59 protein-coding genes and 2 tRNA genes (2 of these 61 cut by a window edge) are annotated in these 56105 nt (G+C 42.6%); 37 read left to right on the top strand and 24 right to left on the bottom strand.

Features of this window, described 5'->3' with window-relative positions:
• Positions 1-1133, top strand: partial view of a UDP-N-acetylmuramate:L-alanyl-gamma-D-glutamyl-meso-diaminopimelate ligase gene (gene mpl / locus G6Q48_RS00545; RefSeq protein WP_166263996.1) — the 3' portion only. It extends 250 nt beyond the left edge of the window; 1133 of the gene's 1383 nt are visible here — the last part of the coding sequence; the start codon falls outside the window, past its left edge; it ends in the stop codon at positions 1131-1133.
• Positions 1134-1170: 37 nt separating this feature from the next.
• Here mpl and G6Q48_RS00550 read toward each other — a convergent pair whose 3' ends face one another.
• Together G6Q48_RS00550 and argR are read right to left on the bottom strand one after the other, a co-directional pair.
• Entirely contained in the window at positions 1171-1593 is a 423-nt protein-coding gene (locus G6Q48_RS00550; protein WP_102138221.1) for a DUF6122 family protein, read from the bottom strand.
• Between the two features lie 86 nt (positions 1594-1679).
• Complete coding sequence (argR, locus tag G6Q48_RS00555; protein WP_004907450.1) at positions 1680-2150, bottom strand: transcriptional regulator ArgR; 471 nt, start codon at positions 2148-2150, stop codon at positions 1680-1682.
• Between the two features lie 493 nt (positions 2151-2643).
• Between argR and mdh the strand changes: the two genes are divergently transcribed.
• Positions 2644-3582 (top strand): malate dehydrogenase, encoded by a 939-nt coding sequence (mdh, locus tag G6Q48_RS00560; protein ID WP_004905937.1) that lies wholly within the window; start codon positions 2644-2646, stop codon positions 3580-3582.
• 138 nt (positions 3583-3720) lie between these two features.
• On the opposite strand, the gene G6Q48_RS00565 is transcribed toward mdh, so the two are convergent.
• Complete coding sequence (locus G6Q48_RS00565) at positions 3721-3993, bottom strand: helix-turn-helix domain-containing protein (RefSeq protein WP_102138220.1); 273 nt, start codon at positions 3991-3993, stop codon at positions 3721-3723.
• A gap of 516 nt (positions 3994-4509) precedes the next feature.
• On the opposite strand from G6Q48_RS00565, the gene G6Q48_RS00570 reads away from it, so the two are divergent.
• Positions 4510-4857, top strand: coding sequence for a DNA-binding protein (locus tag G6Q48_RS00570; protein ID WP_166263998.1), 348 nt, complete (start codon positions 4510-4512; stop codon positions 4855-4857).
• A gap of 133 nt (positions 4858-4990) precedes the next feature.
• Positions 4991-5353 carry a DNA-binding protein gene (locus G6Q48_RS00575; RefSeq protein ID WP_102138218.1) on the top strand — a complete coding sequence of 121 codons (363 nt, stop codon included), beginning with the start codon at positions 4991-4993 and terminating at the stop codon, positions 5351-5353.
• A gap of 40 nt (positions 5354-5393) precedes the next feature.
• Here the strand turns inward: G6Q48_RS00575 and ispB are convergent, their stop codons facing one another.
• A complete protein-coding gene (ispB, locus tag G6Q48_RS00580; protein ID WP_102138217.1) occupies positions 5394-6365 on the bottom strand; it encodes an octaprenyl diphosphate synthase in 972 nt (323 codons plus the stop codon).
• Between the two features lie 334 nt (positions 6366-6699).
• Here ispB and rplU point away from each other — a divergent pair, with 334 nt between their 5' ends.
• The 3 genes from rplU (at position 6700) to cgtA (ending at position 8626) form a co-directional block, all read left to right on the top strand.
• Complete coding sequence (rplU, locus tag G6Q48_RS00585) at positions 6700-7008, top strand: 50S ribosomal protein L21 (protein WP_102138216.1); 309 nt, start codon at positions 6700-6702, stop codon at positions 7006-7008.
• A 19-nt stretch (positions 7009-7027) separates the two neighbouring features.
• Positions 7028-7285: a 50S ribosomal protein L27 gene (gene rpmA, locus G6Q48_RS00590; protein ID WP_004905922.1), complete on the top strand. Its 258-nt coding sequence runs from the start codon at positions 7028-7030 to the stop codon at positions 7283-7285.
• A gap of 165 nt (positions 7286-7450) precedes the next feature.
• Positions 7451-8626 (top strand): Obg family GTPase CgtA, encoded by a 1176-nt coding sequence (gene cgtA, locus G6Q48_RS00595; RefSeq protein ID WP_166264000.1) that lies wholly within the window; start codon positions 7451-7453, stop codon positions 8624-8626.
• Positions 8627-8703: 77 nt separating this feature from the next.
• Here the strand turns inward: cgtA and dacB are convergent, their stop codons facing one another.
• The gene (dacB, locus tag G6Q48_RS00600) at positions 8704-10152 is read right to left on the bottom strand and encodes a serine-type D-Ala-D-Ala carboxypeptidase (RefSeq protein ID WP_166264002.1); all 1449 of its coding nucleotides are present in this window, start codon (positions 10150-10152) and stop codon (positions 8704-8706) included.
• A 244-nt stretch (positions 10153-10396) separates the two neighbouring features.
• Here dacB and greA point away from each other — a divergent pair, with 244 nt between their 5' ends.
• Entirely contained in the window at positions 10397-10873 is a 477-nt protein-coding gene (greA, locus tag G6Q48_RS00605) for a transcription elongation factor GreA (protein ID WP_004905916.1), read from the top strand.
• Between the two features lie 118 nt (positions 10874-10991).
• On the opposite strand, the gene yhbY is transcribed toward greA, so the two are convergent.
• Positions 10992-11285 carry a ribosome assembly RNA-binding protein YhbY gene (gene yhbY, locus G6Q48_RS00610; protein WP_004905914.1) on the bottom strand — a complete coding sequence of 98 codons (294 nt, stop codon included), beginning with the start codon at positions 11283-11285 and terminating at the stop codon, positions 10992-10994.
• A 135-nt stretch (positions 11286-11420) separates the two neighbouring features.
• Between yhbY and rlmE the strand changes: the two genes are divergently transcribed.
• The 18 genes from rlmE to G6Q48_RS00700 all read left to right on the top strand — a co-directional run bounded on the left by rlmE (position 11421) and on the right by G6Q48_RS00700 (position 30483).
• Positions 11421-12050 (top strand): 23S rRNA (uridine(2552)-2'-O)-methyltransferase RlmE, encoded by a 630-nt coding sequence (gene rlmE, locus G6Q48_RS00615; protein ID WP_102138213.1) that lies wholly within the window; start codon positions 11421-11423, stop codon positions 12048-12050.
• 57 nt (positions 12051-12107) lie between these two features.
• The gene (ftsH, locus tag G6Q48_RS00620; protein WP_102138212.1) at positions 12108-14114 is read left to right on the top strand and encodes an ATP-dependent zinc metalloprotease FtsH; all 2007 of its coding nucleotides are present in this window, start codon (positions 12108-12110) and stop codon (positions 14112-14114) included.
• 66 nt (positions 14115-14180) lie between these two features.
• Positions 14181-15017 (top strand): dihydropteroate synthase, encoded by an 837-nt coding sequence (folP, locus tag G6Q48_RS00625; protein ID WP_102138211.1) that lies wholly within the window; start codon positions 14181-14183, stop codon positions 15015-15017.
• Positions 15018-15021: 4 nt separating this feature from the next.
• Positions 15022-16359 (top strand): phosphoglucosamine mutase, encoded by a 1338-nt coding sequence (glmM, locus tag G6Q48_RS00630; RefSeq protein ID WP_166264004.1) that lies wholly within the window; start codon positions 15022-15024, stop codon positions 16357-16359.
• A gap of 220 nt (positions 16360-16579) precedes the next feature.
• A complete protein-coding gene (secG, locus tag G6Q48_RS00635; RefSeq protein ID WP_004905902.1) occupies positions 16580-16924 on the top strand; it encodes a preprotein translocase subunit SecG in 345 nt (114 codons plus the stop codon).
• A gap of 115 nt (positions 16925-17039) precedes the next feature.
• Positions 17040-17129 (top strand) — tRNA-Leu (locus G6Q48_RS00640).
• 59 nt (positions 17130-17188) lie between these two features.
• Positions 17189-17265 (top strand) — tRNA-Met (locus G6Q48_RS00645).
• A 252-nt stretch (positions 17266-17517) separates the two neighbouring features.
• The gene (rimP, locus tag G6Q48_RS00650) at positions 17518-17970 is read left to right on the top strand and encodes a ribosome maturation factor RimP (protein ID WP_036958775.1); all 453 of its coding nucleotides are present in this window, start codon (positions 17518-17520) and stop codon (positions 17968-17970) included.
• A 23-nt stretch (positions 17971-17993) separates the two neighbouring features.
• Positions 17994-19502 carry a transcription termination factor NusA gene (gene nusA, locus G6Q48_RS00655; RefSeq protein WP_004905898.1) on the top strand — a complete coding sequence of 503 codons (1509 nt, stop codon included), beginning with the start codon at positions 17994-17996 and terminating at the stop codon, positions 19500-19502.
• 23 nt (positions 19503-19525) lie between these two features.
• A complete protein-coding gene (gene infB, locus G6Q48_RS00660; RefSeq protein WP_166264006.1) occupies positions 19526-22264 on the top strand; it encodes a translation initiation factor IF-2 in 2739 nt (912 codons plus the stop codon).
• Positions 22265-22350: 86 nt separating this feature from the next.
• Entirely contained in the window at positions 22351-22761 is a 411-nt protein-coding gene (gene rbfA, locus G6Q48_RS00665) for a 30S ribosome-binding factor RbfA (RefSeq protein WP_004905894.1), read from the top strand.
• Entirely contained in the window at positions 22761-23714 is a 954-nt protein-coding gene (truB, locus tag G6Q48_RS00670) for a tRNA pseudouridine(55) synthase TruB (RefSeq protein ID WP_102138208.1), read from the top strand. The genes rbfA and truB overlap by 1 nt, the downstream gene beginning before the upstream one ends.
• A gap of 112 nt (positions 23715-23826) precedes the next feature.
• Entirely contained in the window at positions 23827-24096 is a 270-nt protein-coding gene (gene rpsO, locus G6Q48_RS00675) for a 30S ribosomal protein S15 (protein ID WP_004905890.1), read from the top strand.
• A 279-nt stretch (positions 24097-24375) separates the two neighbouring features.
• A complete protein-coding gene (gene pnp / locus G6Q48_RS00680; protein WP_102138266.1) occupies positions 24376-26499 on the top strand; it encodes a polyribonucleotide nucleotidyltransferase in 2124 nt (707 codons plus the stop codon).
• Positions 26500-26643: 144 nt separating this feature from the next.
• Complete coding sequence (gene nlpI / locus G6Q48_RS00685; RefSeq protein ID WP_102138265.1) at positions 26644-27510, top strand: lipoprotein NlpI; 867 nt, start codon at positions 26644-26646, stop codon at positions 27508-27510.
• Positions 27511-27680: 170 nt separating this feature from the next.
• Positions 27681-29621, top strand: a complete 1941-nt coding sequence (locus tag G6Q48_RS00690; RefSeq protein ID WP_102138207.1) for a DEAD/DEAH family ATP-dependent RNA helicase — start codon at positions 27681-27683, stop codon at positions 29619-29621.
• 33 nt (positions 29622-29654) lie between these two features.
• Positions 29655-30164, top strand: coding sequence for a type II toxin-antitoxin system RelE/ParE family toxin (locus G6Q48_RS00695; protein WP_311136305.1), 510 nt, complete (start codon positions 29655-29657; stop codon positions 30162-30164).
• On the top strand, positions 30154-30483 hold the full coding sequence (locus G6Q48_RS00700; RefSeq protein ID WP_102138206.1) for a helix-turn-helix domain-containing protein: 330 nt from the start codon (positions 30154-30156) through the stop codon (positions 30481-30483). Before G6Q48_RS00695 ends, G6Q48_RS00700 begins: the two co-directional genes overlap by 11 nt.
• A 4-nt stretch (positions 30484-30487) precedes the next feature.
• Here G6Q48_RS00700 and btsR read toward each other — a convergent pair whose 3' ends face one another.
• Positions 30488-31204 (bottom strand): two-component system response regulator BtsR, encoded by a 717-nt coding sequence (gene btsR / locus G6Q48_RS00705; RefSeq protein WP_102138205.1) that lies wholly within the window; start codon positions 31202-31204, stop codon positions 30488-30490.
• Positions 31205-31223: 19 nt separating this feature from the next.
• The gene (locus G6Q48_RS00710) at positions 31224-32909 is read right to left on the bottom strand and encodes a sensor histidine kinase (RefSeq protein WP_166264492.1); all 1686 of its coding nucleotides are present in this window, start codon (positions 32907-32909) and stop codon (positions 31224-31226) included.
• Between the two features lie 633 nt (positions 32910-33542).
• Between G6Q48_RS00710 and G6Q48_RS00715 the strand changes: the two genes are divergently transcribed.
• From G6Q48_RS00715 to G6Q48_RS00735, 5 genes are all read left to right on the top strand, one after another.
• Positions 33543-34514 carry an HlyD family secretion protein gene (locus G6Q48_RS00715; RefSeq protein WP_166264008.1) on the top strand — a complete coding sequence of 324 codons (972 nt, stop codon included), beginning with the start codon at positions 33543-33545 and terminating at the stop codon, positions 34512-34514.
• A gap of 11 nt (positions 34515-34525) precedes the next feature.
• Positions 34526-35671 (top strand): ABC transporter permease, encoded by a 1146-nt coding sequence (locus tag G6Q48_RS00720; RefSeq protein WP_102138202.1) that lies wholly within the window; start codon positions 34526-34528, stop codon positions 35669-35671.
• The gene (locus tag G6Q48_RS00725) at positions 35671-36825 is read left to right on the top strand and encodes an ABC transporter permease (RefSeq protein WP_166264010.1); all 1155 of its coding nucleotides are present in this window, start codon (positions 35671-35673) and stop codon (positions 36823-36825) included. The genes G6Q48_RS00720 and G6Q48_RS00725 overlap by 1 nt, the downstream gene beginning before the upstream one ends.
• A gap of 130 nt (positions 36826-36955) precedes the next feature.
• Positions 36956-37243, top strand: a complete 288-nt coding sequence (locus G6Q48_RS00730) for a type II toxin-antitoxin system RelB/DinJ family antitoxin (protein WP_004905876.1) — start codon at positions 36956-36958, stop codon at positions 37241-37243.
• Entirely contained in the window at positions 37224-37541 is a 318-nt protein-coding gene (locus tag G6Q48_RS00735) for a type II toxin-antitoxin system YafQ family toxin (protein WP_004905874.1), read from the top strand. Before G6Q48_RS00730 ends, G6Q48_RS00735 begins: the two co-directional genes overlap by 20 nt.
• A gap of 39 nt (positions 37542-37580) precedes the next feature.
• Here G6Q48_RS00735 and G6Q48_RS00740 read toward each other — a convergent pair whose 3' ends face one another.
• Positions 37581-38456, bottom strand: a complete 876-nt coding sequence (locus G6Q48_RS00740; RefSeq protein WP_102138199.1) for a U32 family peptidase — start codon at positions 38454-38456, stop codon at positions 37581-37583.
• 17 nt (positions 38457-38473) lie between these two features.
• The gene (ubiU, locus tag G6Q48_RS00745; RefSeq protein WP_166264012.1) at positions 38474-39469 is read right to left on the bottom strand and encodes a ubiquinone anaerobic biosynthesis protein UbiU; all 996 of its coding nucleotides are present in this window, start codon (positions 39467-39469) and stop codon (positions 38474-38476) included.
• 513 nt (positions 39470-39982) lie between these two features.
• On the opposite strand from ubiU, the gene ubiT reads away from it, so the two are divergent.
• A complete protein-coding gene (gene ubiT / locus G6Q48_RS00750; RefSeq protein WP_102138197.1) occupies positions 39983-40507 on the top strand; it encodes a ubiquinone anaerobic biosynthesis accessory factor UbiT in 525 nt (174 codons plus the stop codon).
• Positions 40501-41004 carry a GNAT family N-acetyltransferase gene (locus G6Q48_RS00755; protein WP_102138196.1) on the top strand — a complete coding sequence of 168 codons (504 nt, stop codon included), beginning with the start codon at positions 40501-40503 and terminating at the stop codon, positions 41002-41004. Before ubiT ends, G6Q48_RS00755 begins: the two co-directional genes overlap by 7 nt.
• On the opposite strand, the gene G6Q48_RS00760 is transcribed toward G6Q48_RS00755, so the two are convergent.
• A complete protein-coding gene (locus G6Q48_RS00760; protein WP_102138195.1) occupies positions 40977-41315 on the bottom strand; it encodes a GIY-YIG nuclease family protein in 339 nt (112 codons plus the stop codon). The genes G6Q48_RS00755 and G6Q48_RS00760 overlap by 28 nt on opposite strands.
• A gap of 269 nt (positions 41316-41584) precedes the next feature.
• Here G6Q48_RS00760 and bhsA point away from each other — a divergent pair, with 269 nt between their 5' ends.
• Together bhsA and G6Q48_RS00770 are read left to right on the top strand one after the other, a co-directional pair.
• Positions 41585-41836 carry a multiple stress resistance protein BhsA gene (gene bhsA, locus G6Q48_RS00765; RefSeq protein WP_102138194.1) on the top strand — a complete coding sequence of 84 codons (252 nt, stop codon included), beginning with the start codon at positions 41585-41587 and terminating at the stop codon, positions 41834-41836.
• A gap of 319 nt (positions 41837-42155) precedes the next feature.
• The gene (locus G6Q48_RS00770) at positions 42156-42593 is read left to right on the top strand and encodes a YhbP family protein (RefSeq protein WP_102138262.1); all 438 of its coding nucleotides are present in this window, start codon (positions 42156-42158) and stop codon (positions 42591-42593) included.
• Here the strand turns inward: G6Q48_RS00770 and nrdG are convergent.
• From nrdG to phnR, 13 genes are all read right to left on the bottom strand, one after another.
• A complete protein-coding gene (nrdG, locus tag G6Q48_RS00775) occupies positions 42590-43054 on the bottom strand; it encodes an anaerobic ribonucleoside-triphosphate reductase-activating protein (protein WP_166264014.1) in 465 nt (154 codons plus the stop codon). The two genes, G6Q48_RS00770 and nrdG, sit on opposite strands and share 4 nt — an antisense overlap.
• Positions 43055-43058: 4 nt before the next feature.
• Positions 43059-45197 (bottom strand): anaerobic ribonucleoside-triphosphate reductase, encoded by a 2139-nt coding sequence (gene nrdD / locus G6Q48_RS00780; RefSeq protein ID WP_166264016.1) that lies wholly within the window; start codon positions 45195-45197, stop codon positions 43059-43061.
• A 400-nt stretch (positions 45198-45597) separates the two neighbouring features.
• Positions 45598-45984: a 2-iminobutanoate/2-iminopropanoate deaminase gene (gene ridA / locus G6Q48_RS00785; protein WP_166264018.1), complete on the bottom strand. Its 387-nt coding sequence runs from the start codon at positions 45982-45984 to the stop codon at positions 45598-45600.
• Positions 45985-46146: 162 nt separating this feature from the next.
• Positions 46147-46611, bottom strand: a complete 465-nt coding sequence (gene pyrI, locus G6Q48_RS00790) for an aspartate carbamoyltransferase regulatory subunit (protein ID WP_102138191.1) — start codon at positions 46609-46611, stop codon at positions 46147-46149.
• Positions 46612-46624: 13 nt separating this feature from the next.
• Entirely contained in the window at positions 46625-47560 is a 936-nt protein-coding gene (gene pyrB, locus G6Q48_RS00795; protein WP_166264020.1) for an aspartate carbamoyltransferase, read from the bottom strand.
• 34 nt (positions 47561-47594) lie between these two features.
• Positions 47595-47726, bottom strand: a complete 132-nt coding sequence (locus G6Q48_RS22400) for a hypothetical protein (protein ID WP_256372920.1) — start codon at positions 47724-47726, stop codon at positions 47595-47597.
• 192 nt (positions 47727-47918) lie between these two features.
• Complete coding sequence (locus G6Q48_RS00805) at positions 47919-48434, bottom strand: hypothetical protein (protein WP_166264022.1); 516 nt, start codon at positions 48432-48434, stop codon at positions 47919-47921.
• A 110-nt stretch (positions 48435-48544) separates the two neighbouring features.
• A complete protein-coding gene (locus G6Q48_RS00810) occupies positions 48545-49048 on the bottom strand; it encodes a fimbrial protein (protein ID WP_102138187.1) in 504 nt (167 codons plus the stop codon).
• A 403-nt stretch (positions 49049-49451) separates the two neighbouring features.
• The gene (gene phnV, locus G6Q48_RS00815; RefSeq protein ID WP_102138186.1) at positions 49452-50249 is read right to left on the bottom strand and encodes a 2-aminoethylphosphonate ABC transport system, membrane component PhnV; all 798 of its coding nucleotides are present in this window, start codon (positions 50247-50249) and stop codon (positions 49452-49454) included.
• Between the two features lie 2 nt (positions 50250-50251).
• Positions 50252-51112 (bottom strand): 2-aminoethylphosphonate ABC transporter permease subunit, encoded by an 861-nt coding sequence (phnU, locus tag G6Q48_RS00820; protein ID WP_102138185.1) that lies wholly within the window; start codon positions 51110-51112, stop codon positions 50252-50254.
• Position 51113: 1 nt separating this feature from the next.
• Positions 51114-52223, bottom strand: a complete 1110-nt coding sequence (phnT, locus tag G6Q48_RS00825) for a 2-aminoethylphosphonate ABC transport system ATP-binding subunit PhnT (RefSeq protein ID WP_166264024.1) — start codon at positions 52221-52223, stop codon at positions 51114-51116.
• Positions 52224-52229: 6 nt separating this feature from the next.
• A complete protein-coding gene (locus tag G6Q48_RS00830; protein WP_166264026.1) occupies positions 52230-53243 on the bottom strand; it encodes a 2-aminoethylphosphonate ABC transporter substrate-binding protein in 1014 nt (337 codons plus the stop codon).
• Between the two features lie 126 nt (positions 53244-53369).
• The gene (phnR, locus tag G6Q48_RS00835; protein WP_166264028.1) at positions 53370-54089 is read right to left on the bottom strand and encodes a phosphonate utilization transcriptional regulator PhnR; all 720 of its coding nucleotides are present in this window, start codon (positions 54087-54089) and stop codon (positions 53370-53372) included.
• Between the two features lie 138 nt (positions 54090-54227).
• Here phnR and phnW point away from each other — a divergent pair, with 138 nt between their 5' ends.
• Together phnW and phnX are read left to right on the top strand one after the other, a co-directional pair.
• Positions 54228-55331: a 2-aminoethylphosphonate--pyruvate transaminase gene (phnW, locus tag G6Q48_RS00840; RefSeq protein WP_166264030.1), complete on the top strand. Its 1104-nt coding sequence runs from the start codon at positions 54228-54230 to the stop codon at positions 55329-55331.
• A 9-nt stretch (positions 55332-55340) separates the two neighbouring features.
• On the top strand, positions 55341-56105 hold the 5' portion of the coding sequence (phnX, locus tag G6Q48_RS00845; RefSeq protein ID WP_166264032.1) for a phosphonoacetaldehyde hydrolase. Its footprint extends 45 nt past the window's final position; 765 of the gene's 810 nt are visible here — the first part of the coding sequence; the start codon lies at positions 55341-55343; its stop codon lies beyond the right edge, outside the window.

Here is a 56105-nt window from a genome sequence, read left to right on the forward strand (position 1 = left end):
GAGGTTTGCCGTATACATCTGGCCCACAGTGGCTTCATGACCATGTGTTACCCGAACGTTGGGTACTGGCCGTGGCGGGAACCCATGGTAAAACGACTACCGCGGGGATGCTTGCGTGGATCTTAGAAGAGTGTGGTTACAAGCCCGGTTTTCTTATCGGTGGTGTTCCGGGTAACTTTGATGTCTCCGCTAAGATTGGCGAAAGTCCGTTTTTTGTTATTGAGGCGGATGAATATGACTGTGCATTTTTCGATAAACGTTCTAAATTTGTTCATTACAGCCCGAAAACCTTGGTATTGAACAACCTTGAATTCGACCATGCGGATATCTTTGAAAACCTCGAAGCGATTCAAAAACAGTTCCATCACCTTGTACGCATTGTGCCAGCGAGTGGCAAAATTTTCACACCAGACAACGATAATCATTTAAAACAAGTGATTGGAATGGGCTGCTGGAGTGAACAAGAGCTGGTGGGTGGGGAGCATGGTGGATGGCAAGCAGAGAAGCTAAGCCACGATGGCAGCCACTTTGCCGTGTACTACCAACAAGAAAAAGTGGGTGAAGTCACTTGGTCACAAGTGGGTAACCACAATATCCAAAATGCATTGATGGCGATTGCTGCGGCTCACCATGTAGGAGTCCCAGTAAAAGAAGCTTGCCTTGCCTTGAATGGCTTTATCAATGCACGCCGTCGCCTTGAGTTACGTGGTGTTGAAAATGGCGTTAGTGTTTACGATGACTTCGCACATCACCCAACGGCTATTTTGGCAACGTTAGAAGCACTTCGCAGCAAAGTTGGCGGAACTTCACGTATTCTTGCAGTGCTCGAGCCTCGTTCGAATACCATGAAAATGGGGGTCAATAAAAATGATATTGCGCCTGCGCTAGGCCGTGCAGATGAAGTGTTTCTGTTCCAACCGGCCAATATCCCTTGGATGGTGACGGATATTGCTGAAAAATGTGTTCAACCCGCCCGTTGGAGTGCAGATATTGAGGCATTCACCAATATGATTATTGAAACCGCACAACCGGGTGACCATATTTTGGTGATGAGCAATGGTGGCTTTAGCGGCATTCATGGCAAATTGCTCGCAGCTTTGAAGGCGAAAGCAGAAACAGAGCAAGATGATTAAATTCTCTTAGCTAGCTATTTGATAACCCCAGTGATCCTTATGATTGCTGGGTTTTTTTTATGTTTGGCATACTCAATGGGCACTGTTCTATGACGAGACTTAATGTTATTGGGCTATTCATCTCTTTTTTTAAACTTCCCATATAGCAATCTAGCGAATCTGTGAAAAGGTGGAACAAGCAGCCAACCGCAATCGCTTTGAGTTTCCATGATGGCATGAATAGTAACACCACATAAACAACCGCAGCCCAAAAGGAATGAAGTGGGTGGAACCCAATACCACAGCGTTCTGGGTCAAAAATAGGGTCAGCTAGCAGATGATCTAAATCGATAGCCATCGTGGCTATCATGATCAGGGCAGCGAGTTTCCAATTTTTTCGCCAAAATAGGTAACCAAAGGCAATTGGCATCAGAAAGTGAAAGCCGTAGTGTATGAAGTTGCGGAAAATATCAAATAACAAAATGATGTCTCAAAATCGAATAGAAACAGACAAAAACAATAAGAGGGAAATCGAATTTCCCTCTTATTCTAATGTATATCAATAGATTAAAGCTCTTGTTCAAATAACGCTAAAATCGCTTCATACAACTCTTTTGTGGTGAAATTGTTGGCTGGCGTTGAGAAGATAGTATCATCACCAGCAATACTACCTAAAATTCCTTCTGCTTTACCTAATGAATCTAATAAACGTGCAATAAGCTGTGCAGCACCTGGACTCGTTCTGATCACGACAACAGAAGGGTTGTAGTCTATATCCAAAACTAAGTTTTTGAGTGGGCTGGTGGCGGTAGGGACACCAGGCTCTGTCGGTAGGCAATATACCATTTCCATTTTTGCATTACGGGTGCGAACAGCACCAAATTTGGTTAGCATTCTGGAAATTTTTGATTGGTTAATATTTTCGAAGCCTTCTTCTTGCAAAGCCGTGACAATTTCAGCTTGCGAGCTAAATTTTTCTTCTTTAAGTAGGGCTTTAAAAGCCTTAACCAAGTCTTCTTGTTTAGACGGAGTGCGCATAATCAACCCATTCTTTTGCATTGAATTAAGCTGTATTATCCGTAAAAGTGCATTTTTATGCAACAAAATTGCGTTATGATGAGTTTATAACCAGCGAATAACTTAAAGTTAAGCAATTTCGTTTTAGGTTGGTAGTTAGAAGTATCAATTTATCGTAAATTGTGAAAATGAAAAATTAGCATAATAGAGCAATGAATTTTTCAGATATTCGTTGTAAATTTATTGTTAATAAAAATGTTTTTGATTGAAAAATATACACAGAAAACAACTTATTGTGCGAAATGCAATACCCAGAAAAACTATTTGTTAAAAAAGTGCCCGTTATCTCATTAACAGATAAGGAATTTGTTTAGAATACTGGCAATTAATAAACAAGTTCTCTTGCGTTAAACTCTCTCTCTATCTGTTAACAAATTGTTTTTTATACGTAATGTGTTAAGTGTATAACAAATAAAGTGATATCTTTTTAAAGTACAAATTAAGGAGTTTCAGAATGAAAGTTGCAGTCCTAGGTGCAGCAGGTGGTATCGGTCAGGCTCTCGCCCTTCTTCTCAAAAACCAGCTCCCAGCAGGTTCAGAACTCTCCCTCTACGACATCGCACCAGTCACTCCAGGTGTTGCTGCTGACTTAAGCCATATCCCTACTGATGTTAAAGTGACAGGCTTTGCTGGCGAAGATGCGAAACCTGCATTAAAAGGTGCTGACATTGTCCTTATTTCTGCGGGTGTTGCACGTAAACCAGGTATGGACCGCTCTGACTTATTTAACATCAATGCGGGTATCGTCCGTAATCTGATCCAACAAATTGCTGAAACTTGCCCTAAGGCATTGATTGGTATCATCACTAACCCAGTGAATACCACCGTTGCTATCGCTGCAGAAGTCCTGAAAAAAGCAGGCGTTTACGATAAAAACCGTTTATTCGGTGTGACGACATTAGATATCATCCGTTCTAATACATTTGTTGCTGAACTAAAAGGCAAAAATGTTAATGACCTCGAAGTGCCTGTGATTGGTGGCCACTCTGGTGTGACTATCCTGCCACTGTTATCTCAAATTGAAGGTGTTAGCTTCACTGACGAAGAAGTTGCAGCGTTAACTAAGCGTATTCAAAATGCAGGTACAGAAGTCGTTGAAGCGAAAGCGGGTGGCGGGTCTGCAACTTTATCTATGGGCCAAGCAGCTGCACGTTTAGGTTTATCTTTAATTCGTGGTCTGCAAGGCGAAAGCAATGTGGTTGAATGTGTTTACACCGAAGGTGATGGTGAGCATGCTCGCTTCTTTGCACAACCCGTTGTTTTAGGCAAAAACGGTATCGAAAAACATTTACCAATCGGTAAATTAAGTGCATTTGAAGAGAAAGCACTGAAAGACATGCTAGATGTATTAAAAGCAGATATCGAATTAGGTGAAAAATTTATTAATGGCTAATGCCAATTAACACTTTTCCTAATTGTAAAGGGTTGAGTTTCGTTTAGAGCTCAACCTTTTTTATTGGGTTGCCATCAAAAGATAAGGCCGTGAATACATTGATTATTCACGGCCTTATATCTATATCCCATACAATTTTTAATCTTCCACTGGTGCCTTTTCTCTGACTTTTCTTTCTAATAAATCCCCTGTAATTGGGTCGTAATAACGACTTGGCCAAATTTCAGCTGGGTGAATGGCCAAGAAATTTGCAATGATCCATTCCCCTTTAGGCCAAGGGCGTGATAGCGCATTTGCTAACGTTGAAGAGCTTAGCCCTGCCTCGCGTGAAATTGCGGCAAGGGTTGTCCCACGTTTACGTAAAGCAGCAATGATATCTGCAGGGTGCCAGTCCGATTTCCGTAAAATCATTTTTTAGTCCTTTTTTCACTTAGAATCATGTAGAGTTAGTGGTACGAGTAACAGAAAATTATGGTACAGTCAGTACATCCGTTTAGTTATTGGAAATAAAATAACAGAAATTTCCCAAAATAATTTCTGATTTTTTCTTAAAAATTCATTTTATGAAACTGTCGTGGTTTTTATGAAATTAAATAGAAAGTCAGAATGAAGAACTGTGAATTAGGATAAAGCTTTGTTATTAAAACTAACTCTTTCTAGTTAGGGAGAGGAATGACATATTTAATGCTACTTTTTACTTGTACTCATAATATATCTAGATTAGTTAATAAAATTAGTTAAATTATTAGCGAGTAAATTATTTAATTGTCTGTTATTAAAAGAAATTAGAATTCTAATAACAAATATGATTTGTATATTATTATTTATAGGTATAAATAAAACGAATAGATTAATGAAGTTTTGAGAAAATAGAGATAGTTTTCAACAACTGGAAATCGAATTGTCATCATGACTAGGAGGGTCAGCATGTACAAGGAATGGCTAACGGCAAAAGAGTTGGTTGGGTTACAAGGGCTTCCCATGACAACTCAAGGCATTAATGCCATGGCAAGGCGTGAAAACTGGGTAAGTCGCAAAAGACGAGGTATTCAAGGCAAAGCCTTGGAATACCATATAAGTTCTTTACCTATCGATATTTTTGAAAGCCAGTTTGCTAACGAAACTTCACCACTTTATCAAGTAAAACGAAATGATAATGCCTTTATTTGGCAGGAAGCTTATAACCAGCTTTCCAATGATGAACGAGACATTATCCTGACATTTATTATGCGCGAAGGGGCACTAGCGCTAATTAATTTAATTAATAATAAGTAATTTACAATTACTTAAGATGTAAATAATTAATATATAAAAATAATATTATATTGAATTAAAAAAAATTTTTTAACAGATGACATTTTAGTAAAGCTGCAAAAGCAGGTTTCATAATACAAGTGTGAAGTGAAAAATGAAAAAATTGTGGTTCACTGCCAAAGAATTAGCTGGGTTAGAAGGACTCCCGACATCTCCTCAGGGAATTAACCTAATGGCAAGACGAGAAGGCTGGAAAAACCGCCGTAAAAGAGGGGTACAGGGTAAAGCTGTTGAGTATTATTTTGAAAGCTTACCGGGGGAAATCCAAGGGCAACTTAGCCTGCATGAGCCTTCGGTAACTTACCAAAGCCAAAGAACAGATGCATTGCAAATTTGGTCGGAAGCGTATTACCAACTGACAGAGTCTGAGCGCAATAAAATAGTGAAATATATCCTGCGTTACGGTTTGTCGTCACTGCTTGCTCAAATCGATGAAGAAGACAAAGGGGAAAAATAACGTTTCCCCTTTTCTTGATCTGCTTTGTCTTTTCTAGTGACTAAGAGTGGCGTTGAATTGCGATATAAGCTAAGCCGATCAATGCATCTTTATAAATTGAATCTTCAATTACATTCAAGGCATCAATCGCTTTTTGTGCTTCTTCTTGGGCTCTTGCATAGGTATATTCAAGGGAACCACAGCGTTTCATGGTTGCCAGAACCGTATCTAACAGATGGCGCCCATTGCCTTGCTCAATCGCTTGGCGGATCAACGCGGATTCTTCTTCATTACCATTTTGCATTGCGTGAAGTAGGGGAAGTGTAGGTTTACCTTCATCTAAATCATCACCCGTATTTTTTCCTAATTGAGCGTTGTCTGCATCATAATCGAGAAGATCGTCAATTAACTGAAAAGCTGTACCAATATAGCGACCATAATCTTGTAGCGCTTTTTCTTGTGCCGGTGTTGCATTAGCTAAAATAGCAGATGCGTGAGCGGCCGCTTCAAAAAGACGTGCGGTTTTACTGTAGATCACTTGCATGTAGTTTTCTTCAGTAATATTGGGATCATTGCAGTTCATCAGCTGTAAAACTTCCCCTTCAGCGATCACATTCGTCGCTTCAGACATCAGTTTTAGCACCCGCATTGAATCGAGATCCGTCATCATCTGGAATGATCGAGTGTAAATAAAATCACCCACGAGGACACTCGCTGCATTACCAAAAACAGCATTTGCAGTTTGTTTTCCACGACGCATATCGGACTCATCAACGACGTCATCATGTAGCAGCGTTGCGGTATGAATGAACTCGATCAACGCTGCAACTTGGGTATGTTTATGACCCGAGTAGCCTAAAGATCGACCTGCAAGCACTGCGATCATCGGCCGGATCCTTTTACCGCCACCACTGACGATGTAATAACCAAGCTGGTTAATTAGTGCAACATCTGAATTCAATTGACTGAGGATGGCTTCGTTTACCGCTGACATATCCTCAGTTGTCAGTTCAATAATAGATTCTAAATTCATTGTAATTTATTCATATTATTAGTTTTTGGTTCATTCCCGAAATAAAAAAATGGGAGACCGATAGAACAGTTATCTTTCTAGCATAACATTATTAATTATAAGATTATCAGGTGTGATGCAAAAAATGTTTAAATAAGTAACAATTGAGTGAATAGGCGCTAAATCAATGCTCAAAAACGGTTATTGAGAAAAAAGTCGTATTTTTTGTCATCTAACCGCATTATTGGCTTGTGTTCTGATGCTTTTTTGCGTAGAATTCGCGCCCTATTGTGAATATTTTATAGCGTACTCTGGAATTGAAATATTTAACGGGTGCGCGGAAAGCGGAGTTAATATGTACGCGGTTTTCCAAAGTGGTGGTAAACAACACCGAGTTAGCGAAGGTCAAACTGTCCGCCTAGAAAAGCTGGACATCGCAACAGGTGAAACTGTTGAATTTGATCAAGTTCTGATGGTTGCTAATGGCGATGAGATCCAAATCGGTGCTCCTATCGTTGAAGGCGTTAAAGTGAAAGCGGAAGTGGTTGCACACGGTCGTGGCGAAAAAGTTAAAATCGTCAAGTTCCGTCGTCGTAAACATAGCCGTAAACAACAGGGTCATCGTCAGTGGTTCACTGATGTTAAGATCACTGTCATCGCTTAAGATTTAGGAGAGCAGATTAATGGCACACAAAAAGGCTGGTGGTTCGACTCGTAACGGTCGTGACTCAGAAGCAAAACGTTTAGGTGTTAAACGTTTTGGTGGTGAAGCTGTATTAGCAGGTAGCATCATCGTTCGTCAACGTGGTACTAAGTTCCACGCAGGTAACAACGTAGGTTGTGGCCGTGACCACACTCTGTTCGCATTAGCGGACGGTAAAGTTAAATTTGAAGTTAAAGGTCCAAACAATCGTAAATTTATCAGCATCGAAGCTGAATAAGTTTTCTGACCTTTAATTCAGAATTAAAGCCCTGCAAAAACCTTTTGCGGGGCTTTTTATATTCAGATATTTGATCTTTAATGAACTACACACGAATTAAAGATGCACCATCTCTGAGTAGAACAGCCATCCAGCGTTATGCGGCTCAGAAGCGGAGAGAGAATTATGAAATTTGTAGATGAAGCCAAAATATTGGTCGTGGCAGGAGATGGTGGCAATGGTTGTGTCAGCTTCCGCCGTGAAAAATACATCCCTAAAGGGGGACCGGACGGTGGTGACGGTGGCGATGGTGGGGACGTTTACTTACAAGCAGACGAAAACCTCAACACGTTAATCGATTACCGTTTTGAAAAATCCTTTCGTGCAGAGCGCGGCCAGAATGGCCAAAGCCGTGAATGTACAGGTAAACGTGGTCAAGATATCACAGTTAAAGTGCCCGTAGGAACGCGTGTACGCGATTTAGGGACTAACGAAGTACTTTGTGATATGACGCGCCACGAACAACGTCATATGGTCGCTAAAGGCGGTTTCCATGGGCTTGGAAATACCCGTTTTAAATCTTCAGTAAATCGTGCTCCACGTCAACGTACAATGGGGACAAAAGGGGAAACTCGCGAAATACTGTTAGAGTTGATGCTGTTAGCTGATGTGGGCATGCTTGGTATGCCAAATGCGGGTAAATCAACATTTATTCGTTCAGTATCAGCCGCCAAACCAAAAGTTGCAGATTATCCCTTTACCACTTTAGTCCCAAGCTTGGGTGTGGTGCGTATGGATAACGAACAAAGCTTTGTGGTTGCGGATATACCCGGGTTGATCGAAGGTGCGGCTGAAGGCGCAGGTCTTGGGATCCAATTCCTGAAACACTTAGAGCGTTGTCGTGTCTTACTTCACTTGGTTGATATTTGCCCTATTGATGAGTCTGATCCTGTCGAAAATGCGAAGATCATCATTAGTGAGTTAGAAAAATACAGTGAAAAACTGGCAGCAAAACCACGTTGGTTAGTCTTCAATAAGATTGATATCTTAGGTGAAGAGGGATCAGCACAGCGCGCAGCAGAAATTGCCAAAGCAATGGGCTGGGAAGATAAATTCTATATGATTTCCGCAGTTAACCACGAAGGTGTGAAAGCACTGTGTTGGGATATCATGGAATTTATGAATACTCAACCACGTGATATGGCAACGACTGAAGATACACAGCAACCTGAGAAAGTTGAATTCATGTGGGATGACTACCACAAAGAACAACTTTCAGGTACTGAAGATTTTGATGATGACTGGGATGACGATTGGGATGAAGATGACGACGAAGGTGTCGAAATCATTTATCAAAAATAGTTTATCTTAAAAATGTAAAAAGGCGCAAAAGCGCCTTTTTACATTTCTAAACCCACGTATGTCTAAACTGCGTATGATCAGTTTTTCTGATACAGATCTTTATATAAACGGCTTTCAAATCGTACTAATGGTACTCGACGAGTACGCTGCTGGTTTTGTGGTACCGCATAAGCAGAAATAAATTGCACAAAAGCCACACGTTGGCCACTGGCGGTTGTGATAAAACCAGCGAGGTTATAGACCCCTTGTAGTGCTCCCGTTTTGGCGGAAACTTTACCATTTACACCAGCCTCATCAAAACCACCACGGTAACGCAAAGTGCCATCATGGCCGGCAAGTGGAAGCATAGAAATAAAATCGAGTTGTTGATCATTTTTTGCGATAAACTGCAAAACTTCCATCATCGTTGCTGGGGTGATCAAGTTATGGCGGGACAAACCAGATCCATCAACCATTACGGTATTGCCAAGGTCGATCCCTGCTTTTTGCTTCAGCACTTGTTTTACCGCATCGGATCCTGAACGCCAAGTCCCTGGAACACCATAATATTCCCGACCGATAGTACGAAAAACAGTATCCGCTATCATATTATCGGATTTTTTTAGCATCACTTTTAGCAAGTCATGCAGTGGTTTAGATTCAGTTTTGACTAACACCTGTGATTGAGGTGCTGGAAATGTGCGTTTTTTCACATGGCCAGTAAGCTCAATACCCGCGGTGGTTAACTCATTTTTGACAATCGCCCCTGAGTAACTCGCTCCATTTTGCACCGCAAAGGCAAGTGGCAAGGGCTCACTGCGTTGAGTTAAGCAACCTGTTAGGGTGTAGCGGTTCAGTTCACCAGGAACGACATCAAGCTCGCAATAGCGTGCTTCTGGGGAGCCTTTAGCTAGTGTTTTGACTTCGCTGAACATATTGACAGGGTAAAAACTAGCCGCCTTAATGAATGCATAATCTCCTGCTTTTTCAGCGGGGTAAAGAGAAACTGAAAAACAGTTACGGTCAATAATAGCAGCAGCAGGCGGCGCACTAAAACATTGGGTCATGTCATTCCAAACCCAACCTGGTGCTTTGTCATGGCTAGTAAAAGCAGAAATATCAACAACCAGATCGCCATCAACTTTATGGATGCCAAGCTGCTTTAATGCATTAGCCATATTACGAATTTGTTGGCGAGTTAGTGTTGGGTCACCACTGAAACGGATCACTAAATCGCCAGTCAATGTGTTGTTGCTAAGTTTTGCATCAGTTTCAAAATTGGTGACAAAACGGTAGTCTGGCCCCAGTTGTAACAGGGCAGCAAGAGCGGTCACAACCTTTTGCGTACTTGCAGGTAATGCCATTTGCTGCGCATTATAATCAATTAATGGGGTGCTACTTCCCACTTTTTGCGCGACCAGAGCAAGGTTAGTGCCATCAGGTAAATATTGTTTGTACTCATCAATAGGAATTGCTAGAGCTTGCGCACTGGCTAAGGTTATTCCTAAAGAGATTATCCATTTTCTGGTTAAAGTTAATAATGACATATATTTCACGCATTAGGGTGGACATATAATACATACTAAAGTGTAATGCCTAAGAAAGTAAACGGTGACCCGTTATTAAGTCTCAGTTAAAATAGCGTACATTATGATAAGATAAATGAGTACATAAGTCTGATTGCGTTTTTTTACTAGAACACCCCCGTTTTACGCAGGTGTTCGGTGTACTGTTGTTACAAAATCAGGAAGATACTTGTTTTTAGATAGGATTGAACCGAGGTATTTATTAATGAAACAGATCCCGATGACGGTACTTGGTGCGGATAAGCTAAGAGAAGAGCTTGAATTCCTTAAATCTGTCCGTCGCCCAGAAATTATTGCATCTATTGCAGAAGCGCGTGAGCACGGTGACTTAAAAGAAAATGCAGAATATCATGCAGCACGTGAGCAACAAGGTTTCTGTGAGGGCCGTATTCAAGAAATTGAAGGTAAACTTTCTCACGCTCAAGTGATCGATGTCACTAAAATGGTTAATAACGGTCGCGTTATCTTTGGCGCAACAGTAACAGTATTGAATGTTGATACTGACGAAGAGCTAACGTATCGTATTGTTGGTGATGACGAAGCCGATATTAAGATCAATCTGATTTCTGTGAACTCACCGATAGCACGTGGCTTAGTGGGTAAAGAAGTTGATGATGCGGTCTCGATTAAAACCCCAGGTGGCGATGTCGAGTTCGAAATTCTTAAAGTTGAGTATATCTGATTCCTATTTGCCTGAATTGGTTATATTATTTCCCTGATTTAAAGAAAAAGGCCGCAGGCGGCCTTTTTCACCATATAAAACATGCTTTCAATGGCATTTTTATATAAATGATGAGGGATTATTTAGGTAAAATGATTTTGCGGTCTGCCGAAGGACGGTAGATAACAAGAATTTTACCGATGATTTGTACATTTACTGCACCAGTTTCGCGAACAATCGCATCAGCGATCAAATTTTTAGTATCACGGTCTTCGCCTGCGATCTTGACTTTGATAAGCTCATGATGCGCTAATGAGAGTTCAATCTCAGCTAAAACACCTTCGGTTAAACCATTGTTGCCGATCATAACAACAGGGTTTAAATGGTGAGCGAGACTTTTTAGGTGCTGAATTTGTTTTTTATTAAGATTCATTGATTTTTTGCTTGGTTAGTATTGAAAATGGCTTATTCTACCGCCATCTGATATCTATCACCATCAATTATATCTTTTTGATGGTAAAGAAGCAGCAAGTTAGGTGAAGTTCTTTTAGTATAGTTGGAAAGCACAATGGCCAATAAAAAACGTTCGGCAAGCTCAAGTCGCTGGTTGCAAGAGCATTTTAGTGATAAATATGTTCAGCAAGCACAAAAAAAAGGGCTGCGCTCACGTGCATGGTTTAAGCTGGAGGAAATCCAGCAAGGTGATAAAATTTTTAAACCAGGTATGACCGTTGTTGATTTAGGAGCAGCCCCTGGTGGTTGGTCGCAATACGTTGTTAGCCAAATAGGTCATAATGGGCGGGTTATTGCTTGTGACTTATTGCCGATGGACCCAATCGTTGGTGTTGATTTCCTGCAAGGGGATTTTCGCGACGAAGCCGTTCTCGCCGCTTTGTTAGAACGCGTTGGCGACAAAAAAGTACAGGTGGTCATGTCTGACATGGCGCCAAATATGAGTGGGACACCAGCGGTTGATATTCCTCGCTCTATGTATCTAGTTGAATTAGCATTGGATATGTGCCGTTCTGTATTGGCACCTGGGGGAAGTTTCATTGTTAAAGTGTTTCAGGGAGAAGGCTTTGACGATTACCTTAGGGATATCCGCTCCCTGTTTACGAAAGTAAAAGTTCGTAAACCTGAATCTTCGCGGGCACGATCGCGTGAAGTATACATTGTAGCGACAGGGCTAAAACTATAGTACCCTGAGCGTTATTTGTTAACACAGTTGTAATATGAGGTTAATCCCTTGAGTGACATGGCGAAAAACCTGATTCTCTGGTTAGTCATCGCAGTTGTTCTGATGTCCTTGTTCCAGAGTTTTGGCCCAAGCGATTCGAATAGTCGCAGAGTTGATTATTCAACGTTTATCAATGAGTTAGCCCAGGATCAGGTACGTGAAGTTCGTATCACCGGTCGTGAACTGAACGTCAGAAAGGCTGATAATAGCCGCTATACAACTTATCTTCCTATGCAGGATGAGAAGCTGTTAGACACTATGCTGAATAAGCATGTGACGGTTGTTGGTGAACCACCAGAAGAACCAAGCTTACTGACATCTATTTTTATTTCCTGGTTCCCAATGCTTCTGTTGATTGGTGTCTGGATTTTCTTCATGCGCCAGATGCAAGGCGGTGGCGGCAAGGGGGCAATGTCATTTGGCAAAAGTAAAGCCCGCATGCTGACAGAAGATCAGATCAAAACAACATTTGCAGACGTTGCTGGGTGTGATGAAGCCAAAGAAGAAGTGGGCGAAATCGTAGAGTTTCTGCGTGAACCTGCTCGTTTCCAAAAACTTGGCGGTAAAATTCCAAAAGGCGTCCTGATGGTAGGGCCTCCAGGAACAGGTAAAACATTACTGGCAAAAGCTATCGCTGGTGAGGCAAAAGTGCCATTCTTCACCATTTCCGGTTCTGACTTTGTGGAAATGTTTGTGGGGGTGGGTGCTTCTCGTGTTCGTGACATGTTCGAACAAGCGAAAAAAGCAGCGCCTTGTATCATCTTTATTGATGAGATCGATGCGGTAGGTCGTCAACGTGGTGCAGGTCTTGGTGGTGGTCACGATGAGCGTGAGCAAACACTGAACCAAATGCTGGTTGAGATGGACGGTTTCGAAGGTAATGAGGGTATCATTGTTATCGCAGCAACTAACCGTGCTGACGTACTTGACCCAGCCTTATTACGTCCAGGTCGCTTTGACCGTCAGGTAGTCGTTGGCTTACCAGACGTTCGTGGCCGTGAACAAATTCTGAAAGTGCATATGCGTCGTGTACCTATCGACCCAAGCGTGGATACTTTCATTCTTGCACGTGCAACTCCGGGTTTCTCGGGTGCTGAATTGGCAAACTTGGTTAACGAAGCCGCATTATTTGCAGCACGTGCAAATATGCGTGTCGTTTCCATGGTGGAATTCGAAAAAGCGCGTGACAAAATTTGGATGGGTGCAGAGCGTCGTTCTCTGATGATGACCGAAGAGCAAAAAGAATCAACGGCTTACCATGAAGGTGGTCATATGATTATCGGTCATTTAATGCCAGAGCATGACCCTGTTCACAAGGTTACAATTGTTCCACGTGGCCAAGCGCTGGGGGTGGCATTCTTCTTACCTGAAGGTGATGAAGTTAGCCGTAGCCGCTTGAAACTCGAAGGTATGATTGCGACAGCTTATGCGGGTCGTATTGCGGAAGAGTTGATTTATGGTCGTGAAAAAGTCACTACAGGGGCTTCTTCCGATATTCAGTTTGCAACCAATACTGCACGTAACATGGTAACGCAATGGGGCTTCTCAGACCGTTTAGGTCCAATGCAATACTCGAAAGAAGAAGGTCCTGCGTTCTTAGGTCGTTCTTCAGGTAATGGTTCTGGAATTTCTGATGAAACAGCACGTATTGTTGATGAAGAAATTAAGAAAATTTTAGACCATTGCTACCAACTGGCTTACAAAACACTGGAAGACAATATCGATATTCTGCATGCAACGAAAGATGCATTGCTGAAATATGAAACTATCGATATGCCAATGATTGATGATTTAATGAATCGTCGTCCAGTTCGTGAGCCTGCAGGTTGGGATGAAGACAAAAAAGTCAGTAATGTGACAGGTACATTTGGTAAAGGTGCAGCAAACGCAGCTGAAAAACCTCAATCTGAAGAACCGAAAAACAGTACTGAAGAACCAAGTAAGACAGATAATAGTCATACAGATAATAGTAATAATGCTGATGAATCAAACCCATCAGACAATAACGACAGCAAGCCACAATAAGCGGTCGTGAAATAAAATACGAAGACCCCAGTTCGCTGGGGTTTTTTTCGTTAAGGAAAAATAACAATGCAGATCAAAGCGAGAGGCAGTGTCCTTGACTTATCAACACCTAAGGTGATGGGGATTTTGAATGTTACTCCTGATTCATTTTCAGATGGTGGCACTCATAATCGTTATCAGGATGCGCTTGAACATGTGGCCAAAATGGTTCAACACGGTGCGGCTATCATTGATATCGGAGGTGAATCAACCCGTCCTGGCGCTGCCGAAGTCTCTGTGAATGAGGAACTTGATAGAGTTATCCCTGTGGTTGAAGCGATAGCGCAACGTTTTGATGTGTGGGTTTCAGTCGATACATCTAAAGCACAAGTCATGGCGGAAGCCGCAAATGCAGGTATGCATATCATCAATGATATTCGCTCGCTTCATGAGCCGGATGCATTAGAAGTCGCTGCGAAAACAGGTTTACCCGTGTGTATTATGCATATGCAAGGTCAGCCAAGAACGATGCAAGAAGCACCGAATTATGAAAACGTGGTGCGTGAAGTAAAAGACTATCTTAACGCTGAAATCACCCGATGCGTGACGGCCGGGATTGATAGACAGCAAATTATCCTTGATCCAGGCTTTGGCTTTGGCAAAAACTTGTCGCATAATTACCAGTTATTGGCAAACTTAGAACAATTTCATAATTTCGGACTACCGCTATTGGCAGGGATGTCACGTAAATCTATGATTGGACAATTATTGAATGTTCCACCACAAGAACGCCTCGCAGGCAGCCTAACTTGTGCAGTGATTGCTGCGATGCAAGGGGCACACATCATTCGAGTTCATGATGTCAAAGAAACCGTGCAAGCGATGCAAGTGGTACAGATGACTCTGTCAGAAAAGGAAAAATAAGCGTATGAGCGACCGTAAATATTTTGGTACTGATGGTATTCGTGGCAAAGTGGGCGATAGCCCAATTACCCCTGATTTTGTTTTAAAATTAGGTTGGGCGGCAGGGAAAGTCCTTGCACGTCATGGCTCACGTAAAATTATTATTGGTAAAGATACGCGTATTTCTGGCTATATGTTGGAATCCTCTTTAGAAGCAGGCTTAGCAGCTGCAGGTCTATCTGCATCTTTCACAGGCCCAATGCCAACCCCTGCAGTCGCTTATTTAACACGCACTTTCCGTGCAGAAGCGGGGATTGTGATTTCCGCATCTCATAACCCTTATTATGATAATGGGATCAAATTCTTCTCAATTGATGGAACTAAGCTGCCTGATGAAGTAGAAGAAGCCATTGAAGCTGAAATGGAAAAGCCGATTACCTGCGTTGAGTCAGCAGAGTTAGGTCGTGCAAACCGCATAGTCGATGCTGCTGGCCGTTATATTGAGTTCTGTAAAGGAACGTTCCCAAGCGAACAAAGCCTGTCTAGCTTAAAAATCGTTATTGACTGTGCTAACGGGGCTACTTATCACATCGCACCAAATGTGTTTCGTGAATTAGGAGCTGAAGTCATCACTATTGGTTGCGATCCGAACGGGATCAACATCAATGAAGAATGTGGTGCAACGGATGTTCGTCAGCTACAACAAAAAGTATTAGAAGAAAAAGCCCACGTCGGTTTAGCATTTGATGGTGACGGTGACCGTATTATTATGGTCGACCACCTCGGTGAAAAAGTTGATGGTGACCAAATTCTCTTTATTATTGCTCGCGAAGCGCTACGCCAAGGTCAGCTTAAAGGTGGCGTTATCGGAACCTTGATGAGTAATATGGGGTTAGAAATCGCCCTAAAACAGCTAGGGATCCCTTTTGAGCGTGCAAAAGTGGGCGACCGCTATGTGCTCGAAAAATTACAGGAAAAAGGCTGGCGCATGGGGGCTGAAAACTCAGGTCACGTGATTTTATTAGATAAAACGACTACCGGTGACGGGATTGTAGCGGGCTTGCAAGTATTAAGTGCAATGGTACGTAACCATATGAGCCTACACGATTTATGCAGTGGTATGAAATTATTACCTCAAGTGTTAGTCAATGTTCGTTTCAAAGGCCAACACGATCCACTACAGAGTGATGCGGTAGTTGCTGCGAACGAAGAAGTTGAAAAACAATTGGCAGGAAAAGGCCGTGTGTTACTGAGAAAATCAGGAACAGAACCGTTAATCCGTGTCATGGTTGAAGGTGAAAACGAAGCTGATGTGACTGCAATGGCAAACCGCATTGCTGATGCCGTAAAAGCAGCTGGCTAAGTTGTTATTGGTGAAGCTGAGCAATATTTTGATGATTTGTTGTTTTTTTCTGCAAATAATCAAATGGAGTCAAAATAGACTTGCTTGTCTGCTCAGCTTTGGTTAGTATTCGCACCTGCTCAATCCCGTAAGAGTGTTTCTTCGCGGTCGAAATGAGTAGGTGTGCAGTGATAAAGGTCATAGCATTACGCTATGCACCGCAACTGAATAGGTAACTCAAATGTATGTAGCTCTTTTAATTATATTCTTGCTAGCGGCTATCGGGCTTATTGGTCTGATCATGTTACAGCAAGGTAAAGGTGCTGACATGGGAGCTTCATTCGGTGCGGGCGCTTCTGCAACACTGTTTGGTTCATCGGGTTCAGGTAACTTCATGACCCGTATGACTGGGATCTTGGCTGCTGTGTTTTTCATCATCAGTTTAATACTTGGCAATATGACTGCCAACAAGTACGGAACTGGTAGTGGTAGTAAGTGGGAAAACATTAGTGAACCTACTAAAGTCGAGCAACCAACAGACGTTCCGGCAGCACCAGCTACACCAACGAGCGATATCCCTCGTTAAGTGTGAAAGATTCCGAATGAAGGCAACTAATGCCATCATTAAGTAGTAAGCTCAGCGATGAGTGAGAAGTTAAAATTTGAGGTTATTGATTAAGTATTGATAACCTCGCCTCAGTGCCGAGGTGGTGAAATTGGTATACACGCTACCTTGAGGTGGTAGTGCCTACAAAACGGGCGTACGGGTTCAAGTCCCGTCCTCGGCACCATTATTTTAGATAGCTTGTGATTTACAGGTTATCCGTGTAGAGTATAACACGTTTTCGAACGCGGGATGGAGCAGCTTGGTAGCTCGTCGGGCTCATAACCCGAAGGTCGTCGGTTCAAATCCGGCTCCCGCAACCATTTCTTATTCAACATACCTTGTCAGTATCGTAGTCTATAGTAGTTATCCGGTGTAGTAATCAAGTGCAGTTATCTAACAGCTCTCAAAATTTCTCATCGATTTCTCTAGATTTTACAGGTATAATAAGAATATGGTGAACCCGTGCACTACAGGGTCCAGTTGCATAAAGCCCCGAATTTCGGGGTTTTTTGTTATTTGACAATCGAATTAACTGGGCTTTTATAGCCCTTTTTTTATGTCTGGGGGTGGGCTTGTCCACATTAGAACAGAAATTAACAGAGATGATCTCAGCACCTGTGGAGGCGCTAGGCTTTGAATTTGTAGGCTTAGAGTTTGTCCGTGGCCGTACATCAACACTGCGTGTCTTCATTGATAGTGAAGAAGGCATCACTGTTGATGATTGTGCTGATGTCAGCCATCAGGTCAGTGCAGTATTGGACGTTGAAGATCCAATTTCTGTCATTTATAACCTGGAAATATCGTCACCAGGGCTTGAGCGTCCATTATTCACCATTGCGCATTACGAGCGTTTTATGGGGGAAGAGGTGGCATTGACTTTGCGTATAGCAATGCAGAACCGCCGTAAGTGGCAAGGAATTATTAAGGCCATAGACGGTGAAATGATTACGGTTACTGTAGATGGTAAGGATGAGGTGTTCGCCCTCGGCAACATCCAGAAAGCTAACTTGGTACCCCACTTTTAATAAAGTTCAATGAGGCAACTAGGATGAATAAAGAAATTCTGGCTGTTGTAGAAGCGGTTTCTAACGAAAAATCCCTCCCTCGTGAAAAAATCTTCGAGGCTCTGGAAACTGCATTAGCGACGGCGACTAAAAAGAAATACGAGCAAGAAATTGATGTCCGTGTGGAAATTGACCGTAAATCAGGTGATTTCGACACGTTCCGTCGTTGGTTAATTGTGGAAGAAGTCACAATGCCAACACGTGAAATTACGTTGGAAGCGGCTCAATACGAAGATCCAGCGCTGCAGCTTGGAGAGTACGTCGAAGACCAAATCGAGTCTGTTGTATTTGACCGTATTACCACTCAAACAGCTAAACAAGTTATCGTACAGAAAGTTCGTGAAGCAGAACGTGCGATGGTTGTTGACCAATTCCGTGAGCAACAAGGTGAAATCATCACTGCTCAGGTAAAAAAAGTTAATCGTGAAAATATCACGTTAGATTTAGGCAATAACGCTGAAGCCGTTATTCTGCGTGAAGATATGTTGCCACGTGAAAATTTCCGTCCAGGTGACCGTATCCGCGGAGTCCTGTATGATGTTCGTCCTGAAGCACGCGGCGCACAGCTTTTTGTTACGCGTTCTCGCCCTGAAATGTTGATTGAATTATTCCGCATTGAAGTGCCAGAAATCGGCGAAGAAATTATTGAAATCAAAGCCGCTGCCCGTGATCCAGGTTCTCGTGCAAAAATCGCAGTTAAAACTAATGACAAGCGTATCGACCCAGTTGGTGCTTGTGTTGGTATGCGTGGTGCACGTGTTCAAGCCGTTTCTAGTGAACTAGGCGGCGAAAGAATTGATATTGTGTTATGGGATGATAACCCAGCTCAGTTCGTTATTAATGCTATGGCTCCGGCTGATGTTGCATCTATTGTCGTCGATGAAGACAAATGTACGATGGATGTTGCCGTAGAAAGTAGTAATTTGGCACAAGCCATTGGGCGTAACGGTCAAAACGTGCGTCTGGCAGCTCAATTACTGAAAAAACACCGTGGTGATGACAAATGGGAATTAAATGTCATGACCGCAGAAGAGCTCAATGCAAAACATCAGGCAGAAGCACATGCTTCTATTGATACATTCACCAAGCATCTTGATATTGATGAAGAGTTTGCCACTGCACTTGTTGAAGAAGGCTTCTCGACGTTAGAAGAACTGGCTTACGTGCCTATTAATGAACTTCTGGAAATTGATGGTCTTGACGAAGAGACTGTTGAAGTTCTACGTGAAAGAGCGAAAGCGGCCCTCACCACAATAGAATTGGCTCAAAAAGAGAGCCTAGGTGATAATCAGCCAGCAGAAGATTTATTGAATCTTGAAGGTATGGATCGTACTCTTGCCTATAATTTGGCTACTCGTGGAATCTGTACACTGGAAGATCTTGCTGAGCAGGGCATCGACGACCTGATTGATATTGAAGGTCTGGATGATGAGAAAGCAGGTACGCTCATCATGGCCGCACGTAATATTTGCTGGTTCGGTAACGATGCGTAAACACTGTAGCAGGAAGGAACGGCATGACAGAAACTGTAAAAACATTGGCAACGGAAATTCAAACCACAGTTGATCGCCTGGTACAGCAATTTGCTGAAGCAGGGATCAAAAAAGGTGAGAATGACTCTGTTAGCCAGTCAGAAAAAGAAGCTTTACTGAGCCATTTAAACCGTGAACAAGGCGGGGCAGCGGGTCAGCCAAGCAAAATGACACTACAGCGCAAAACTCGTAGTACGCTGAGTGTCCCCGTCACCGGTGGCAAAAGCAAATCGGTAAATGTCGAAGTCCGCAAAAAACGCACTTATGTGAACCGTGATGCTGAAGAAGCAAAAGCGGAAGAGCAGGCGCAGCGTGAAGCGGAAGAGCAGGCACAGCGCGAAGCTGAAGAACTGGCACAACGTCAAGCAGAAGCAAAACGATTAGCAGAAGAAACCGCTAAACGTGAAGCGGAAGAAAAGGCAAAACGTGAAGCCCAAGAGAAAGCAAAACGTGAAGCAGCAGATAAAGCTACGCGCGAAGCAGCGGAAAGAGAAAAAGTGAAACCAAGCGAAAATCAACAAAAGACAGGCAAAGCTGTAGAAAGTAATGCCGACAAACAACGCCGTGAAGCTGAAGCTGCGGAGCTAAAACGTAAAGCTGAAGAAGAAACTCAGCGCAAAGTTGAAGCAGAAGCACGCCGTGTAGCTGAAGAAGCTCGCAAAATGGCAGAAGAAAACGGTGAAAAGTGGACTGCTGAAACGAAAACTGAAGAAGACAGCGATTATCACACGACAACTTCGACGCACGCTCGTGCGGCTGAAGATGAAAGTGATGAGAAAGAAGAAGGCCGTCGTTCACGTAATCGTACTGCAAAAGCACCTCGCCAAAAGAAAGGTAATAAACTTTCTGAAAAAGCAGATCGCGAAGAAGAACGAGCCGCAGGCCGTTCAGGTCGCAGTAAAGGTAAACAACGTAAAGGTAGTTCTTTACAACAAAGCTTTACTAAGCCAGCAGCTGCGGTTAACCGTGATGTTGTGATTGGCGAAACGATCACTGTTGGTGAACTTGCTAATAAAATGGCAGTAAAAGGTTCTCAAGTCATCAAAACGATGATGAAGATGGGCGCAATGGCGACTATCAACCAAGTGATTGACCAAGAAACTGCACAGTTAGTTGCAGAAGAAATGGGCCACAAAGTTATTCTGCGTCGTGAAAACGAATTAGAAGAGTCAGTAATGAATGACCGTGACACAGGCTCTGCAATGCAAGAGCCACGTGCACCAGTTGTTACTATCATGGGTCACGTTGACCACGGTAAAACTTCTTTACTTGACTACATCCGTTCAACGAAAGTGGCGTCAGGCGAAGCGGGTGGTATTACTCAGCACATTGGTGCATACCACGTCCAAACTGACAAAGGTATGATTACCTTCTTAGATACCCCAGGTCACGCCGCGTTTACTTCTATGCGTGCTCGTGGTGCTCAGGCAACAGATATCGTTGTACTGGTTGTTGCTGCGGACGATGGTGTAATGCCACAAACAATCGAAGCTATCCAGCACGCAAAAGCGGCGGGTGTGCCAATCGTAGTTGCAGTGAACAAAATTGATAAGCCAGAAGCTGACATTGACCGTGTAAGAAATGAACTGTCTCAGTACGGTGTTATTTCTGAAGAGTGGGGCGGTGACACTCAATTTATCGGTGTATCTGCGAAAGTGGGTACAGGTATTGACGATTTACTTGATGCGCTGTTGCTGCAAGCTGAAGTATTAGAACTTAAAGCTGTTTATACCGGTATGGCGAGTGGTGTGGTCGTTGAATCTTATCTGGACAAAGGTCGTGGCCCAGTTGCGACAATCTTAGTTCAAGAAGGTACACTGAACAAAGGCGACATCGTCCTGTGTGGTTTCGAATATGGCCGTATTCGTGCAATGCGTAACGAATTAGGTAAAGATGTTCAGTCTGCAGGTCCTTCAATGCCAGTCGAGATTTTAGGTCTGTCTAGCGTACCTTCTGCAGGTGATGAAGCGACAGTTGTACGTGACGAGAAAAAAGCACGTGAAGTTGCCCTGTATCGTCAAGGTAAATTCCGTGATGTTAAACTCGCTCGTCAGCAGAAATCTAAACTGGAAAACATGTTTGCTAACATGGAAGAAGGTAAAGTTTCTGAGCTGAATATCGTTCTGAAAACCGACGTTCAAGGTACTTGTGAAGCGATTACTGACTCTCTAATGAAGCTGTCGACTGATGAAGTTAAAATTAAAATCATCGGTTCTGGTGTTGGTGGTATCACTGAAACTGACGCTACATTAGCAGCGGCATCGAATGCTATCATTTTAGGCTTCAACGTACGTGCAGATGCTTCTGCGTGTCGTGTGATTGAAAGTGAAAGCGTTGACTTACGCTACTACTCTGTTATCTATAGCTTAATTGATGAAATCAAACAAGCGATGAGCGGTATGTTAGCGCCTGAATACAAGCAGCAAATTATTGGTCTTGCAGAAGTTCGTGATGTGTTTAAATCACCGAAATTCGGCGCTGTTGCTGGTTGTATGGTTACTGAAGGTACCATTAAACGTAACAACCCAATCCGTGTCCTGCGTGATAACGTCGTTATCTATGAAGGCGAGTTAGAATCACTGCGTCGCTTTAAAGATGACGTCAGTGAAGTTCGTAACGGCATGGAATGTGGTATCGGCGTTAAGAACTACAATGATGTCCGTGTCGGCGATATGATCGAAGTCTTCGAAATCATTGAAGTTAAACGTTCTATCGACGGTTAATTTTGTGAGTACCCACGAAATGTCGTGGTGACAAACCAGTATGAATGAGGGGGCGCTTGCCCCCTTTATTGTCAGGAGATATAACGATGGCAAAAGAATTCAGTCGTGCACAACGCGTAGCACAAGAGATGCAAAAAGAAATTGCGATCATTTTACAGCGCGAGATCAAAGATCCGCGTATTGGTATGGCTACTGTTTCAGGTGTCGAGTTATCTCGCGACCTTGCATACGGTAAAGTCTTTGTGACTTTCTTCAATATCGCTAATGATAAAAGCGAAGAAGAAATGGTTGCAGATGGCATTAAAGCATTAAATGAAGCGTCTGGTTTTATACGTTCATTAATTGGGAAAGCAATGCGCTTGCGTATTATTCCTGAGTTAACATTTGAATATGATAATTCACTTGTTGACGGTATGCGGATGTCTAATTTAGTGTCAAATGTGATCCGCGATGATGAAAAACGTCGTGCGGATGTTAGTGATAAAGAGGAAAAATAATGGGGCGTCGTCGTAGCGGCCGTAATATTGACGGTGTAGTGCTGCTGGATAAACCCACGGATATTTCTTCAAATGATGCGCTGCAGAAAGTGCGGCGCTTTTTTAATGCCAATAAAGCTGGGCACACGGGGGCACTTGACCCTCTAGCAACAGGAATGTTGCCTGTTTGTCTCGGCGAAGCGACGAAATTTTCCCAGTTTTTACTCGATTCAGATAAACGTTATCGCGTCATTGCTCGTCTTGGGCAGCGTACTGATACGTCAGATTCACATGGCGAAATTATTAGTGAGCGTAACGTAGAGTTTACACAGCAGCAACTGGATGATGCTTTAGAATTTTTCCGTGGTGATACATTACAAGTTCCTTCAATGTATTCAGCGTTGAAACACCAAGGTCGTCCATTGTATGAATATGCGCGTAAAGGTATTACCGTTGAACGTGAAGCTCGTCCAATTACAGTGTATGAATTACAGTTTATTCGTTTAGAAAATAACGAATTAGAACTGGAAATACACTGTTCTAAAGGCACCTATATTCGTACAATTATCGATGATTTAGGTGAGATGTTAGGCTGTGGTGCGCATGTCATTTACCTGCGTCGAGTGCAAGTGGCTAACTATCCTTATGAGCGAATGGTAACATTGGAGCAACTAGCCGCTTTACGGGCAAAAGTCGATGCGGGTGAAGGTTCTTTTGAGTCCTTGCTTGACTCTTTATTATTGCCAATGGATACCGCAGTTGTTCATTTTCCAGCAGTAAATATTACAGAAGAAACAGCGGCTTATTTCAAACAGGGTCAACCTGTGAGAGCCGCAGTGCAAGCCCTTGAAGAGGGGTGTATGGTACGTGTCACCTGCGGTGAAGCGCAACGGTTTATCGGTATTGCTCTTATCAGCGAAGATGGCAGACTTGCACCGAAGCGTTTGGTCGTGGAAAATGAACCGTCCGCATAGTGGCGCTTATTGCTTTGCTGCCTTAAGCAGCGTAGAATAGCGGCGCTTAATCTTGAGATGCTAAATTAGAGATTGGCTCTCATCACTTACATTAATCATTTTGGAGTTTATTATGTCTCTAAGTAATGAAGCGAAAGCTAAAATCGTTGCTGAGTTCGGCCGCGGTGAAAATGACACTGGTTCAAGCGAAGTTCAAATCGCTCTGCTGACTGCACAAATCAACCACCTGCAAAGCCACTTTGCAGAGCACAAAAAAGATCACCACAGCCGTCGTGGTCTGCTGCGTATGGTTGCTCAGCGTCGTCGCTTACAAGCTTACTTGAAAGGTAAAGATATCGCGCGCTACACAGCTCTTATCGAGCGTTTAGGTCTGCGTCGTTAATCTTGTCAGTTTCAGGGGAAAGGGGCCAAATGGCCCCTTTTCTTCTAAAAGTTGTTTTGAAAGTTGAAGTAATACTCGAATTATACTTAACTTAAATGCTAAGCTATAAGTCGTAGTAAGCAGTTTTATTAATGCCTCTTCGCTACATCCGATTCGCGCGGCTAATGAGAGAATTGATCACGGGAATATCAGTATTCTCATTAGTCGCGAGGCTGTAGTAGGAAGAGTAAGCCAATGCACCCTGAGAATCTCAAGGTGCCTTACAAAAAGGGTAATATAGTGTTAAATCCTATTGTTCGTAAATTCCAATATGGTCAACATACTGTTTCGATTGAAACAGGTATGATTGCACGCCAAGCATCTGCTGCTGTTATGGTTAACATGGATGACACTGCAGTATTTGTAACTGCAGTTGCACAGAAGAAAGTGAAAGAAGGCCAAGACTTCTTCCCTTTAACAGTTAACTATCAAGAACGTACATATGCAGCGGGCCGTATCCCGGGAAGTTTCTTCCGTCGTGAAGGTCGTCCTGGTGAAGGCGAAACGTTAATCGCACGTTTGATTGACCGTCCTCTGCGTCCTCTGTTCCCAGAAGGTTTTTACAACGAAATTCAAATCATTGCGACCGTTGTCTCTGTTAACCCACAAGTTAACCCAGATATCGTTGCGATGATCGGTGCATCTGCGGTATTAGCGCTGTCTGGTGTTCCATTCAATGGCCCAATCGGTGCGGCTCGTGTTGGTTTTATCAACGACCAATATGTTCTGAACCCAACAGCGGACGAGCTGAAAAATAGCCGTTTAGACTTAGTGGTTGCAGGTACTGATAACGCGGTATTAATGGTTGAATCTGAAGCTGATTTATTAAGTGAAGAACAAATGTTAGGTGCGGTGGTATTCGGCCACGATCAACAACAAGTTGTTATTCAGAATATCAATGAATTAGTGAAAGAAGCCGGTAAAGAGAAATGGGATTGGCAGCCAGAGCCAGTTAACCAAGCTCTGAACGACCGTGTTGCTGCATTAGCAGAAAGCCGCATGGGTGATGCATACCGCATTACCGAGAAACAAGAACGTTACGCACAAGTTGACTTAATCAAAGAAGAAGTCACTGCGGTATTAGTTGCAGAAGATGAAAACGTTGATGTTTCTGAAGTGGGTGATATTTTAGCTAACTTAGAAAAACAAGTGGTTCGTAGCCGTGTTATTCGTGGTGAGCCACGTATCGATGGCCGCGAAAAAGATATGGTCCGTGCACTGGATGTACGTACTGGTGTTCTGCCACGTACTCACGGTTCTGCGTTGTTCACTCGTGGTGAAACTCAGGCGTTAGTGACTGCAACATTAGGTACAGAGCGTGATGCACAGGTTATCGACCAATTAATGGGCGAGTACACTGACCGTTTCTTGTTCCACTACAACTTCCCTCCATATTCTGTCGGTGAAACCGGCATGGTCGGTTCACCAAAACGTCGTGAAATTGGCCATGGCCGTTTAGCGAAACGCGGTGTGTTAGCTGTTATGCCTGACCACGCAGATTTCCCATACACCGTACGTGTGGTGTCTGAGATTACTGAATCTAACGGCTCGTCTTCAATGGCGTCTGTTTGTGGTGCGTCTCTGGCTCTGATGGATGCTGGTGTACCAATTAAAGCAGCGGTTGCTGGTATTGCCATGGGTCTGGTAAAAGAAGGCAACGACTTCGTTGTTCTGTCCGATATCTTAGGTGATGAAGACCACTTAGGTGATATGGACTTTAAAGTAGCTGGTAGCCGTGAAGGTATCAGCGCACTGCAAATGGACATCAAAATCGAAGGTATCACTAGTGAGATCATGCAAGTTGCATTAAACCAAGCAAAAGGTGCGCGTTTGCACATTCTTGGTACGATGGAACAAGCAATCAATGGTCCACGTGAAGAAATCTCTGAATTTGCTCCACGTATTTACACTATCCGCATTAACCCAGACAAAATCAAAGATGTCATCGGTAAAGGTGGTTCTGTGATCCGTGCGTTAACGGAAGAGACAGGCACAACAATCGAAATCGAAGATGACGGTACTGTGAAGATTGCAGCAACGGATGGCATAAAAGCGAAAGAAGCTATTCGTCGTATCGAAGACATTACTGCAGAAGTTGAAGTGGGCCGCATTTACCCAGGTAAAGTAACTCGCATCGTCGACTTTGGTGCATTTGTTGCTATCGGTGGCGGTAAAGAAGGTCTGGTTCACATTTCTCAAATCGCGGACAAACGTGTTGAGAAAGTGACTGATTACCTGCAAATGGGTCAAGAAGTTCCTGTTAAAGTATTGGAAATCGACCGTCAAGGGCGTATCCGTCTTAGCATGAAAGAAGCGGTAGCAACTGAAGAACAAGCAGCGCAACCGCAGGACTCAGCAGAGTAAGCTGGCCTAACAGCGCTCTATTAAGTTAGGGCGCTATCAGCCTAAGTTTGCTGAAACCATAATTTGTAAAGCGTGGTAATGTAAGGGCGGAGTATGTTGAACAGTATCTGTCTTCGGGTGAGAGATTATCGCACGTTACCGCGTGTGCTCTTGGCGCTTATCTTTTTTGTTATTATTGGATGTAGTAGCAAAGATTGGCGAAAGAACGAGGTATTTGCCGTTCCACTTCAACCTTCATTGCAACAAGAAGTGATACTGGCTCGTATGGAACAAATCCTTGCGAGCCGGTCTTTAACCGATGATGAATACGCACAGCTTTTATATGAGCGCGGTGTGTTGTATGATAGTCTCGGTTTAAGGGCGCTGGCGCGTAATGATTTTTCAACTGCGTTAGCCATTCGTCCTGATATTCCTGAAGTTTTTAATTTTTTAGGGATATATTTTACGCAGGCAGGGAATTATGATGCTGCCTATGAAGCGTTTGATTCTGTTTTAGAGCTTGATCCAACTTACAATTTCGCGCGAATGAATCGTGGCATCGCATTATATTACGGTGAACGATACAAACTAGCGCAGGATGATCTGCTGGCGTATTATCAGATAGATCCAAATGATCCTTTTCGTACTCTGTGGCTTTATCTCGTAGAGAAAGACATAGACCCGCGTATGGCGCAAGATAATCTTGCCGCCCGCTACAACCAAGCGGAGAAAGGGCAATGGGGCTGGAATATCGTAGAATTCTATCTTGGCAACATCAATGAAACGACATTGATGGAGCGTTTGAAAGAAACATCTACGGATAACACTTCGCTCGCTGAGCATCTCAGTGAAACTAACTTCTATTTAGGTAAACATTACCTAAGTCTGGGGGATAAGAATAGCGCAGTTGCGTTATTCAAACTGACGGTGGCTAACAACGCTCACAGCTTTGTTGAACACCGCTATGCATTGTTGGAATTGGCGCTGTTAGGCCAAGAACAAGACGACCTTTTAGAATCGGGCCAGCAATAGCTGACGAACATTTCACGATATTTTTTTAAGTCATCATCCCTCGGGGTGACGGCCTATTTGTTCGTTTAATAAACACAATTTGAGCCAGTTCACATTTTAAATGAAAATGACCGAAATGATTTTCCCATGGTTATGTAAACTGGCTGCCATTAAGTATGAGGCACCTTTACATGACTACTGAGACCGATATTTCTTTTGCTGAGTTAGGTTTATCAGCATCTATTTTGACAGCACTGAATGACCTGGGATATGAAAAACCATCTCCAATCCAGCAACAATGTATTCCATTGTTAATGGATGGCAATGATGTTTTAGGTATGGCACAAACGGGTAGCGGCAAAACGGCTGCATTTAGTTTGCCATTACTGCATAACATCGACCCAGATTTAAAAGCTCCGCAAATTTTAGTACTTGCTCCAACTCGTGAGTTGGCTGTTCAAGTGGCGGAAGCAATGAGCGATTTCTCTAAACATATGAACCGCGTTAACGTTGTTGCCCTGTATGGTGGTCAACGTTATGACGTACAATTACGTGCACTGCGCCAAGGACCACAAATTGTTGTGGGTACACCGGGTCGCCTTCTTGATCACTTAAAACGTGGCACGTTAGATCTTTCTAAATTAAAAGGCTTAGTCTTAGACGAAGCTGATGAAATGCTGCGTATGGGCTTCATTGAAGATGTTGAAAACATCATGAGCCAAATTCCAGCTGAGCACCAAACTGCGCTGTTCTCTGCAACAATGCCTGAGCCAATTCGTCGTATTACACGTCGTTTTATGAAAGACCCGAAAGAAATTCGTATTCAGGCTAGCATTACCACTCGTCCAGACATTGCTCAGAGCTATTGGACAGTGTATGGCATGCGTAAAAATGAAGCATTAGTACGTTTCTTAGAAGCGGAAGACTTCGATGCAGCGATTATTTTCGTGCGTACCAAAAATGCGACATTAGAAGTGGCTGAAGCGTTAGAACGCAATGGCTACAACAGTGCTGCACTTAATGGTGACATGAACCAAGCACTGCGTGAGCAAACTTTAGAGCGCTTAAAAGATGGTCGTTTAGATATCTTGATCGCAACTGACGTTGCAGCACGTGGTCTGGACGTTGAGCGTATTAGTTTAGTTGTTAACTATGACATCCCAATGGATGCTGAGTCTTACGTTCACCGTATTGGTCGTACAGGTCGTGCAGGCCGTGCAGGTCGTGCGTTACTGTTCGTTGAGAACCGTGAACGTCGTCTGCTGCGTAATGTTGAACGCACGATGAAACTGACTATCCCTGAAGTTGAATTACCAGATGCAGATCTGTTGAGCCAACGTCGTCAGGCGAAATTTGCTGAGAAAATTCAACAGCAATTAGAAAGCAGCGATTTAGACCAATATCGTTCACTGTTAGCGAAAATGTCTCCATCAGAAGATGTCGACATGGAAACATTGGCAGCGGCATTATTAAAAATGGCTCAAGGTGAGCGTGCACTGATCCTGCCACCTGATGCGCCACGTCGTCCACGTCGTGAATTTAATGACCGTGATGACCGTCGTGGTGGTGATCGTCGTGACCGTAACAGCAACGGCAATGGTTTTGACCGTGCTGAGCGCGGTGAGCGTGGCGGTCGTCGTGAGCGTCGTGATGTGGGTGACATGGAAATGTACCGTATTGAAGTTGGCCGTGATGATGGTGTGGAAGTTCGTCACATTGTTGGGGCGATTGCTAACGAAGCGGATATCAGCAGCCGTTATATCGGTAATATCAAATTGTACGGAACTCACTCGACAATTGAATTACCAAAAGGCATGCCAACTGACGTGTTAACACATTTAAGTCGCGCACGTATTTTGAATAAACCTACTCAAATGCAGCTGATCGGTGATGCACAACCGTTCGAACGTCGCGGTGGCGGTGAGCGTCGTGGTGGTCCACGTCGTGAAGGCGGTAGCGAAGGTGGTTTCGGGGCAGGTCGTCGTAATGACCGTGGTGGTGAGCGCGGTGGCGAACGTCGTGGCGGTGGTGAGCGCCGTGGCGGTGGTAACCGTGACCGTGGTAACTCTGCTCCACGCCAAGATGGCACCAATGCGGCACCTCGTCGTCGTAGCAGCAGCCATAACGCGTAATTGCTAGGTTTTAGGGAATTTAATTCCTAATAAATGAAAACCCGTATTTCTTGGAAATGCGGGTTTTTTTGTTGCCTTAAAAATGAACGATACAGATTGCCTTCAAAAATAGCACTTGCTACTATAGTAATGAGTACTACATGGAGAGTAGTTGTGGCGTTCTATAAAATTTCATCATTTAAGCGAAGCACTAAAAAAATCAATATAAAAGATAAACAGTTACTTAAGGCTGCAAATGAAGTTTTACAGGGGTTTTATGAGGCAGACTTAGGGAGCGGTGTAATTAAAAAAAGGATCGCGATTAATGGGAAAGGGAAAAGTGGTGGGATCAGAGTTATTATCTTCTTTAAAGCAAGCCACCATCTCTTTTTTGCTGATGGGTGGGATAAAAGTAATATAAGTTCCAAAGGAGCAAAGGAAATTGCAGAAGATGAGTTAGATGCATATAAGGGCCTATCTCGACTTTTTCTTAGCTATACGGATGATAAAATTGCTGATTTAGTTTTGTGTAATATTTTGGAGGAACTTACTGATGAGCAATAAATTAGAAAACATGCTTGAGCTAGCTAAAGAATTACATAATGTTGATGCGGCACCAGAAAGTTTAGTTAATGATTTAGAAAGGAAAGTTAGAGCTCGAAATATAAATAAAAAAATAAAAGTTATACCTATGATGAGTGGTGCACAAATAAAGCAACTCCGTGCTCAATATGGAATGTCGCAAGCAACATTAGCTTTAGTTTTAGGTATGTCTAAGGAAAGCGTTTCTAAGTGGGAAAGAGAAGAAAAAAAACCCAGCGGCCCAGCTCTTCGCATGTTACATCTTATAGAGCAACGAGGGCCTGAGATTTTAATTATTTAGTAATTCAAACCAAGCCCAGTGCCTCTTTCAGTGGTTTGAGGTAACGACGGCTGACAGGTATATGTTCACCGGAACTAAGTACTAACTCTGCTTGCCCACTATCACCAAACAGAATTTCATTCAGCTGAGTCATATTGACCAAATATTGGCGATGGCAGCGCACTAATGGTGTGCGCATTTCTAATGTGCGCAAGGTGAGCTCAGTAAAGCCTTCTTGCCCTTGTGTGCTCATCACATACACACCACTCATACGCGAAGTGGCATATAGCACCTCATCAAGCTTCATTAAGTAAATGCGGCTGTGCCCTGTGCATGGAATAAATTTTAGCGGTTCGTTATTGGCTAGAAGTTCAAGGTTCTGCTTTTGCTTACCTTGACGTAAGCGATTCAAGGTTTTTTCCAGTCGCTCCGTTTCAAGCGGTTTTAACAAGTAATCAAATGCATGTTCTTCAAAAGCCTGAATGGCAAATTCATTAAAAGCGGTAAGAAACACAATATAGGGGCGGTCTTCTGGGTCTAACATGCGCACCATTTCAAGGCCTGTTAAGCGTGGCATTTGAATATCCAGAAAAACCACATCAGGCTTTTTTTTGTGGATCATTCCAATTGCTTCAATCGCATTGGCGCATTCACCAATAATTTCAATATCATCGTGCTCTTCGAGTAGGCAACGCACGTTTTCACGTGCCAGAGGTTCGTCATCAACAATCAATACATTCATAGAGGTAATTTTATCATTATTATGTTGTAGCCAAATAAGGCAGGCGAATTTTCATTCGAGTGAATTTTTCCGGCTCATGTTCTACACTGATACCATATTGTTCGCCATATTTTAAACGTAAGCGTTTATCGACTAAGCCCATCCCTAAGCCATCACTTTGCTTCGCTGGTTGGTAGAGCCCCGCGTTATCTTCTATTTCAATATAGACGTGCTTGCTACCGATATAACTGCGTATTGTAATATATCCAGTCTCTAATAACTGTGAGGTACCGTGTTTAATTGCATTTTCAACAAGGGGTTGCAAGGTAAATGCAGGAAGTTCAACCTGTTTGACTTCATCAGGGATCTCAATATGAATTTGTAAGTTTTCTTGAAAACGGGCTTTTTCTATCTGCAAATAGGCGTTGATATGTTCAATTTCTTCACCAAGCGTGGCATTTTGTTCAGGCCGTTTTAAATTATTGCGAAAAAATGTCGAAATATACTGCACAAGCTGGCCTGCTTGCTGGCTATCTTTGCGGATCACAGCTTGCAGCGTGTTGAGCACATTGAACAAAAAGTGAGGGTTCACTTGCGCATGAAGTAACTTCACTTCTGACTGTAAAAGTGATTGTTTATTGCGCTCATATTGGCCCGCTAAAATTTGTGCAGAAAATAAGCTAGCGATCCCTTCACCTAGGGTCCGGTTTATGGAACTAAACAGGCTATTTTTCGCTTCATACAGTTTTATTGTGCCAATGACCTTTTCGTTTTCCCCACGTAATGGGATCACTAATGCAGAACCAAGCTTGCAGGTAGGGCTTAATGAACATTTATACGGGGTTTCATTACCGTCAGCATATACAACTTCATTATTTTCAATGGCTTGTCTTGATTGAATGGATGAGATCGGTGTTCCGGGCCGATGGTGATCAGCACCAATACCAATAAATGCGAGTATTTTTTCACGATCAGTAATAGCAACGGCACCAATTTCTAATTCTTGATAAATAATCTTAGCGACTTTCATACTGTTGTCAGCATTGAAGCCTTTACGCAGAATTCCTTCAGTAGTTAAGGCGATTTTTAGCGCCTGAGCAGAGAATGCAGTGGTGTATTTTTCAACAATAGCGCGGCGGTCGAGTAAAATACGAATAAACATGGCTGCGCCAATCGTGTTCGCGATAACCATCGGTGCCGCGATATTTTTAACGAGTTCGAGGGCTTCATCGAAAGGTTTTGCTAACAACAAAATAATTAGCATCTGTATGATTTCAGCAATAAAAGTGACACAGCTGGCGATCACAGGGTTAAAAATTTTATTAATTTCGCCACGTTTCATAAAGTGACGATGAACTAGCCCACCAATCAACCCTTCAACAATCGTTGAGACCATACAGGCAAAGGCGCTCATGCCACCCAATGAGTAACGATGTAATCCGCCAGTAAAACCGACGGCAAAGCCTACCGCAGGGCCACCTAATAAGCCACCAAGTACGGCACCAATGGCGCGAGTATTCGCAATAGAATCATTGATATGCAAACCAAAATAAGTACCGATAATGCAAAATACTGAAAAAATTAGGTAGCACATTACCTTGTGAGGTAAGCGGATGGTAACTTTAAGTAAGGGGATAACCAGCGGGGTGCGACTGAGGACCCATGCGATCACTAAGTAGACGCACATTTGCTGGAGGAGGAGTAATATTAAGTCAAATTCGTACATGCTCGTCATATTTCACATTCTGGGGGTGTTGACTGCGTTCAGCTCCTTGGGTCACATACTTGTGTATGCTCCCCAAGCTATCTTCTCTTGTCGCCTACCCACAATGCGAACTATTTAGAGCATGGCTCGTCACATTTCACATTCTGGGAGGGACTGCGTTCAGCTCCTTGGGTCACATACTTGTGTATGCTCACCAAGCTATCTTCTCTGGTCGCCTACCCACAATGCGAACTCTTTAGAGCATGGCTCGTCACATTTCACATACTGGGGGGACTGCGTCCAGCTCCTTGGGTCACATACTTGTGTATGCTCACCAAGCTATCTTCTCTTGTCGTTTTCTATCTCACCGAATTACTTTTTAGCGCTGAATTGGGGGAGGGTTATTCACGTTAACTATCTTTTATTAGTTTTTATTTGGCTGGCTATTATACCGTAAGCCATTGGTTAAGTAATCGACATTTGAGAAAAGTACGTTCATCATTATTTGACATAAGGCCAAAATCGTTTCAATATTAATCAATGTCCTACCTTTTCGTGATCTTGCGCACGAATTTATTAACACTGTATTTAACTTTCTTGTCATACTCTAGGGATGATAGTTTCCCCCGTTATTATTTAAGGTTCACATCAATAATGAAAAAAAGAACAATAGCACTGATTTTGCTGATGCTTATCTTAATCGCAGCAGCGGCACTTTTTCATTCTCATAACCAATATTTATTGTTGCAGGGGGAAGTGGATGCACCTGAAGTCATCGTCACGTCGAAAGCAAAAGGGCGGGTGATTGAGCGTCATATTGAGCGAGGTGATGACGTAAAACAAGGGCAACTCTTATTAACATTAGAAAGCCCTGAGCTGCAAGCGCAATATGAAGCATCAAAAGCCGCAAGAGACCAAGCAAAAGCACAGCTAGAGCTCTCTATTAATGGTACTCGCGAAGAAACTATTCGTGATCTTCAGGCCACCTTGGCGCAATCCAACTCCCAGTATCAAAATGCATCTCGTGAATATGCACGTTTGAGTAATTTAAAAAACAAAGGGTATGTTTCAGCGAATGAGTTAGATAACGCACGTAAGGCCAAAGAAGTGGCATTTTCGCAAGTACAAGGGGCAAAAGCCCGATTAGAAGAAGGCCAGAATGGTGACCGTATTGAATTACGCCATCAATATGAAGCCGCACTTAATCAGGCAGAACAGAAATTGGCTGAATTGCAAGTACAGGTTGATGATTTGCAAGTTAAAGCCCCTGTAGATGGGGAGGTAGGACCTATCCCAGCAGAAATTGGTGAGCTATTTAATGCCGGAAGTCCTCTAGTTTCATTAATACGTCTACCGCAAGCTTATTTTGTCTATAACTTGCGTGAAGATATTTTAGTTGATGTAAAAAAAGGCGACAAAGTGCAGCTGGATGTACCTGCCTTGGGGAACAAGTTGGTTGAAGCTGAGGTTCGCTATATTGCACCGAAAGGTGACTATGCGACAAAACGAGCGACACGTGCAACCGGTGACTTCGATTTAAAAACATTTGAAATTCGCTTATATCCTGTAGAGCCGATTGAAGGGCTAAGGCCTGGCATGAGTGTGTTATGGCACTGGGATAAGTAAAAGGTGTTGCCATGAAATTTAAGTTCGCTTGGCACGGTTTTGAGCACGCCTTTAGCCGTGAAACCCAAATGGCTATTCGTAGCCCTGTTTTTCATTGGTTAAGTTGGCTGTTTCCATTAATGCTGTTTACGTTAGTTAGTGCTAACTTCTCAGAGGGGACATTAATGGATTTGCCCGTTTCTGTGGTGGATAATAACCATAGCCCGGTGTCTCGGCAGATTATTCGTGACCTCGACGCGGGCCCACATGCGGATGTGAAAACCATTGATGATAATCTCAGTACATCATTAAAACGACTCGGTAGTTCAAAAGATTACGCGTTATTGTATATTCCTCATAACTTTGAAGAAGATGTCTTACGGGGTCGTCAGCCTGAACTTCGTATGTATTATAATGCACTCTTTTATGCATCAGGCAGTTATGCCATTCAAGATTTTAGTGGGCTGGTGGCAGAGCTGAATGCGAAGTATCGCCAAGAAATGGCGAAGTCAATGGGAAAGGCATTGCCACCGTTAGCTCAAGTGACACTCTCTTATGACAGCTTATTCAACCCGAGTGGTAGTTATATTTATTATCAACAATTTGCCGCAACTATTCATATGCTGCAGCTGTTTGTTGTTACCGCAACAATCTATACGATGTCACGGGGTTCCACCTTACAAAGTGTTAAACCGTTTATCATGGCGCTGCTCGGGAAGCTAGCTCCTTACACCTTATTTTTCAGTATATTACTTGCTGTAGAGATTGCGGCATTGGTCACTATCTTTGATGCTAAAGTGGTAGGGAACCCGTTATATATGATTGTATTAGGGTTTTTCTATGTGATAGCAGCACAAAGTATCGGCTTATTACTGTTTAGTTTTACCTCAAGTGCCATCATGGCATATAGCTTGATAGGGATGTTGGTGAGTATCGCTTTGGCCTTTTCGGGTATGGCGGTACCGGAGCTATCAATGATATTGCCTGCGCAAATTATTTCGAATATTGAACCACTTACTCATACATTAAATGCTATGTTTGATATTTTCTTGCGGGAGATTTCCTTTTCTCGCATCGTTCAAGTGTGTCTATTCTTATTGATTTACCCCTTTGTGATTGGCTTTTTAATCCGTAAGCGATTAATAAAACGGTTAGAAAACCAAGGGGGGGCTGTCTGATGTCCATCTATTTTGCAACCTTTCGTAAAGTGCTGCTGGGGATGCTGGAAAAACCGATGTGGTTGTTATTGTTGGTTTCTCTGTGTGTTATGAGCTTAGTTTATGCAAAGCCTGTTCTTTGGGATTTACCTGTTGCCGTGATTGATATGGACCACAGCACGGCAAGCCGTGAGCTAATTCGTGATCTCGATGCAACACCAAAAGTGCAATTGCAGAGTTATGACAACCTTGCTCAAGCGCGGCAGGATATGATTGCGAGAAAGCTATTTGCGATAATTATTATTCCAACGGATTTTCAACAACACTTACTGAGCGGTAAAAATATCACTGTGCCAGTGTATGGTGATGGAACCAACCGGCTAGCGAGTGGGCAAATTCAGCAAGAGTTATCAACAGCCTATCAAACACTGCTCAATGCCTATAACACCCAGTTACTCACTAAAGCAGGCTATAGCCAAGAGCAAGCCAAAGTGATTATTACCCCTATTCGCAGTGAAACTGAGCCATTGTATAACCCAGGGATCAGCTTTGCAGCGATCGTGTTTCCTGGCCTTTTGGTGATGTTATTGCAGCACTCCCTGCTGATTGCCTGTGTGCGAGTTAGTATCGCGGTGCGTTCTACACCTAAAGGAAAACCGCCATTAGCCGTTTATTTAGGGGCGTTATCTGCTTTAATTCCGATTTGGTTATTTTTATCTACCGTATTTTTTGCCCTTTGGCCGTGGGTATTGGGGTATCGGCAAGAAGCGCCACTGTACGTGATTTGGATGTTCACGTTCCCATTCCTATTGGCTGTTCTGGGGCTTGGCAAGTTAGTGACAGAATGTTTGCGCAGCGTTGAAATGATTTATTTAACTTTGGCATTCATTACGACCCCTGTGTTTTACATGTCAGGAACGATTTGGCCACTGCAAGCGATGCCTGATTGGGTACGTATGATTGCTTCAGCATTGCCATCAACATGGGCCACGAATGCCATGGCAGGTCTTAATCAAATGGGACTACCGTTTAGCGATGTCCTGATGGATATCGTGATGATGCTGATTTTAGGGGTTATTTATACGGTCATTGGGGTATTCATCGGTATGCTCCGAGATGGCGAACTACGTCATATTAGCCATATGTTTAACCGTTGGCGCAGGCATCGGCATTAATATTTAATCGTGTTTATTGTCTATTAGAAAAGGCGGCCTAAAGAAATAATGACTAATTAATCGACAAATGCTAAACTCAACCACAATGTAGTCACAATGTAGCTACGTTTGATATGTGTGGAGGGATGATATGTCAACACTATTGAAAACAACAGATGTTCGTAGTCGAATTGATGAACAATTAAAAGCGGAAGCCACGAGTGTATTACAAGATTGTGGTTTGACTATTAGCGCAGCTATTCGTTTGTTTTTAGAGCAAGTAGTTCAAGAGCAAAGAGTTCCCTTTGAAATCAAACGTAAGCAACCTTCGCTGAAAACTACACTAGCGTTGAAAGAAGCTAAAGCTATTGAGCAGCACTACGATTCAATTAACGAAATGATGGTGGAGTTAAGCAAAGTTGACTCAGAAGCCAAGTAATAAGCGAGCTAAGCAACCAAGGCAGGTTGCTTATACACCAACGTTTAAGAAGTCATGGGAACGATATAACCGAGCGGGCCGTAGGGATATGAATGCGGCTGTTCTCGTTATGGAAATACTGTTTTCTCAAAAAATAATACCAAAAGAATATCTTGACCATGAATTAGAAGGTCATGAATGGCAAGGAGCTAGGGAGCTTCATATTGGTGGTGATTTCTTACTGGTTTATCGCTTGTCAGATAAAGGTAATTTAATCACTTTCGTTGATATTGGTTCGCACAGTGAATTATTTGGTTAAGGTAATGAGCTATAGTTCGAGCTCATTACCTATTGTATATCAAGGCACTAGCAACAACCCTGCAATTTGCCGCCAATAGCCATTGCAGTTTTGATTGGCGATATTTAGCGGAATATCCCCACTTTCATTGGCTTTAAACTGCTTGATTATCTCAAGGGATCCAATACCTTCAGGTGAAATGCGCACAATATCCACAAGCTCATGCATTGAATGCAGGTCATTGCCAAGGTTATAGCAAGCGCCACTGAGCGTTTGAATGCCATTCAACGTAAACACTTGCTGTTGCTCCTGGGAGAGCACTTTGCGCCCTTGGGGGTAATTAATACAACAAGTTTCACACTCGTCTTTTTGCTTATTTTCAGAGCGTGCAGTAAAACAGCGCGCGGAATAGGCAAGTGGCAAGTGCCCATAGCTCATGACCTCAACATCAAATTTGCCACGAATGCCGATATCATCACACTGGTTAAGTAAATTGACTAACCAATCTCGAGAAAGCTCTACAGGCATACACCAGCGCACCATGCCTTGGCGTAAGAGAATATTTAAGGTTTGCGCGTTGTAGCAATTCAAACCGTGGCCCGCGACAAAAGGCAGGTTTCTTTCGGCTAACATGTTGATCACACCAAAATCATGGGCTTCAACGAGAAACTCACCATTATCAACTAACTTGCTGATCTCTTTAAGTTCTGAAGGTGCTTGAAGGAGAGCAAGGGTGCTCAGGACAATTTGTTTGCCACTTTTAGCGAGCTGCTGGGCGAGTTCTATCCAGTCATTGGGCTTCATTTCTCGACGCTTACTGCACACCGTCTCACCGAGATAAATAATATCGGCATCACTTTGCATGGCGTGTTGATAAAAATCTTCCAGCGTCTGTTTTGGCCAATAATAAAGAACAGATCCTAACGAGTACTGCATGATATTTACCTTTTAAATTACTGCCATTTACGGTGATAGGCGCCTAATGTAGTTTGGCTTCCTTCAGAAAGCCCACCTAATGCTTTTAGCCATTTCGGGTCGGTGACAAAGTGATTAGGGTTGGATTTGTAGCGGTCGATGGCTTGTCGCCAAATACGGGTCACTTCCGTTACGTAAGCGGGGCTACGCTGGCGGCCTTCAATTTTGACAGAAGCAATTTTCGCTGCCATCAACTCAGGTAATAATTCAATAGTATTGAGGCTGGTGGGCTCTTCCAGGACATGGTATTTCTGTTCATCGACAAGATAACGTCCTTTACATAGCGTTGGATAGCCTGCATTTTCATCTTTTTGGTAACGGTCTATCAACACATTATTTAAGCGAGATTCCATTCCTTCTTCTGTTTGTTGCCAGCGAACAAAACGTGCTGGGGAACATGCACCTACGGTATTTGGTGACTCACCAGTAAGATAAGAAGAAAGGTAGCAACGTCCTTCTGCCATAATGCACAGGCTACCAAAGGCGAATACCTCAAGTGGTACAGGGCTATTTCTAGCCAGTTGTTTGACTTGATGAATAGATAAAACGCGAGGAAGTACGACGCGATGCACATCGAAATTGCGTTGATAAAAGCGAATGGCTTCTGTATTGGTGGCAGAGGCTTGAACTGAAACATGTCTTTCAATATGCGGGTATTTATTTGCAGCGTACTCTAACATTGCGATATCGGCTAAGATCAACGCATCGGCACCGAGATCTGCTGCAAGATCGACGGAGTTTTGCCAACGTTCGTAACCATTAGGATGCGCAAACGTATTAATCGCAATATGTAATTTACGTTTACGGTTATGAATATAGCGCTCTGCTTCGTGCAGTTTTTTTTCCGTAAAATTAAGCCCTGCGAAATGGCGCGCATTGGTATCATTCTTTAATCCAATATAAACGGCATCAGCACCGTTATCGACAGCCGCTTTTAAAGCGGGCAAATTCCCTGCGGGGCAGAGTAATTCCATTGTCCTATCCCTGTATAAAATTTAACAGCTGACATTCTAGTCAACAGAACTGTTATAGATTTTGATTTAGAGCAGAGAAATTGTTAATGGATATCAGTATTCGTTAATTAAGGTCGTTAAGGAAATAAGGAGGCTGGTGGGTAATAAAGAGACTTCACCAAATGTCAGAGAATAAGTTTTATAAATATGGAGTATGAATTATTTTTGACTGATTTTTGAATGTTTATTGGAGAAAATAGGTAATTAGAGATAGTTTTTATCAAAGGGATGTGAGAAATAAATATTGGCTGGATGGGCAAAAGTTGATATAGGATCAAACCAATAATATCATTTTTTGGCAAGATAACTCATCATGAGTCAAATGTTAGGTTAATGACTTCAAAAAATGGAGTTATTAGCGTTGAAAATTTAACCATCTAAATATGCAATATGTTACCCTAAATAATTCGAGCTGCTACTGTTGTTAAGTAGTTACACGAAAACGGGCAGACAATTACTACGGGAGTCAGTACTGTGTTAAGTAAAATTCGTTCTCAACTCATCACAAAAGGCCCTTCATTTTTAAAACTGCCTTTGAAAGTGACCCCATTCGCACTGCAGCGTCAGGTCCTTGAACAGTTGTTAAGCTGGCAATTTCGTGAGTCAGTGAAGGAAGGGGAGCTGGATTTTCTTGAAGACAAATGGCTAAAAGTTGAGGTTCGTGACTTAGCGTTAGTCTGGTTTATCAGTTTGCAGGGTGGCCAACTCTCCGTAAAACAGCATGCAGAAGCGGATGTTAGCGTGAGTGGTAATGCGAATGATCTGGTACTGATTGCTGCACGTAAAGAAGACCCTGACACACTCTTTTTCCAGCGTAGGCTGGTGATTGAAGGGGATACCGAACTCGGCCTCTATGTGAAGAATTTAATGGATGCTTTCGAGCTTGAAAACATGCCAGCTCCACTGCGTTTTGCTTTGCTACAATTGGCCGATGTGATTAAAACCGTGCATGAAAGCGAGGACGCAGAGCATAAATCGCCTGTGTTAACATCATGCTAATCCGAGTTGAAATCCCTGTCGACGCAATGGGTATTGATAAATTATTGCGAGAAACCTTTCCAACTGAAGCGGAAGCTAACCTTGTTCAACATTTACGTGAAGATGGTTTGCTAACGCTCGGTGTTGTGGCAACAAATGATGATGGTGAAGTGATCGGCTATGTTGGCTTCACGCCAGTGGACGTTAATGAGGAAGACGTACAATGGGTAGGTCTTGCACCATTAGCGGTAAATAAAGCGCATCAAGGCCAAAGAATTGCAGAAAAACTGGTCTATGAAGGGTTAGATAGCCTCAATGAGTTTGGTTACGGTGCGGTCGTTGTACTGGGCGATGAACGCTACTATTCACGTTTCGGTTTTGAACCAGCTGCAACCCACGGTATAAGTTGCCAATGGCCTGAACAACAAGCCCACTTTTTGGTTTGTGGCTTAGAAAATGGCGAGATTGGGGAACATCAAGGTTTAGTGACTTACCCTTCACACTTCAATAACTTATAGTTAGCTAAGTAGTTAACTAGGTCATCAGGCTGGTCAATGACCAGCCTTTCTTTTGTCTTTTTATTCAGTTGCTTAACTTGATATTCTATTTTTGACGCGGCTGAGCGAGAACCAATAAAACAAGAAAATACCAGTTCTAGTGGCATTTTTCCTTTCAATGCTTTTGCCCCTGTTCCTGCCTTATGTTGTTCAAAACGACGTTGTACATCGGTGGTGATACCACAATACAAAGCGTTATTTTTCTCTCTTACTAAGTAAAGATACCAATCACTTTGTTTTAATTGTTTTTTTTCTAGAGTTTTTTTTATCATTCTGTGCTGATTTATAAGAAGAAAATATAAGGTTACAACGAATATATTCGTTAAGTAAGATATTTATAACATATTAAAATTTAAATAAAAAATGATATGAAACTGTCACAAATTTGTAACCTCAACCTAAGTTGGTATTCAAAATATTTGAATAACTATAGCAAAATTAGCTAATTCTCTTTTCAAAATAAAGCGCATAATATGATCCATATCACAGAGGGACAGTAAAAATCCCAACTAAAAATCAAGTTTACAAGAAGGAATGTACAATGAAAAAATCAACATTATTTGCTGCTGCTTTAGCTTTAGGTGCTGTTTCATTTGGTTCAATGGCCGCTGAAGAAGTTCAACATACTAGTCAACCTGCAACAGGTTATGTATCAGTAACTGGTGCGGTAAGTGTTAATGACCTGACCGCACAATTGGCCAAAAAAGCTGATGAAGCTGGTGCGACTTCATTCCGTGTGATTTCAGCTGGCGGTGAGAATAGCATGAGTGGTACTGCGGCTATCTACAAATAAATTTATTCGTCATATTTACTCGTCATACTTCGAGCCGTAGCGTTGTTGGCCGCGTTCATTCGCACTAGTCACATACTTATGTATGCTCCTAGCGCCTCGTTCACTTGCCGCCTAGCTACAACTCGAATTATTTAGAGTAAAGGCTTGGGTGAGGTAGTGTAAAAACCCAAGTTAATTAGAGTGATAAAACTAATTAGAACCATTTTTTAATTAGTTAGGCTATAGTAATAGCGAATTTTATGCCTACGTTCAGAACAGTTTAAGCAAGCTTAGGGGTAACCCGAAAGCTTGTTCTGAACGGGTTTATATGGAAACCGCTATGACGCCTGAACAAACGTTAAAACACATCCAACGCTATATTGCCCGCCAACACGTTTTTTCCCTTTTTGCTCACCATAACAATGATATCTGGCCTGCTAGTTGTTACTATGCATTTGATGCGAAAAAGATGTGCCTGATTTTAATGACAGATCCAAATTCAAAACATGGGCAATTGATGGTGGCTAACCCACAGGTTGCTGGCACAATATCGGCACAGACCAAAGCTGTGAATGCAATACAAGGTATTCAATTTACAGGTGAAATTAAAATATTAGAAAGTGAGGAAGCACAGCTCTCTCGCGGTTTCTACTGCCGTCGTTTCCCTGTGGCAATAGCAGCGAAACTGCCTGTTTGGCAGCTTCACTTGCAGAATGTCAAAATGGTAGATAATAAATTAGGTTTTGGTACCAAACTATATTGGGAACGGCAAATTTAACGCAGTCTGTGGATCACCTGATTCGAGCTACCGCGCCAAATTAAGCGCGGGTCATGTAAATCTTGCTCGAATTTGCCGTCAATCACGGTATTGACAAAACTCACCACTTTTTGCTGTTCAAGCGTGAAATCACCCAATGTGTATCCTGTCCATAACCAGATGTCCTTATCTGGGCAAACTGCTTTTACGCGCTTTACCAACTTGAGCACCGCAGGTAAATTGGCTGGGTGCAGCGGGTCTCCGCCTGAAAGGGAAAGCCCTTGCCGATGGATTCGCGTATCCTGCAAATCTTGGATAATCTGGTCTTCCATTTCTTGGGTGAATGGTATGCCTGAATCCACTCGCCATGTACTTTGGTTGTAGCAACCACGGCATTGATGAACACAGCCTGCGACAAACAGCGTACAGCGAGTTCCTGGGCCATTGACCACATCAACAGGATAATATTGGTGATAATTCATAGCATTAACCTATTTGGCCGTTACCTAAGTGCTTGATACGACGCTTCACTTCTTCCTGTTTTCCTGCATTGAATGGTCTGGCATCTGGGCTACCTAAATAACCGCAAACTCGACGAATGACAGAAACTCTATTTGTGTCATGATTGCCGCAAGCAGGGCAGGTAAAACCTTTGCTGGTGCAGGAAAATTCACCGGAGAAACCGCATTCATAACACTCATCAATGGGGGTGTTAGTCCCATAATAAGGCACATGTTGATAGCTGTAGTCCCACACATCTTCTAAGGCTCTAACATTATGTTGTAAGTTTGGATATTCGCCATAACAGATAAAACCGCCATTCGCGAGTGCAGGGTAAGGCGCTTCAAAATCAATTTTATCGTAAGGATTCACCTGTTTTTCAACATCTAAGTGGAAGCTGTTTGTGTAGTAGCCTTTGTCGGTAACACCTTGTATCACCCCAAATTCAGCGGTATCGAGACGGCAGAAGCGGTCACATAGGTTTTCACTTGGTGTGCTGTATAAACTGAAACCGTAGCCTGTTTGGGCTTTCCATTCATCAGTAGCTTGGCGTAAGCGGTTGACAATCTCGACCGCTTTTTCACGTAATTTTTCATCATCATACACATGAGTCTGTGTGCCAAAAAGTGCATTGATGGTTTCATGCAACCCAATGTAACCTAAAGAAATAGATGCACGACCATTTTTGAAGATCTCAGCGACGTTATCATCCGCTTTTAAGCGAACTCCACAAGCGCCTTCCATATATAAAATTGGCGCAACACGTGCTTTTACGGTTTCTAAACGGGCAATGCGGGTCATTAAGGCTTTTTTGGCAATTGCTAGACGTTCATCCAGTAATGCCCAAAATGCATCTTCATTACCTTGCGCTTCGATAGCAATGCGAGGCAAGTTTAGGCTGATAACGCCTAAATTGTTGCGCCCATCATGAATTTGTTGCCCATTTTCTTCATAGACGCCAAGGAAGCTGCGGCAACCCATAGGTGTTTTAAATGACCCAGTCACATCAACAACGCGATCGTAGTTAAGAATATCAGGGTACATGCGCTTACTCGCACACTCTAAAGCGAGTTGTTTGATGTCGTAATTAGGGTCACCTAATTTGTGGTTTAGGCCATCATTAATTGCAAATACGAGTTTCGGGAAAACGGCTGTTTTGCGGTTTTTGCCAAGGCCGGCAATGCGATTTTTCAGAATTGATTGCTGAATGAGCCTCGCTTCTTTAGACGTTCCAAGGCCAAAACCGAAGGTCACAAAAGGGGTTTGGCCATTTGCGGTGTGAAGTGTATTGACTTCATACTCTAAGGATTGAAAAGCATCATAACACTCTTTATCTGTACGGTTGTGTGCATAACCTTCCGCATCTGCAATTCCCCACTCTTTGGCGACTTTTAGGTGCTTTTCATAGCTGATTGCGACATATGGTGCTAAAATTTCGTCAATACGGTTAATTGTCGTACCGCCATATATATGGCTAGCAACTTGGGCGATAATTTGTGCTGTGACGGCAGTGGCCGTTGAAATAGACTTTGGTGGCTCTATTTCTGCATTTCCCATTTTAAAGCCATTCGTTAACATACCTTCAAGGTCAATTAACATACAGTTAAACATCGGGAAAAAAGGTGCATAGTCGAGGTCATGATAGTGAATTTCGCCTCGTTCGTGTGCAATAACGACATCTCTCGGCAAAATATGTTGTTTTGCATAGTGTTTAGCGACAATACCCGCGAGTAAATCGCGCTGTGTCGGGATCACTTTACTGTCTTTATTGGCATTTTCATTGAGTAAAGAGACGTTACTTTGTTCGATTAACCCACGAATGTCATGCGTCAATTGGCTGCGTTTTTCACGTTCGCTGTCTCTATCGTGGCGATATTCAATGTAAGCACGGGCTAAGTCTTTATAAGGCCCGGCCATCAGCTGGTTTTCAACTGCATCTTGAATGTCAGCGATATCCACTCGGTCACGGCTGCAAAGTTGCTCTGTAACAGCAGAAGCAACCTGAAGACAATAATCGTCATCCTTAACATTCACAGCAGCCGCTGCACGTTTAACGGCTTCTTGAATTCGTGGAAGGTCAAAACCGACCTGACAACCATCTCTTTTTATAACAACCGTTCCCACGGGCATTCTCCTTGTTAAGTTATCCACAATGCGACTTCAGCTATTCGCCATGTTTATCACGGGTACTAATCTGTGGATAAAATGTGAATAAATACTATATGTTGTGTCATCTTGTGTAATTAAAGCACAATATATGGGATTTTGCTTTTTTTTAGATCACCACTATTTGATTTAAAACAAGGAAAAAAATAATTTGTATGAATATCAAAAGCGCAGAGGAAATAAATCTTTTCAGTTGCTAGTATTCATATCAGTGATCTAAATAAAAAAGAGATGTGATTTTCTTTATTCGCAAAGCATGAAAATGACTACTGTGACGGGGAATTTATTCTGTATCGGAGGTAGACAGTAATGAAAGACACCCCACTCAAAGGATGGGGTGTTTGGCTCGAATTAATCGTTATTTACGTACTGCGATTGCTTCGATTTCAATTTTCACGTCTTTTGGCAGGCGAGCAACTTCAACGCAAGAACGAGCTGGGAACGGTGCATTATGCTGTTTGAAAAATTCTTCGTAGGTTGCATTCACGGTCGAAAAGTCATTTAAATCTTTTACAAATACCGTTGTTTTCACGATATTAGCCGCACTTAAGCCAGCTTTTTCTAAAATTGCTTTTACGTTAGCCAGTGATTGGCGAGTTTGTGCTGCGATATCTTCAGGCACTTCACCGGTTTTAGGATCAACAGGGATTTGCCCTGATGTGATAACCATACTACCCAAATCTACGCCTTGAACGTAAGGACCGATCGCTGCTGGTGCGTTTTCTGTATTGATTTCGTATGACATAACTACTCCGTTTCATCACGTAAAGAGAAAATACTCGTCATATGGCAAGCCACAGCGGTTTCTGTAGTTTGGTATGATGTTGAGTATAACTTTATGGGGTGTTAGGCACTATTATAAACATGGATTGCACCTAGACAACACCGCAGTCTACGCAAAAATAACTTACTGGTTATTGATCACAGCGTCTCTATCGAACTCTTTTTCACAGAATTTACACGTGAGTGCGACTTCTTTGCCGATTTTTTTCACACGGAAACTGCTTGATACGGGCTCATTATGGCTAATACAGTTGCTATTTGGGCAAATTAACACGTTGTCGATATAGTGAGGCAGTGTGAGTTCAAGCTTTTCTACCACTTGGTAATCTTCAATACGATTAACGGTGGCTTCAGGGGCATACATAGCTAATTGGTTAGCTTGCTCTGGGGTTAAAAAGGTATTTTCAATTTTGATAATGTCTTTTTTGCCTAGATTGCTTGATGGCAAATTTAAGCCAATCGTGATGCGTTCGTCTGTTTTTGTTAGCTTAAACAATTTTAGTAACTTGAAACCAATTTGAGCAGGAATGTGGTCAATAACGGTACCGTGGCTGATTGCTTCAACTTGTAATTTATGGTCGTGTGTCATGGTAATTTCCTCCTCAGATAGCCAATTCTTTATTTAAAACCAGAGATAACAATGCCTGCCTTGCATAAATCCCATTTCCTGCTTGCTGGAAATAGTAAGCATATGGCGTGCTATCCACATCTACCGCGATTTCATCAACTCGAGGCAGTGGGTGTAAGACTTTTAAATTCGGTTTTGCACAATGCAGATCAGCGGCACTTAAAATAAATTGCGCTTTAACATTCGCGTATTCAGAAGGGTCGAGACGCTCTTTTTGTACGCGGGTCATATACAGAATGTCGAGCTCTGGCATCACTTCATCAATATTATTATGCAGGCTGTAGGTTGCGCCTTTTTCTTCTAAGATGTGCAGAATATGGTTTGGCATTGAAAGCGCTTCAGGAGCAATAAAGTAGAAGTGATTACCTTCAAATTTAGACAGTGCTTGGGTTAAGGAATGCACAGTTCGGCCATATTTTAGGTCGCCGACCATGGCAATTTGCAGGTTTTCTAAACGGCCTTGAGTTTCTTGGATAGTAAACAAGTCGAGTAACGTTTGTGTTGGATGTTGGTTTGATCCATCGCCTGCATTAATGACAGGGATTTGGCCTGCAAACTGGCTAGCAAGGCGCGCGGCACCTTCTTGGGGGTGGCGCATGACAATTGCATCCACGTATTGGCTGATGACAGAGATGGTATCTGCCAGAGTTTCGCCTTTCTTGCCGAGTGAAGTGTTGGTGCTATCAGAGAAACCAACAACAGAAGCACCTAAACGGTGGATTGCCGTTTCGAATGACAAACGTGTACGTGTAGAGGCTTCAAAGAAACAACTTGCGATGACTTTATGTTTTAGAAACTCAGGTTGTGGCTGTTTTTTTAATGAAGCAGCGACGTTAAGTACCAACTCAAGGTCTGAACGGTCTAAATCATTAATCGAGATGATATCGCGGTGGTATAAAGGGTTCGGCATTGTTGTTCTCCTGTGTCAGCAAGACATATTAGGTCTATAGGCCAAAAAAAAGCCCCTCATTGAGGGGCTTTTTTATAAATAAGAAGGGGAAAAACAGGCTGTCCAGACCGCCAGAAGGCAGTGCAGTGGAGGTGTTCTCTGTAAGAAATAGAGCAGCAGCGTTCATAGTTTCTCCCGGCAAATTGTGGCGCATTATACGCATCTCGCTCCATGACGCAAGCGTTTGCATAAAGAAAAATACATTTTTTTTATTTTTGCATTTACGTTTCTATTGTGTACAAAAACTAGACGATGAGATAAAAGTGGAAAAATCAACAAGATGACGGAAAATTGAGCGATAGTAGAAACCAGCCAGTATCTATGGGTAATCTACCGCTAAGTTTCCAGCAATATTAAACGAGTGTTCGCCATAATCTCCAATCCCATTTGGCGCAACTCTGACTAAGACTGCATCGACATAGTAATTTTTTTGATTCTGAGTCATGGTAATGGCAACGCTTTCATTAGGGAAAATAGGCTCCCCTTGCCAGCTTAATTTAACGCCGAATGCATTACTGGAAGTTTGGAATAAATTACTCGAATAAGGCGTTGATGGCGCATTAAAGGATAGTTGTGCTTTGGCGTTCATATTGCAATCAATATTGAGCTCAATTTTATGCGGTGCGATTTCTTGACCTATATTTCCATTTCTCCCAACGGACAATGCACGGTAGCTCGATATTGTATTACTCGACATTTGACATATTGCGGTTGTTGCTGAAAAGGAGCCACTAATATGAATAGGCATATTTTGTGTCGCCGCTTGAGAAATAGAAACCGTGCCGAATAATAATACGAAGGGTAATAATGCTTTTAAAGGGGGGACATAATTCATAGTATTTCTCAAATGATAAATCATGCTTTATCTATTTTTATATTATTAAACCATTATTGTGTGGCTGAGGAATAATCTTGCTCAGCCACGAATATCTTTTTTTCTATCTGTTACTGGTAAGTAATCGCTAAGTTACCAGTAATATCAAAGGTGTGATTACCAAAGTCATTAGGGCCATTTGCGGATAAACGAGCAACACTGGTATAGAAGTAAATAGTATTTCCGCCTTTAACTACTTTAATATCATCAGATTGACCAGGTTTAATTTCGGTGCTGTTATATTTTAATTTCACACCAAATGCATCACTTGAGGTTTTAAATGCTTCAGGTGAATTTGGCGCATTGTTGGCGACGAAAGTGAGCTTCGCATCTGCAGGGAATTCGCATGAAAAACTTAAATAACCCGAGTTACGGTATGCGGTTTCATCACCCACTTTTTCTAATGTATTGATAGCACCAAAATTTGTTGTATTTTCAAGCTTGGTATCATTACAAGGCTGGGTCACGTTTGAGAACGTCCCTTTGATATTGATTGGCATATTTTGAACGGCGGATAGAGCAGGTAAAGACACACACAGTAAGAGTGCTAAACCACTTTTTTTTAGCAAATGCATAATAAAAATCCTTTTATTGATTTTGAGAAGTTTTATATTCTAATAAATATATTAATTCTATTAAATAGATGGAGATTAAATAACTATTTAATCTTGCTTTTGAATTTCAATTTGAGTTAAAACTCTTTTTTTAAACCGTGGCGGTTTATCATATTTAAGCGTTTGGGGGTAAATACGTAGCTAATATATTTTATTTAATAGTTATATATTTTAATAGCTATGTTTTTTTACTTAAGTAATCTGCGTGTTTTTTTATGATTGGTTTCTAATTTAATTTTAAGAATATAGTTTGTTAATTTTAAATTAAATAATAGTGTTGATGTAAGTGTATTATCGTTAATAAACTTTAGAGTTATGAGAAAATAGATAAAAACCCATGATGGGTTTTTATCTGGCTTGGTATTTATTTTTGCCCTAATTTTATTGCTATTTTTTCGAGTTTAAACATTAGGAATAATGTTACTGAAACTAACACAATCGTCAGTGCCGAACCATCTGCAATATTGCCTCTATCAGTCAAACTGAAAATAGATACGGGTAAAGTGGCCCAACCGGGGGGATATAACATCATTGTGGCACCAAGTTCCCCTAAGGACAGTGATAGGCTTAATGCTAATGCTGAAATCATCCATGGCATCAATAGTGGTAAGGTCACATGGCAGAGGCGATACCAAGGGGAAGCGCCTAAGCTAAAAGCAACATTTTCAATATCGGGAGAAATACGCGCTAAGCCAGTGGAAACATTGCTAAACGTAAAGGCAGAAATCAACACGAAATGAGCACTAAATACAATCCAAAAGGTACCATTCATCTGTAAATAGCCTTGGCTGAATGCCACAAGGATCCCAAGCCCGATAGAAACAGAAGGAATGGCGCTGGGGAGATAAAATGCGATACTCAGCCACTTTTGTATTTTCCCGCTGTGTCTTCTTAATGCTAACGCAGCCCAAAGCCCACAAAACAACGCAAATAGACTGGCGCTAAAACCAACCACTAGGCTCGATAATATGGCATCCCAAGCAGGCCCACTAAACGCGTTCACAAAATGTTCAAAAGTAAACCCTGAAGGCAAAATACCATTCCATTGTCGGCTGAAACTCGACATTAAAATCATCACTAAAGGCAGTAAAAATAATAAACCAAATAAGCTGATAGCAATGATAGTAGCTGTGGCTCGCCCTTTTTTAGACCAAATCAACATAATTAATTCCTTACCCCAAGGCGAGTGGTCGCTATTCTGTATAGGAAAAATAACCCGAGTGAAAGCAGGATGTTAATTAAGGCAATCATGCATGCCACCGCATAATCTGACTCTAATATCGCTTTACTGTAGACCATCATCGGCAAGGTATTGACGCCTTTCGCCCCGATAAATAGCACGATGCCAAACTCATTGGTGGTTAACAGTAGGCACAGGCTGCCACCAGCTAGTAGAGCGGGAAGTGCCGCAGGGAAAATGACTTTCGCGATAACTCGTGCAGGATGCGCGCCTAGAATACTTGCGGCTTCTAGCTGGCTCTTGTCTATTTGGCGCAGTGCCGCCATGAGAGGACGCATGACCAAAGGGGTAAAAACGGTAATTTCTGCTAGGATCACGCCATGAATTGAATAAAGGAACTCAACGGGTGGCAACTCGAAATCAAACAATGCCATCAAAGTACCATTGAGTAGCCCAGCAGAACCATAAATAAAGGTGAAAGCGAGGGTGATCAAAAAAGTCGGTAGAGCAATAAAAGTATCAATCACTTGAGTAATAAAACGGCTTCCAGGGAAAGGAACAAACACCAAGATCAGCGATAAAACACTCCCTATCACAAGGCAGCCTAACGTGGCCAAAATGGCGATATAGAGCGTATTCCATAACCCATTAATAAAGCGTTTTGACTCAATCAGTTGCCAAAATGCGTCCAGTCCCCATTTTCCCGCCTCATTTTGCAGTGCTTGCTGTGCTATCAACAATAAGGGATAAAAAAACAGCGTAATTAACACCAATAATGGGGGCAATATCCAATAAATGGGCTTTATCGTTATTGATGAACCTTTTGGCACGCTAATATGTGACATGTTATTCCTCAATTAAAACGGTATCCGCAGGTGAAAACCATAAAGTGAGTTTATCGCCTACTGCAGGTGGTGAGGCCAAATGGGTAACGGCAACACTCACTGTTTCCCCGGCAACATCACAAATTAAATGGGTTAAATCCCCCTGCCAGCGAATAGACGTTAATGTGGCTTGTAGCTGATTAGTGGTATTGGTATTTGGCAATAGAGTGAGGTGTTGCGGGCGGATGCACACCCATTTGTGTGTACCCGCTCTCATACCTAATGTATGGGCTTCCAGCAATGTTCCACCACAACTGACATTCACTTTCCCGGGGCTTGTTGAAAAACCAAGTGCGGTAGCGGCTAGAATATTGGCTCGGCCTAAAAACTCAGCCGCAAAGCGGTTGGGCGGGCGGTGATATAAGGCATTTTTCTCACCATGTGCGACTAAATAGCCCTCTTTCATGATGCCAATCTTATCACCAAGTGCGAGTGCTTCAGTTTGGTCATGAGTGACATAAAGGATGGTCAATTCAGGCAGTTCGCGGTGTAAACGGGCGATTTCTTCGACCATATTATGACGAATTTGCGCATCTAGTGCGGAAAGCGGCTTGTCGAGTAACAAAACTCTCGGCCTTACGGCAATCGCTCTAGCAATCGCAACACGCTGTTGCTGCCCCCCAGAAAGTTGGTGTGGATAGCGGGTTGCGTAATCTGTCATTCCAACAATTTTAAGGGCTTCAACGACTCGTTCATTAATCAGTGCTTTGGGTTGTTTTTGTGCTCGCAAGCCAAATGCGACATTCTCTTCCACTTTCATATGGGGAAAGAGTGCGTAGTTTTGCACGACCATACCAAGCCCACGTTGGTACGGGGGAAGGTGGGTGATATCCGTATCACCGAGTAAAATGCGCCCACTATCAGGTTGTGCAAACCCTGCAATAGCACGCAGTACCGTGGTTTTCCCTGAACCTGATGGGCCAATCAACACCAATATTTCCCCAGGTTCGATGGTTAAGTCTAGGGGCTTAAGCACGACATTATTATGATAGGAGACACGCAAAGACTCTAATGTGATCCCTGAGTGTTCGGTTTGCTGCATTACTGTAGTGACTTTTCGTTTCATCAACATCTTAAGTTACTCACCGTCAGTGACTTTTTGCCAACGTGAAATATCATCGGATAGGGAAACTTCAACTTCATCCCAATTAGGTTGCCAAGTTTTCACGCCTTCTAACATCTGAAGAGCCGTATGATATTGTTTATCGGATGGGGTGATATCGGAACGAACAGGCATGCCCCATGAAAGCTCACTGACACGGCTTTGTGATGGTTTATCCAAAAGGAAATTAATCAGTTTTTTACCATTTTCTGTTTCGGGGGCGTTGTTAACTAGGCCGATAACATAGGGTAAAACCAGCGTACTACGCTCCCCGTTGGCATCTTTAGGCCAAAAAATTTGGACATTAGGGTTACGTGCCATTTGGGATAAATTCATTTGCAAGTCGCCATTAGCGACATAAAGCTCCCCTTTATTGACAAGTGCGGTGAGCTTACCGGTGGAAGCTGATGGGCCAACGTTATTAGCCTGCAATTTCCCGAGGTAATCAAACCCTGCGTCTTTACCATTAAAACTGTGGAAAACTTGTAGCATTACTGCGGTACCGTCCCCAGCTTGTCCCGGGGTTGAATATTGCAGTTTATTTTTAAAGCGGGGATCGAGTAAGGCGCTCCAGTTTTCAGGTGGGGATTTAAGCAGTTTGGCATTATAGATAAAAGTCAGGTAGTTATTGACCAACGGTGTGTAATAGTGGTTTGAATTAGGAATATTAGCTGCAGCTTCGGGGGTAAATTCAGCTAATAATTGGTTTTTTGCTGCACGTTGGATAAATGGCGGAACAGTGATGAGTACATCCGCTTGTGGATTGGTACGCTCTTTAGAGAGCCTTTCAACTATCGCCCCTGAACCACTTTCAACATACTGTACTTTGATACCTGTTTGCTTGGTGAATGCCTCAAACTGATTTTTATACCAGCTGTTGTTGCCATCGTGCAGCCCATCAGCGGAGTAAACAGTAACAACATCAGCGGCAAAAACAGAGGTAGAGCAAAAGGCTGCCATTAATAGGCCTGCTAAATAGGTGCGTTTCATGGTTCTCTCCTGTTAAGGTAAAATGTATTCTGGTATATACCAGATGCTTTTTACGCTAACGGGTTTATATGACAAAAAGATGAAATACAGCTAAATAGCTAAAATTATTTTTATAAGCAAAAATGCTTACAAAGTATCGACTTCGATGCGCAAACTATCATGGCGCCAATATTCAACATCATAATCTAAAATTCGCCCATGTTGGTCATAGTTTAAACGCTGCAACAATAGGGCTGGACGACCAACCGTAACGCCCAGTGCTTGCGCAGCTTGAGCCGGCATTGCCGTTGGGTAGAAAGACAAATGCATACTGGTATAAATTAAATTGAAATGAGTTTGGTATACCTCCGTCAGGCTGCCATTGAGGTCATGGCGCAATAGCTCGGGAACGCGAGCAGGTAAGCAATGGTTTTCACAGTAACAAACGGGCCTGTCATCAGCAAAACGTAGGCGGGTGAGTAAATAAATTTGTTCAAATGATTGAAGTTTTAACGGATCCATAGCCTCGAGAGGAACGGTAATAACTTTCCCATCCAATAAAACTGTTTTTGGTTGGCGACCTTGTTCGAGGCAAAGTTTATGGAAATTGGTATTTTGGGTTGGATCCAACCAAAGACGCTCAGGTGTGACAAACCAACCGCGCCGCTCAGAGCGGTAAATTGCCCCACTGGACTCTAACTGTGCCAAACTTTCGCGAATAGTGATGCGTGTGGTATTGAAAATAGCACAAAGTTCGCGTTCTGAAGGGAGTCTATCACCACATTTTAGCTCGCCATTTTGAATCCTTTCCTGTAATTGGGCTTTGATAAGCAGGTATTGTGGGGTTTCATCCGCGGATAATTTCATGGTTATTTCCTATTATTGTTTCCGCCATATTATACATAGTTATATGAATTTTTTGTTTCACACGCACTTTTCCTTTGACCTTTTGGGCGGGCTACGATCATTATAATAGCAATCTGGTATAGACCAAAGGTGAATTGAATGACAAACAACAATTATTTGCTATTAACACCGGGGCCGCTTACGACGTCTAAAACGGTGAAGGAAGCCATGCTGTTTGATAGCTGTACATGGGATGATGATTACAATTTAGGTGTTGTCCAAAACATCCGCCAACAGTTAGTCGCACTGGCAACCGACAAAAAAGGGTATTCGTCGGTGTTACTGCAGGGAAGTGGGAGTTATGCGGTTGAAGCTGTTCTAGGCAGTGCAATTGGCCCTAAAGAAAAAATCTTAATTATCAGTAATGGCGCCTATGGTGCTCGAATGGCAGAAATGGTTCAAGGTTTAGGAATTTCCCATTGTATTTATGATTGTGGTGAAGTGTCTCTGCCTGATCTACAGCAGATTGAGCAGATATTACAACAGGATAACCCGATCACGCATATTGCGATGGTGCACTGTGAAACCACGACAGGGATTTTAAACCCGATAGAAAAAGTCGCGAAATTAGCGAAGCAATATCAAAAACGCTATATCGTGGATGCAATGAGTAGTTTTGGCGGGGTCCCCATGGATATTGCTGAGCTTAACATTGATTTTTTAATTAGTTCAGCAAATAAATGTATTCAAGGGGTTCCGGGGTTTGCTTTTGTTATCGCCCGTACCGAAGCGCTTGAACGTTGTAAGGGGCGTTCCCGTTCATTATCGCTAGATTTATATGCGCAGTGGCGTTGTATGGAAGATTTTCAAGGTAAATGGCGATTTACTTCTCCAACTCATACCGTATTAGCGTTTGCCCAAGCGCTCAAGGAGTTAGCTCAAGAAGGCGGGGTGGCAGCTCGCTTTCAACGTTATCAGGGGAATCAATACAAGTTGGTGTCTGGTATGCGTAAATTAGGTTTTACCACACTGTTAGAAGATAGCCTCCATTCGCCGATTATCACCGCATTTTACTCACCAAATTCGCCTGATTACCAATTTAAGCAATTTTATCAAAATTTAAAATCACAAGGCTTTGTCATTTATCCGGGCAAGGTCTCGCAAAGCGACTGTTTTCGCATTGGAAACATTGGTGAGGTTTATGAAAAAGACATCAATGCATTGTTGTTAGCAATAGAAAAAGCCATTTACTGGGAAATATAAGGAAAAGAAATGAACCGTATTGAAGCCGTTATTCTTGATTGGGCAGGAACCACTGTAGATTTTGGCTCTTTTGCACCTACTCAGATTTTCATCGAAGCATTTAAATCTGTGTTTGATGTGGACATTACATTGGCTCAAGCACGTATTCCTATGGGATTGGGTAAATGGCAACATATTGAAGCATTAGGAAAATTACCAGAAGTCGATAGGTTGTGGACAGCAAAATTTGGTCGCTCAATGAACAGTGAAGACATTGATAAAATCTATGCGGCCTTTATGCCATTGCAAATTGCGAAGGTTGTCGATTTTGCAGCACCAATCGCTGGTGTTGTCGACACAATCAATACATTACGCAGCCAAAATATTAAGATTGGCTCTTGTTCAGGTTACCCCCGTGCCGTGATGGAAAAATTAGTTCCTGCAGCAAAGGCGTTGGGTTACCAACCCGACTACTGGGTCGCGAGTGATGACCTACTTGCTGGTGGGCGTCCGGGGCCTTGGATGGCTTTACAGAATGTCATTGAGTTAGGCGTGGGGTCCGTCTCTGCTTGTATCAAAGTGGATGATGCTGTTCCTGGTATTGAGGAAGGGCGCAATGCTGGGATGTGGAGCATCGGGCTATCGGTTTCGGGTAATGAATTCGGTAAAACATGGGAAGAATATCAAGGGATGTCGATTGATGCGGTGAATTTATTGAAACAGCAAGCTGCAGAGAAATTGTATGCCGCTGGTGCTCATTATGTGATTGATACTTTGGCTGATTTACCATCGGTT

Origin of the sequence: Providencia sp. M-27, from assembly GCF_011077905.1 — a bacterium.
GTDB classification, from domain to species: domain Bacteria; phylum Pseudomonadota; class Gammaproteobacteria; order Enterobacterales; family Enterobacteriaceae; genus Providencia; species Providencia huaxiensis.

What these genes read in the sequence shown, in the direction of transcription:
- rpmA (WP_004905922.1), top strand. Translation starts at nt 7,028, where the DNA reads ATGGCACACAAAAAGGCTGGTGGTTCGACTCGTAACGGTCGTGACTCA.
- G6Q48_RS00575 (WP_102138218.1), top strand. Translation starts at nt 4,991, where the DNA reads ATGAAAAAATTGTGGTTCACTGCCAAAGAATTAGCTGGGTTAGAAGGA.
- phnU (WP_102138185.1), bottom strand. Translation starts at nt 51,112, where the DNA reads ATGTCACATATTAGCGTGCCAAAAGGTTCATCAATAACGATAAAGCCC.
- G6Q48_RS00570 (WP_166263998.1), top strand. Translation starts at nt 4,510, where the DNA reads ATGTACAAGGAATGGCTAACGGCAAAAGAGTTGGTTGGGTTACAAGGG.
- G6Q48_RS00695 (WP_311136305.1), top strand. Translation starts at nt 29,655, where the DNA reads ATGAAAACCCGTATTTCTTGGAAATGCGGGTTTTTTTGTTGCCTTAAA.
- G6Q48_RS00725 (WP_166264010.1), top strand. Translation starts at nt 35,671, where the DNA reads ATGTCCATCTATTTTGCAACCTTTCGTAAAGTGCTGCTGGGGATGCTG.
- G6Q48_RS00690 (WP_102138207.1), top strand. Translation starts at nt 27,681, where the DNA reads ATGACTACTGAGACCGATATTTCTTTTGCTGAGTTAGGTTTATCAGCA.
- G6Q48_RS00730 (WP_004905876.1), top strand. Translation starts at nt 36,956, where the DNA reads ATGTCAACACTATTGAAAACAACAGATGTTCGTAGTCGAATTGATGAA.
- infB (WP_166264006.1), top strand. Translation starts at nt 19,526, where the DNA reads ATGACAGAAACTGTAAAAACATTGGCAACGGAAATTCAAACCACAGTT.
- nusA (WP_004905898.1), top strand. Translation starts at nt 17,994, where the DNA reads ATGAATAAAGAAATTCTGGCTGTTGTAGAAGCGGTTTCTAACGAAAAA.
- phnW (WP_166264030.1), top strand. Translation starts at nt 54,228, where the DNA reads ATGACAAACAACAATTATTTGCTATTAACACCGGGGCCGCTTACGACG.
- btsR (WP_102138205.1), bottom strand. Translation starts at nt 31,204, where the DNA reads ATGAATGTATTGATTGTTGATGACGAACCTCTGGCACGTGAAAACGTG.
- folP (WP_102138211.1), top strand. Translation starts at nt 14,181, where the DNA reads ATGCAGATCAAAGCGAGAGGCAGTGTCCTTGACTTATCAACACCTAAG.
- phnV (WP_102138186.1), bottom strand. Translation starts at nt 50,249, where the DNA reads ATGTTGATTTGGTCTAAAAAAGGGCGAGCCACAGCTACTATCATTGCT.
- rlmE (WP_102138213.1), top strand. Translation starts at nt 11,421, where the DNA reads ATGGCCAATAAAAAACGTTCGGCAAGCTCAAGTCGCTGGTTGCAAGAG.
- rbfA (WP_004905894.1), top strand. Translation starts at nt 22,351, where the DNA reads ATGGCAAAAGAATTCAGTCGTGCACAACGCGTAGCACAAGAGATGCAA.
- nrdG (WP_166264014.1), bottom strand. Translation starts at nt 43,054, where the DNA reads ATGAATTATCACCAATATTATCCTGTTGATGTGGTCAATGGCCCAGGA.
- G6Q48_RS00805 (WP_166264022.1), bottom strand. Translation starts at nt 48,434, where the DNA reads ATGAATTATGTCCCCCCTTTAAAAGCATTATTACCCTTCGTATTATTA.
- G6Q48_RS00715 (WP_166264008.1), top strand. Translation starts at nt 33,543, where the DNA reads ATGAAAAAAAGAACAATAGCACTGATTTTGCTGATGCTTATCTTAATC.
- pyrI (WP_102138191.1), bottom strand. Translation starts at nt 46,611, where the DNA reads ATGACACACGACCATAAATTACAAGTTGAAGCAATCAGCCACGGTACC.
- bhsA (WP_102138194.1), top strand. Translation starts at nt 41,585, where the DNA reads ATGAAAAAATCAACATTATTTGCTGCTGCTTTAGCTTTAGGTGCTGTT.
- phnR (WP_166264028.1), bottom strand. Translation starts at nt 54,089, where the DNA reads ATGAAATTATCCGCGGATGAAACCCCACAATACCTGCTTATCAAAGCC.
- ispB (WP_102138217.1), bottom strand. Translation starts at nt 6,365, where the DNA reads ATGAATTTAGAATCTATTATTGAACTGACAACTGAGGATATGTCAGCG.
- phnT (WP_166264024.1), bottom strand. Translation starts at nt 52,223, where the DNA reads ATGTTGATGAAACGAAAAGTCACTACAGTAATGCAGCAAACCGAACAC.
- ridA (WP_166264018.1), bottom strand. Translation starts at nt 45,984, where the DNA reads ATGTCATACGAAATCAATACAGAAAACGCACCAGCAGCGATCGGTCCT.
- argR (WP_004907450.1), bottom strand. Translation starts at nt 2,150, where the DNA reads ATGCGCACTCCGTCTAAACAAGAAGACTTGGTTAAGGCTTTTAAAGCC.
- greA (WP_004905916.1), top strand. Translation starts at nt 10,397, where the DNA reads ATGAAACAGATCCCGATGACGGTACTTGGTGCGGATAAGCTAAGAGAA.
- G6Q48_RS22400 (WP_256372920.1), bottom strand. Translation starts at nt 47,726, where the DNA reads ATGAACGCTGCTGCTCTATTTCTTACAGAGAACACCTCCACTGCACTG.
- mdh (WP_004905937.1), top strand. Translation starts at nt 2,644, where the DNA reads ATGAAAGTTGCAGTCCTAGGTGCAGCAGGTGGTATCGGTCAGGCTCTC.
- dacB (WP_166264002.1), bottom strand. Translation starts at nt 10,152, where the DNA reads ATGTCATTATTAACTTTAACCAGAAAATGGATAATCTCTTTAGGAATA.
- yhbY (WP_004905914.1), bottom strand. Translation starts at nt 11,285, where the DNA reads ATGAATCTTAATAAAAAACAAATTCAGCACCTAAAAAGTCTCGCTCAC.
- truB (WP_102138208.1), top strand. Translation starts at nt 22,761, where the DNA reads ATGGGGCGTCGTCGTAGCGGCCGTAATATTGACGGTGTAGTGCTGCTG.
- G6Q48_RS00830 (WP_166264026.1), bottom strand. Translation starts at nt 53,243, where the DNA reads ATGAAACGCACCTATTTAGCAGGCCTATTAATGGCAGCCTTTTGCTCT.
- glmM (WP_166264004.1), top strand. Translation starts at nt 15,022, where the DNA reads ATGAGCGACCGTAAATATTTTGGTACTGATGGTATTCGTGGCAAAGTG.
- G6Q48_RS00760 (WP_102138195.1), bottom strand. Translation starts at nt 41,315, where the DNA reads ATGATAAAAAAAACTCTAGAAAAAAAACAATTAAAACAAAGTGATTGG.
- G6Q48_RS00700 (WP_102138206.1), top strand. Translation starts at nt 30,154, where the DNA reads ATGAGCAATAAATTAGAAAACATGCTTGAGCTAGCTAAAGAATTACAT.
- G6Q48_RS00770 (WP_102138262.1), top strand. Translation starts at nt 42,156, where the DNA reads ATGACGCCTGAACAAACGTTAAAACACATCCAACGCTATATTGCCCGC.
- G6Q48_RS00755 (WP_102138196.1), top strand. Translation starts at nt 40,501, where the DNA reads ATGCTAATCCGAGTTGAAATCCCTGTCGACGCAATGGGTATTGATAAA.
- rplU (WP_102138216.1), top strand. Translation starts at nt 6,700, where the DNA reads ATGTACGCGGTTTTCCAAAGTGGTGGTAAACAACACCGAGTTAGCGAA.
- G6Q48_RS00565 (WP_102138220.1), bottom strand. Translation starts at nt 3,993, where the DNA reads ATGATTTTACGGAAATCGGACTGGCACCCTGCAGATATCATTGCTGCT.
- ftsH (WP_102138212.1), top strand. Translation starts at nt 12,108, where the DNA reads ATGGCGAAAAACCTGATTCTCTGGTTAGTCATCGCAGTTGTTCTGATG.
- G6Q48_RS00810 (WP_102138187.1), bottom strand. Translation starts at nt 49,048, where the DNA reads ATGCATTTGCTAAAAAAAAGTGGTTTAGCACTCTTACTGTGTGTGTCT.
- G6Q48_RS00710 (WP_166264492.1), bottom strand. Translation starts at nt 32,909, where the DNA reads ATGTACGAATTTGACTTAATATTACTCCTCCTCCAGCAAATGTGCGTC.
- pyrB (WP_166264020.1), bottom strand. Translation starts at nt 47,560, where the DNA reads ATGCCGAACCCTTTATACCACCGCGATATCATCTCGATTAATGATTTA.
- G6Q48_RS00740 (WP_102138199.1), bottom strand. Translation starts at nt 38,456, where the DNA reads ATGCAGTACTCGTTAGGATCTGTTCTTTATTATTGGCCAAAACAGACG.
- G6Q48_RS00720 (WP_102138202.1), top strand. Translation starts at nt 34,526, where the DNA reads ATGAAATTTAAGTTCGCTTGGCACGGTTTTGAGCACGCCTTTAGCCGT.
- cgtA (WP_166264000.1), top strand. Translation starts at nt 7,451, where the DNA reads ATGAAATTTGTAGATGAAGCCAAAATATTGGTCGTGGCAGGAGATGGT.
- rpsO (WP_004905890.1), top strand. Translation starts at nt 23,827, where the DNA reads ATGTCTCTAAGTAATGAAGCGAAAGCTAAAATCGTTGCTGAGTTCGGC.
- ubiU (WP_166264012.1), bottom strand. Translation starts at nt 39,469, where the DNA reads ATGGAATTACTCTGCCCCGCAGGGAATTTGCCCGCTTTAAAAGCGGCT.
- secG (WP_004905902.1), top strand. Translation starts at nt 16,580, where the DNA reads ATGTATGTAGCTCTTTTAATTATATTCTTGCTAGCGGCTATCGGGCTT.